The organism is Dankookia sp. GCM10030260 (assembly GCF_042666655.1).
GTDB lineage: Bacteria > Pseudomonadota > Alphaproteobacteria > Acetobacterales > Acetobacteraceae > Paracraurococcus.
On the sequence record NZ_JBHTDE010000002.1, the window covers coordinates 824,347 to 878,907 of the forward strand.

A 54,561-nucleotide genomic window follows, 5' to 3' on the forward strand; every position below is an offset into this window, starting at 1 on the left:
CGGCTAGGCATACGCCATGCAGACCGCGCCCCCAGCCGCCGAGATCGCCGCGCAGTTCGACGACCTGCGCCGCTTCATCGATCGCCGCATCGCCGAGCTGAGCGCCGAGGTGCATGCCACGGTCCAGCTCGTCGACTATTCCGAGGCCAACCTCTCCGGCCAGCTTGGCCGCATCCATGAACAGATCGCCGGCTTGGTCGCGATCCCCGCCGCCAGCACCCGCAACAGCGGGGTCGAGCTGGAAGCGGTGGTCCAGGCGACCGAGGCCGCGGCCAACACCATCATGGAGGCGGCGGAGGCGATCCAGGACTGGATCGAGGGCGGGGCGCAGGACAAGATGGCGCTGCAGGCGCTCTCGGCCCGGGTCAATTCGATCTTCGAGGCCTGCAGCTTCCAGGACGTCACCGGCCAGCGCATCCGCCGTGCCATCCAGCACCTGCAGCAGGTCGAGTCGATGCTGCAGGGCATGATGCCGACGGGGAACGTGGCCGCGCTGGCGGAGCCGGTCCGGGTGCAGGCCCTGCCCAGTACCGTGGCCCAGCCGGCCCAGGCCGGTCCCGACCTGGCCCAGGCGGAGATCGACCGGCTGTTGAACGGGTAGCGCCGGCGTTCAGGCCGCGGCTTCGGTCGGCCGGACGTCCCGCAGCAGCGCCCGCACCCGGCCTGCCGCCGCGCTGCCTTTCAAGGCGTCGCGCCAGGCGGCTTCGGCCACCCGCTGGTGCAGGCCCACCGCCTCATCCGCCGCGGTGATCATGGCGACGCCCGTCCCGACCGCCGGGCCGCTATCCGGCGGGAAGGGGCTGGCCACCACATGCGCCCGCTCGCGGCCGCGCAGCACGATGAAGCCACCGGTCGGCTCGGGCCCTTCCTTCAGGCCGATCTGCAGCCCGATCGGCACCGCTTCCATCAGGCTGGCCAGGTTCTCGAGCTCGGCTGCGGCCGCGGCCCGGCCGCGCGCCCGGCTGCGCTCGGTGCCGGCGAGGCCATGGGCCACGCCGTCCTCCAGCAGCCGGCGCAACGAGGCCTCGGACAGGATGGCGATGATGCTGGGGCGGCGCTGCTGATAGAGCCGGCGCCGCATCGCCAGGATCGATAGCGCCTGCTCCGCCTGGCCGCGGCCCTGCAGGGGGTCGGCGCCGCCCTCGGCGGCCTCGGCCCAGGCTTCGTTCACCGCCGCCTCGTAGCTGTCGGAGGCGACCTGGAAGCAGACGGCGCCGCCGAACAGCAGGATCTGGTCGGCCTCCTCCTCGATCTGGCGGAGCCGTTCCTGGAAGGCGAGGGGCCGCGAGAAGTAGTCGATGCCGATGCCGAGCAGCGAGAGCGGCGAGATCTTCAGCAACTCGGCCAGCCGCCGGATCGTGTCCAGCTTGATGACCTCGCCCTTCTCGTAGCGATAGAGCGCGGCGCGCGAGACGCCGAGCCGGGCGGCGATCTCCTCGGCCCGCAATCCGGATTCGAGCCGGTAGGCACGCAATTGCTGCCCGATATCCGCGAAACGCATTCCGATCTCCGGCTCGCCTTTTGAAGACCGGCGCGCAGCGTATTCCTGGAAAACCTCACGCCGCCGGCACTGGTCCAAAAAACTGCGCGCTTTTCGCGTCAAAGGCAAGCATGGCGACAGGGTCGCACGGTCGGCGGCGCCGCAGGCACCGCCGCTCGCGCGATGCGTCAGCCCTTCGCGTCGGGCGCAACCGGGTGTGCCGCCATGGTTTCCAGCGCCTTAACCAGGCCCGAATGGTCGAGCCCGCCATTCCCGGCGGCGATCGAGGCGGAAAACAGCTGCTGGGTGGACGCCGTGTTGGGCAGCGCGACTCCGAGCTCCTTGGCCGATTGCAGCGCCAGGTTCAGGTCCTTCTGGTGCAGCACGATGCGGAAACCGGGGTTGAAGGTCCGCTTGATCATCCGCTCCCCGTGCAATTCCAGGATGCGGGAGGTGGCGAGGCCGCCCATCAGCGCCTGCCGCACCTTGGCCGGATCGGCCCCGGCCTTGCTGGCGAAGACCAGCGCTTCGCCCACGGCCTCGATGGTCAGGGCGACGACGATCTGGTTGGCGACCTTGGTGGTCTGCCCGGCGCCGTTCGGCCCGACCAGGGTGATGTTCTTGCCCATCGCCTCGAACAGCGGCCGGGCGCGCTCGAAGGCGGCCTCCTCGGCGCCGACCATGATGGTCAGGCTGGCGGCCTTGGCGCCGACCTCGCCGCCCGAGACCGGCGCATCGATATAGTCGCACCCCAGCGCATTCACGCGGGCGGCGAAGTCCTTGGTCGCGGTCGGGCTGATCGAGGACATGTCGATCACCAGCTTGCCCTTCGACAGGCCGGCGGCGACGCCCCCCGGCCCGAACAGCGCGGCCTCCACGTCGGGGGTGTCGGGGACCATCAGGATGATCACCTCGGCCGCCGCGGCGACCGCGGCGGCATCGGCCACGACGGTGAAGGCGGCGCGCGCCTCGGCGTCGAGGCTGCGGCGCTCGGGGACCACGACGTCGTGGCCCGCTGCCTTGAGATGGCCGGCCATGGGCTTGCCCATGATGCCGAGGCCGATGAAGCCGATCTTCATGCCTGGATTCCTTGGATGTGGTCGTTGAGGGGAAGGGCCGGCCGATGGGCGCGGCGCCGCCTGGCGCGGAGCCCCGAATCGGCCGGCTGCGCCGCCCTGCGCGTCACTTGTACGGCGCGAACCAGCCGAGTCCGGCCTCGGTCCCGGCCGCCGGCCGGTATTCGCAGCCGATCCAGCCGCGGAAGCCGAGCGCGTCGATCTGCTGGAAGACGAAGGGCCAGTTCACCTCGCCGGTGCCCGGCTCGTTGCGGCCCGGCGTGTCCGCGACCTGCATATGGGCGATGATGGGCAGGTGCTTCTCCACCCGCTTGACGATGTCGCCCTCGGTGATCTGGCAGTGATACAGATCGAATTGCAGGCCGATCCGCTCCGGCCCGATCGCCTCGATGACCGCAGCGCCCTCGGCCATGGTGTTGAGGAAGAAGCCGGGGATGTCGCGGTGGTTGATCGGCTCGATCACCGGCTTGACCCCCGCCTTGCCGCATTCCTCGGCGGCCCAGGCCAGGTTGGCGGCATAGGTCGCCAGCAGCGTGTCGCGTGGCACCCCGGCCGGGGTCAGCCCGGCCATCAGGTGCAGCCGCGGGCAGGACAGCGCCGCGGCGTATTCCAGCGCCTGCTTCACCCCCTCGCGGAACTCGGCGCTGCGGCCGGGCAGGGCGGCCTGGCCGCGCTCCCCCTTCGCCCAGTCGCCGGGCGGGGCGTTGAACAGCACCTGCTGCAGTCCGTTGTCCCGCAGCCGGGCCGCGATCTCGGCCGCGGGGAATTCGTACGGGAACAGGAACTCCACCGCCTGGAAGCCGGCCGCCCGGGCGCGGGCGAAGCGGTCCAGGAAGGGGTGCTCATTGAACATCATGGACAGGTTGGCGGCGAAGCGCGGCATGGCGCGGGAACTCCCCCCGGTTGGGCCGCGGAGGCTAACGGCGCGGTGCCAGGCTGGCTACTGCCGCGGATGCGCCGCCCGCCGGCGGATGGTACAGCGTGGCAACCGATTCGGAGTGGCGTGATGCAGCCTGACAGTGGCAACCCGGTCCGGCTGCTCGGCCTCTTGGCGGCGCTGGCCCTGGGCTTCGGCTGCCTGCTGGTGCTGCGGCCCTTCCTCTCGGCGCTGCTCTGGGCGGCCATCCTGGTCTATTCGACCTGGCCCGCCTTCCGCATGCTGCGGGAGCGCCTGCGGCTGTCGCCCGGCTTCGCCGCGCTGCTGATGGTGCTGGCGGAATTCCTGCTGATCGGCGTGCCGCTGGCCTTCGCCACCCCGACCAAGCGGGAGGAGATCGACGGGCTGCGGGCCTCGGTCGAGACCTTCCTGACCCAGGGCATGCCCGGCCTCGGCGACTGGCTGGGCCGGCTGCCGTTGATCGGGCCGACGCTGCAATACCACCTGGTGGGGGTTGATTTCGGCTTCTCCGGCCTGGCCGACCTGATCAGCCCCTATGCCGCGACGCTGGCGCAGGGCGCGCTCGGCGTGCTGCTGGCGGTGCTCTCGGGGCTGGCGGAGGTGCTCATTGCCATCCTGCTGGCCTTCTTCCTCTACCGCGACGGCCCGGCGATCGCCCAGCGGGCCGAGGCCGCCCTGGCCCGGCTGGCCGGCGACCGGACCCGCCACATCGTCGAGCTCATCGGCGGGGTCACCCGCGGCGTGGTCTACGGGCTGCTCGGCACCGCGGTGGTGCAGGGGCTGATGACCTGGTTCGGGCTGTGGATTTCCGGCGTGCCGCGGTCGGCGCTGCTGGCGGTGATCGCCGGCTGCATCTCGATCATGCCGGTGGGGGCGCCGCTGGTCTGGATCCCGGCCACGCTCTGGCTGTTCGGCCAGGGACAGACCGGCTGGGCGATCTTCCTCGGCCTCTATGGCGCCTTCGGCATCAGCAGCGCGGACAACGTGATCCGCCCCTGGCTGATCGCCCGCGGCGCCGACCTGCCGCTGCTGCTGACCCTGCTGGGCGCGCTGGGCGGGGTCTTCGCCTTCGGCTTCCTCGGGCTGTTCCTGGGCCCGGTGCTGCTCGCGGTGGGCTTCACATTGCTTAAGGATTGGGCGGATGAGGAGGTCTCCCCGGCGAAAGGGCCGGGGTGACACCTTTCCGGCGACCGCTGCCGGCGCTTATAGGGCGGGTGCGAGACCCGGGATCACCGGGCCGGGACGGAGGCAGGGCGATGCGGGAACAGGCGAAGGTGGTCCTCCGGACCGCCGCGGCATTGGCATTTCTGGCACTGGCAGGCACGGCGCAGGCGAAGACCGTGCGCTGGGCGGCGAGCGGCGACCCGAACACCATGGACCCGCACAGCCAGAATGTCGGCACCGTGACGATGGTGCTGCAGCAGATCTACGACCCGCTGCTGCAGCGGAAGCCCGACCTTTCGCTCGCCCCCGGCCTGGCCACCGAGTGGCGGCAGGAGGAGCCGACCCGCTGGCGCTTCCTGCTGCGCCAGGGGGTGAGATTCCACGAGGGCGAGACGCTCTCGGCCGAGGATGTGGCCTTCTCGATCGGCCGGGCGCTGCAGCCGACCAGCAATTTCGGCATCTATGTCGATACCGTGGACCGCGCCGTGGCGGTCGACGAGCACACCGTCGACGTCATCCTGAAGCGCCCCGACCCGATCCTGCCGAACAAGCTGGCCAGCGTCTTCATCATGTCGAAGCGCTGGTCGGAAAAGCACAACGCCACCCGGCCGCAGAACACCCGGGCGCGGGAGGAGATGCACACCACCCGCAACACCAACGGCACCGGCGCCTACCGGCTCGCCTCGCGCGAGCCCGACGTGCGCACCGTGCTGGCGCGGAACGAAGCCTGGTGGGGCTGGGGCGTCGGGGGCAATGACGGCAACGTCACCGAGATCGTCTACCGGCCGATCGCCTCGGACGCCACGCGGATCGCGGCGCTGCTGTCGGGCGAGGTCGATTTCGTCATCGACCCGCCCTTGCAGGACCTCGGCCGGCTGCGCGCGGCACCCGGGGTGAAGGTGCTGGAGGGGCCGGAGGTGCGGACCATCTTCCTGGCGATGGACCTGCACCGGGACGAACTGCTGTACGGCGACGTGAAGGGGACGAACCCCTTCAAGGATCTGCGGGTGCGCCAGGCGCTGTACCAGGCGATCGACATCCAGGCGATCCACCGCACCACCATGCGCGGCCAGTCGGTGGTGACCGGCACGCTGTTTCCCGAACAGGTCAACGGCTACGTCAAGGCGGAGGATGTCCGGCTGCCCTTCGATGCCGGCCGCGCCCGCGCGCTGCTGGCCGATGCCGGGTACCCGCAGGGCTTCGGCGTGACGCTCGACTGTCCGAACAACCGCTACATCAACGACGAGCAGATCTGCCAGAACATCGCCGCCATGTGGTCGCGCATCGGCGTGAAGACCGCGGTGAAGTCGCAGCCGCTGGCGCCCTTCTTCGCCCAGATCCAGAAGGACGATACCTCGGTCTACCTGCTGGGCTGGGGCGTGCCGACGCTGGATGCGCTGTATTCCTTCCAGTCGCTGGTGGCGTCGCGCAACGGCGACCAGGGCGACGGCATCTGGAATTACGGCCGCTATTCCAACCCGCGGATGGATGCCCTGGTCCAGCGCATGAAGACCGACACCGGCGAGGCGCGGCAGGCGGCGATCGCCGAGGCGCTGAAGCTGTACCGCGAGGATGTGCCGCATATCCCGCTGCACCACCAGATGATCCCCTGGGCGATGCGGGCCAACATCCAGATTCCGCACATGGCCAACAACCAGCCCTATTTCCGCTGGGCGGTGGTCCAGTGATGAAGGAGCAAGACATGTCCCCGGCACGGTGGGTTGGTGCGGCGGCTGCGTGCCGGGGGCTGAATTAGGTGTTCGCCTTCATCCTGTCCCGCATCCTGCAGGCCATCCCGGTCATGCTGGTGGTGGCGCTGATCAGCTTCGCCATGTTCGCCTATGTCGGCGACCCGGTCTCGATCATGCTCGGCCAGGACTTCACCGAGGCGCAGCGGACCCAGCTGATCCAGGACCTCGGCCTCGACAAGTCCTTCTTCAGCCAGTTCGCCAGCTTCATCGGCAATGCGGTGCAGGGCGAGTTCGGCCTTTCCTACCGGCTGTCGCGCCCCGTCGCGCAATTGATCGGCGAACGCGCGCCGGCGACGCTGGAACTCGCGCTGTGTGCCGCCAGCATCGCGCTGGTCGTCGGCGTGGCGATGGGGGTCTACACCGGTCTGTATCGCAATTCCTGGCTCAGCCGCGCCTTCCTGACCTTCAGCCTGGTCGGCGTCTCGCTGCCGCCCTTCCTGATCGGCATCCTGCTGATCCTCATCTTCTCCGTCTGGCTCGGTTGGCTGCCCAGCTTCGGCCGCGGCGAGGTGGTCCAGCTCGGCTGGTGGAGCACCGGATTCCTGACCTGGTCGGGGATCAAGGCGCTGATCCTGCCCTCCATCACCCTCGGCCTCTTTCAGCTCACGCTCATCATGCGGCTGGTGCGGTCGGAGATGCTGGAGGTGCTGCGGACCGACTACATCAAGTTCGCCCGCGCCCGGGGCCTCGGCAACCGTGCCATCAATTTCGGCCATGCGCTGAAGAACACGCTGGTGCCGGTCATCACCATCGCCGGCCTGCAGCTTGGCGGCATCATCGCCTTCGCCATCGTGACCGAGACGGTGTTCCAGTGGCCGGGCATGGGGCTGCTGTTCATCCAGTCGGTGGGCGCGGCCGACATTCCCGTCATGGCGGCCTACCTGATGCTGATCGCGCTGGTCTTCGTCGGCATCAACCTGGTGGTCGATCTGCTGTATTTCCTGGTGGACCCGCGGCTGCGGGTCGACCGCGGCGCGGCGGGGGGGCACTGAGATGGCCTCGGCCCTCGCCCGCGCCTTCGACAGCGACCTCTGGTGGTCCTTCAAGCGCTCGCCGGTCACGGTGGCCTCGGCCGTCGTGGCGCTGGTCTGCATCCTCGGCGCGGTGCTGGCGCCGTGGATCGCGCCGCACAACCCCTTCGACTTGGCCACGCTCAACCTCGGCGACGCCTTCAAGCCGCCGGCCTGGGCGGGGGACGGCGATCCGGCCTTCGCGCTCGGCACCGACGACCAGGGGCGCGACGTGCTCTCGGCCATCATGTACGGCGCGCGGATCTCGCTGCTGGTCGGCGTCTGCGCCGTGGTCTTCTCCACCCTGGTCGGTGTCGCGGTCGGGCTGCTGGCCGGCTATCTCGGCGGCACGGTGGACAGCCTGCTGATGCGCATCGCCGATATCCAGCTGACCTTCCCCTCCATCCTCATCGCCCTGCTGGTGGATGGCGTGGTGCGTGCCGCGGTGCCGCGGGAGGTGCACGACCAGATCGCGCTGTTCGTCGTCATCTTCGCCATCGGCATCAGCGCCTGGCCGCAATTCGCCCGCACCGTGCGCGGCTCGACCCTGGTCGAGCGCAACAAGGAATATGTCCTGGCGGCGCGGATCATCGGCATCTCCCAGCTGCGGATCATGCTGACCCATGTGCTGCCGAACGTGATCGGCCCGGTGCTGGTGATCGCCACGCTCAACCTCGGCTTCGCCATCCTGGCGGAGGCGACGCTGTCCTTCCTGGGCGTCGGCGTGCCGCCGACCCAGCCGTCGCTCGGCACGCTCATCCGGATCGGCAACGACTTCCTGTTCAGCGGCGAATGGTGGATCACCATCTTCCCCGGCGTCGCGCTGATCTGCATGGTGCTGTCGGTGAACCTGCTGGGCGACTGGCTGCGCGACGCGCTGAACCCGAGGCTCCGCTGATGACGCAGGTTCAGGAACAGCCGCGCGAGCGCGGCCTTGGTGCAATCCTCGAAGTCCGCGACCTGCGCGTCGAATTCCCGACCCGCCGCGGCACGCTGACCGCGCTCGACGGCGTCTCCTTCGACATCGCCCCGGGCGAGGTGCTGGGCGTGGTCGGCGAATCCGGCGCCGGCAAGTCGATGACGGGGGCCGCCATCATCGGCCTGCTGGAGCCGCCCGGCCGCATCGCCGGCGGGCAGATCCTGCTGAACGGCAAGCGCATCGACAACCTGCCCTACGAGCAGATGCGCCGCATCCGCGGCCGGGAGATCGGCGCGATCTTCCAGGACCCGCTGACGACGCTGAACCCGCTCTATACCGTCGGCCGCCAGCTGGTCGAGACGATGCAGACCCACCTGCCGCTCTCCGACCGGGAGGCCCGGCAGCGCGCCATCGGCTGGCTGGAGATGGTCGGCATCCCGGCCGCGGCGCAGCGCGTCGACAGCTACCCGCATGAATTCTCGGGCGGCATGCGGCAGCGCGTGGTCATCTCGCTCGCGCTCTGCGCCGAGCCCAAGCTGATCGTCGCCGACGAGCCCACCACCGCGCTCGACGTCTCGATCCAGGCGCAGATCATCGCCCTGCTGAAGAATCTGGCGCGGGAGAAGGGGACCGCGATGATGCTGGTCACCCACGACATGGGCGTCATCGCCGAGACCGCCGACCGCGTCGCCGTCATGTATGCCGGCCGCATCGCCGAGATCGGCCCGGTGCGCACCGTGGTGAAGACGCCGAAGCACCCCTATTCCGCCGGCCTCATGGCCTCGATCCCGCCGCTCGACCGCAAGGTGGCGCATCTGGCCGGGATCGAGGGCTCCATGCCGCGGCTTTCCGCCATCCCGCAGGGCTGCGCCTTCAACCCGCGCTGCCCGCATGTCTTCGCCCGCTGCCGGATCGAGCGGCCCGAATTGCTGGAGACCGGCAGCACCAGGGCGGCCTGCTGGCTCTACGACCCCGCCTCCGAGAAGCAGGCGCCGGAGGTGATGCATCATGTCTGAGACGCCCGTGCTGGTCGCTGAGGATTTGGCCCGCTACTTCGACGTCTCCCGCCCGCTGCTGCAAAGGCTGCTGTCGGGGGAGGGGCGGCGGACGTTGAAGGCGGTGGACGGCGTCTCCTTCGACATCCCGAAGGGCACCACCCTGTCGCTGGTCGGCGAGAGCGGCTGCGGCAAGTCCACCGTTGCCCGCCTGGTCGTCGGGCTCTACCGCCCGAGCCGCGGCCAGGTGCGGTTCGAGGGGATCGAGCTGGAGAAGGCCCGCGCCGATGCCGAGACCCGGCGGCGCATGCAGATGATCTTCCAGGACCCCTATGCCTCGCTCAACCCGCGCTGGCGGGTGCAGGACATCGTGGCCGAGCCGATCCGCGCCTTCGGCCTGGCGCAGGGTGCCGCGGCGCTGCGCGAGCGGGTCGGGGAGCTGCTGACCCAGGTCGGCCTCTCGCCGCTGGACGGCGAGAAATTCCCGCACGAGTTCAGCGGCGGCCAGCGCCAGCGCATCTCGATCGCCCGGGCGCTGTCCTCGAACCCCGACTTCCTGGTCTGCGACGAGCCGACGAGTGCGCTCGACGTCTCGGTCCAGGCGCAGATCCTCAACCTGATGAAGGACCTGCAGCAGCGGCTCGGCCTGACCTACCTGTTCATCAGCCACAACCTGGCCGTGGTGCGGCAGGTCAGCGACCGCATCGGCGTGATGTATCTCGGCCGGCTGGTCGAGCTCGCCCCGGCCGAGACGCTGTTCACCGCGCCGCGCCACCCCTACACGCGGGCGCTGATGGAGGCGATCCCGGACCTCGAGATGACCGGGCGCCAGCGCATCCCGGTCGGCGGCGAGGTGCCGAGCCCGATCGACCCGCCGACCGGCTGCCCCTTCCATCCGCGCTGCCCGCTGGCCGACGATCGCTGCAAGGCGGAAAACCCGACCCTTCGGCCCCCGCCGGACCAGCCGCCGACCAGGGTCGCCTGCCACGCGGTGGAGGAAGGCCGCGACCCGCCGCCGGCGCCGGCCGGCGCCGATCAGCGCATCGGCACGACCGCCATCGCGTTGTAGGGCGAGCCGTCCACCAGCTTGGTGGACCAGGCCATGTAGACGAGGACGTTGCGTTCCTCGTCGAGGAAGCGGTGCACCCGCGTCTCCTTGAAGAACAGGCTGGTGGCGCTTTCGTAGACCCGCTCGCCCCGCGCGCTGCGGCGGGCGGCATCGCTGACCTTCACCGGGCCGGTCGGCGTGCAGGACAGCGCGAAGCGCGCCGGGTCCTCGGCCAGCCCGACCATGCCGCTGACGCCGCCGGTGCGGGCCTGGGCGATGTAGCAGGACACGCCCTCGACCTTCGGGTCGTCGAACCGCTCGATGACGATCTGGTGGCTGCGGGTCAGGCCAAGATTGGTCAGCGCGGTGTTCACATGGCCGATCTCCTTGGTCTCCTGCGCCAGGGCGGCGCAGGGAAAGGCCAGGGCGGCGGCGAGGATGGCGAGGCGGGTCATGCGGGACTCCTGGCGGTGAGGCTGAGAGGCTTCAACATCGGCCGCGCCGGATGGCGACCGCAAAATCATCCCCAAGCGCGGAAGTGACCTATTCGCCGAGCGCGACCCCGTCGCGCCGCGGGTCGGCGCCGCCCAGCAGCCGGACCCCGTCCGCGCCGCGCAGCACCCGGATGGCGTGCAGCCCGCTGGTCATGGTGCGCAGCGCCACCGGGAAGCCGCGCGCCTCCAGGGCCGGGGCCAGGGCGGCGGCGGCGGTGCCGGCCTCCAGTTCGATCCGTTCGTTCGCCGCGCCGAGCCGCGGCAGGGCGACCGCGGCCTGCGGGTCCATCCCCCAGTCCAGCATCGCCACCAGGGTCTGGGCCACATGGCCGATGATGCGGACCCCGCCGGCCGACCCCAGCACCGCGGCCGGCAGCCCGTCCGCGCCGAAGACGATGGTCGGCGACATCGAGGAGCGCGGCCGCTTGCCCGGAGCCACGCGGTTCGCCACCGGCCGGCCGTCGATCTCCGGCAGGAAGGAGAAGTCGGTCAGCTCGTTGTTCAGCAGCATGCCGCGCACCATCATCCGGGCGCCGAAGACATCCTCGATCGTGCTGGTCATCGCCAAAACATTGCCGGCGGTGTCGATAATCGAGAGGTGGCTGGTGCCGTTCTCAGGTTGCGGCGGCTGGGAAGCCAGCGCCGCGCCGCCCGACCAGGGCGGGTTGCCGGCGCGCGGCGCGGCAAGTGCCCTGTCGCGGTCGATCAGCTGCGCCCGCACGGTCAGATAGGCCGGGTCGAGCAAGCCGCGCAGCGGCACCGCCACCTGGTCGGCATCGGCCAGGTACCGGTTGCGGTCGGCGAAGGCGATCCGCCCGGCCTCGCCCAGCAGATGCGCCGCATCCAGCACCCGCGTCTCGGAGGGCGTGCCGCGCGGGTCGAGCACCGCCATGTCCTGGTGGCCGAGCAGCGCCATGATCTGCAGCACCGCGACGCCACCCGAGCTCGGCGGCGGGAAGCCGCAGAGCGTCCAGACCCGGTAAGGCGCGCAGACCGCCTCCCGCCGGCGGGGTTCGTAGCCGGCCAGGTCGTCGGTGGTCATGAAGCCGGCATTGGCATGCGCCCGCACCGCGGTGGCGATGTCGGCCGCGATCGGGCCGCGATGCATCGCGTCCGCCCCCTGCTCGGCGAGCGCGCGCAGCGTCGCGGCCAGTGCCGGGTTGCGCAGCGGCGCCGCCTCGGCCAGCGGCCTGCCGCCGGGCAGCAGCAGGGCGCGTGCCTGCGGGTCGCGCCCCAGCCGTTCCGCATCGGCGGCGATCTGCGCGGCGAGGCGCGCCGAGACCGGGAAGCCGGCCTCCGCCACCGCGATGGCGGGGGCGAGGAGCTGCGCCCAGGGCAGCTTTCCCTGCTCCCGGTGCGCGGCTTCCAGCATGCGCATGACGCCGGGCACGCCGACCGCGCGGCCGCCGACAGCAGCCTCGAGGAAGGGCATCGGCTGGCCGTCGCGCAGGAACAGCGTGGACGAGGCCGCGGCCGGCGCCGCCTCCCGCCCGTCCCAGGCGGCCAGGTGCCGCGCCGCGGCATCCCAGTGCAGCAGCAGCGCACCGCCGGCGAGACCCGAGGCCTGCGGCTCGACCACCGCCAGCATGGCCTGGGTGGCGATGGCCGCATCCAGCGCGGTGCCGCCGGCGCGCAGCATGGCCATGCCGGCCTCGGCGGCCAGCGGATGCGCGGCGACCACCATCTGGCGCTGCGCCCGCGCGGGCACGGCGAGGATCAGGAGCAGCAGGACCAGGCGGATCATCGCGCTCCCCTCGGACGGCCCGCCCTTGTAGCGGCGGGCCGAGGCGCGCGGCTAGAGCGTGATCGTCCGAGGTGGACTCACCGAAAGACGTGAATCACACGACAAGACTCTAGGCCGCCTGGACGCGGGCCCCGCCGCGGTGCCGGAAGGCCAGCGCCTCCGCCACATGCACGCGCTGCACTGGCGCGCTGCCGGCGAGGTCGGCGATGGTGCGGGCGACGCGGAGCGTGCGGGTGTAGCCGCGTGCGGACAGCCCCAGCCGGTCGGCCGCCTGCTCGGCCAGCTGGCGGGCCGGGGCATCGGCCTGCAGCAGGCGTTCCAGCGCCTGGCCCTCGGCGACGGCGTTGCAGCGCGGGCCGTCCACGCCATAGCGGACGCGCTGGCGGTCCCGCGCGGCGCGGATGCGGGCGGCGACCACTGCCGTCGTCTCGCCGGTCGGCGCGCGGGCCAGCTCCGCCGGCGGCACCGGCATGACCTCTATCGCCAGGTCCATGCGGTCGAGCAGAGGGCCGGAGAGCCGCATCTGGTAGTCCTCGCCGCAACGCGGCGCCCGGCCGCATTCGCGCGGCGCGTCGCCGAGATAGCCGCAGCGGCAGGGGTTCATCGCCGCGATGCATTGGAAGCGCGCGGGGTAGGTGACGTGGTGGTTGGCGCGGCTGATGCTGGCGCGGCCGGTCTCCATCGGCTGACGCAGCGCCTCGAGCGCCGGGCGGGGGAATTCCGGCCATTCGTCGAGGAAGAGCACGCCGTTATGCGCCAGGCTGATCTCGCCCGGCCTGGCGCGGTTGCCGCCGCCAATCAATGCCGCCTGGCTGGCGGAGTGGTGCGGCTCGCGGAAGGGCGGCCGGGTGACCAGGCGGCCGCCGCGCAGCAGCCCGGCGATGGAATGGACCAGGCTGACCTCCAGCGCCTCCTGCGGCGTCAGGTCCGGCAGCAGGCCGGGCAGGCGGGCGGCGAGCATGGATTTCCCGGCCCCGGGCGGGCCGATCATCAGCAGGTTGTGGCCGCCGGCCGCCGCCACTTCCAGCGCCCGCTTGGCGCTTTCCTGCCCCTTCACCTCCGACAGGCAGGGGCCCTGCCAGGGCGTGGTGTCCGGCGTCGGCGGCTCGGGCGGGGTCAGCACCTGGGTGCCGCGGAAATGGTTCATCAGGGCGAGCAGGTCGGGCGCCGCCAGCACCTCGATCCGCCCGGCCCAGGCGGCTTCGCTGCCCTGCGCCGCCGGGCATATGAGCCCGAGGTCCCGGCCGGAGGCGCCGAGCGCGGCCGGCAGCACGCCGGCCACCGGGTTGATCCCGCCGTCCAGGGCCAACTCGCCAAGCGCGGCATAGCCGGCCAGCTCCTCGCGCGGCAGCACGTCCATCGCCGCCAGCACCGCGAGCGCGATGGGCAGGTCGAAATGGCTGCCTTCCTTGGTGATGTCGGCCGGCGCCAGGTTGACCAGGACACGTTTGGGCGGCAGCGACAGGCCAAGGCCCGCGAGCGCCGCGCGCACCCTTTCGCGGCTTTCGCCCACCGCCTTGTCGGGCAGGCCGACGACCAGGAAGGCCGGCAGCCCCGCGGCGATCTGCACCTGCACCTCGACCGGCTGGGCGTCGATGCCGGCGAAGGCGAAGCTGGCGACTCGGGCGATCGTCATGGGTTGGGACCATGCCGAGCCCGCGTTCCGTCCGCAACAAGACAATGCTATCGCAAAACGAACTGTCGGGCGCTACCCAGCGGCGGCTTCCGCCTGGCGCAGCAGCCGGATGAAGTTGCCCGACCAGAGCATCCCAAGTTCCCGCGCGCCATAGCCGCGCCGCAGCAGCGCCGTGGTCAGCCCGGCCGTCTCGGCCGCATTCTGCCAGCCTTCAACCGCCCCGCCGCCGTCGAAGTCGGAGGAGACGCCGACATGCTCGACCCCGATCCGGGCGACGGCGTGGTCGACATGGTCGGCCATGTCCTCGACGCTGGCCGGGTTGCGCTGGCCGTCGGGCACCTTGCGAAGGAAGGAGGGCATCGCGGTGATCTGCGCCAGGCCGCCGACCGCGCGCAGCGCGTCCAGCTGCTCGTCGTCGATGCCGCGCGGATGGTCGCAGAGCGCGCGGCAGGCGGTATGCGTCGCGACGATCGGCGTGCGCGACACCTCGGCCGCCTGCAGCATGCCGTTCTTCGAGACATGGCTGACATCGACCAGCATGCCCGCCCGGTTCAGCGCGCCGATCGCGGCCCGGCCGAGCGGGGAGAGCCCGCCATGTTCCTCCGGCCCGTCGCCCAGCTGCGGGCGCGGGCGGGCGCTGTCGGACAGGTCGTTGTGGCCGTCATGCGTCAGCGTCAGGTAGCAGGCGCCGAGCGCCTTCCAGCGGGCCGGCGCCGTCAGGTCATGGCCCATCGCGTAGCCATTCTCGACCGCCGACATCACCGCCAGCGCGCCGGCGGCGAAGCAGGCCTCCAGCGCGTCGGCCGTGGCGCAGAAGCGGCGCGCCTCGCCATCGGCCCGCGCGCGGATGTGGCGCAGCATGGCCTCGGTGCGGGCAGCGGCGGCCTCATGCCCGGCGGCGTCGCGCTTGCCCTGGCCGACATAGGCGATGAAGATCGCGGCATTCAGCCCGCCGCGCGCCATCTTCGGGAAGTCGACCCGCATGGTGGATTCGGCCAGCGGGTCCGGCGGATCCGGCCAGCGGATGTCGATATGCGAATCGAGGCAAAGCGTCGCCGCGTGGATGTCGTTCATGCCTCGCTCCAGCCGGTGAGGAACCGCTGCAGCAGGCTGCCGAGCAGGTCGATGTTGTAGCCGCCTTCCTGGATGAGCGCGCTCGGCAGGCCGAGGCCGGCGATCAGCGCGCCGGCCCGGGCGAAGCCGTCCGCGGTGACGTTCAGCGCGTTCAGCGGCTCGTGCTCCGAGGCATCGAAGCCGAGCGAGACGACCAGCGCCTCGGCGCCGAATTCGCGCGCTGCCTGGACGCCGCGCGTCACGGCCTCGAGCCACACCGCATCGCCGCTGCCGATCGCCAGCGGCATGTTGACGTTGCGGCCCTCGCCGGGCCCGGCGCCGCGTTCCGCCGCATGGCCGACATACCAGGGGTAGTAGCGGGTCGGGTCGCCATGGACCGAGACGGTCAGCACGTCGTCCCGCTCCCAGAAGATGCCCTGGGTGCCGTTGCCGTGGTGGCTGTCGATGTCGAGCGTGGCGACGCGCTTCGCCCCGGCCGACCGCAGCGCCTCCACCGCCAGCGCGGCGTTGTTGATGTAGCAATGGCCGCCGGCGCGGGCGGCATAGGCGTGGTGGCCGGGCGGGCGGCAGAGCGCATAGGCGCTGCGGCCGGCGGCGGCCTCGGCCGCCGCGGCCAGCGCGACGCCGGCGGCGGCAAGGCTCGCCTCCCAGGTGCCGGGGCCGATCGGGCAGGCGGCATCGGCGGTGTACCAGCCGGCCCGTCCGATGACGTGGTCGCCGGCGCGGGCGCCATGGGCGAGCATCTCGGGCGCCGGATGGATATTCGCCACCACTTCCGGCCCGCCATTCGGCAGCGCCGCCCAGGCCGCAGCGGCGGTGGCGAGGAACTCGACATAATCGGGCGCATGGATGCGGCCCAGCGCGGCACGGTCGGCGGGGGCGGCGATCTCCGGCAGGATGCGCAGCGCGTCCAGCCCGGCCAGCAGCGAGGCGGCACGTTCCGGCACCTCGAAATTCGGGCGGACCTCGCCGCGGGTCAGGAAGAAGCGCGGCGTGTGCCGGGCTTGGTCGGGGTGATGGAAGGCGCGCATGACGGCGAGGCTAGCAGCGGCGTGGGGCTTGTCCATGCGCCGGATGGCTGGACAGGCCGCGGCCGCTGGGCTGCACTGCCGCGCCGCAACATGGAGCCCGCATGACCCAAAGCCTCGATCCCGGCGCCCGCCGCGCCATCCTCGACGCGGTCGATGCGCTGCGGGACTGGTCGGTGACGACCTTGGAAGGGCTGGTGCGCTGTCCCTCGGTGCTGGGCCAGGAGCAATCGGCGCTGGAGGAGATGGCGCGGCTGTATGCGGGGCTGGGGCTGGAACCGCGCCGGGTGCCGACGGTGCCGGAACAGCTGGCCGGGCATCCCGGCTTCTCCCCGCCGCTGATCGGCTATGCCGGCCGCGACAACGTCGTCGCGCTGCACCGGCCGAAGGCGCGCGCCGGCCGCAGCCTGGTGCTGCAGGGCCATGTCGACGTGGTGCCGGAAGGAGCGGCCGACATGTGGGAGACGCCGCCCTACGAGCCCGCCATCCGCGACGGCCGCATGTATGGCCGCGGCGCCGGCGACATGAAGGCCGGGATCGTCAGCTACCTGGCGGCCTTCAAGGCGATGCAGCTGGCCGGGCTGCAGCCGGCGGCCGAGGTGCAGATGCAGTCGGTGATCGAGGAGGAATGCAGCGGCAACGGCGCGCTGGCCTGCATGCTGGCGATGCCGAAGGCCGATGCGGTGATCATCCCGGAACCCGGGCCGGGGCTGGATGCGCTCTATACCGCCGAGGTCGGCGTGGTCTGGGCCTGGGTGACGGTCAGCGGAAGGCCGGCGCATGTGCGCGACATGCAGGCCGGGCTGAATGCGATCGAGGCGGCGCAGATCATCGGCGCCGCCTTCAAGGACTACGAGCGCGAGATGAACGACGGCTCGCGCATCCACCCGGCCTTCCGCGGGGTGAACCACCCGGTCAACGTCAACCTCGGCACCATCGAGGGCGGCGAGTGGAATTCCTCGGTCGCCACCCGCTGCCGCATCGGCCTGCGGATCGGCGTGATGATGGGCTATACTGCGGCGCAGACGAAGGCGGATGTCGAACGCATCGTCGAGCAGGCGAAGCGGCATGAACGCCTGCGCGGCGCGCAGGTGAAGCTGGAATTCAAGGGCTTCATGGCCGATCCCTGCGTCTTCGACACCGGGGCCGGGATCGTGCAGCTCGCCCGCCGCAGCTACACCGAGGCCACCGGCGGGAGCCTGCGCGACTACCCGGCGACCGGCCTGACCGATGGCCGGTTCTTCGCGCTCTACCAGGACACGCCGGTCGCCTGCTTCGGGCCCGACGCGGTCGATATCCACGGCATCGACGAGAATGTCGGCCTGGACAGCATGCATGGCATCACCCGCACCATCGCGCTCACCATGGCCGAATGGTGCGGGGTGGAGAGGGTCTGAGGCGAGATGAGCGCGAACAACCTGCCGCTGTCCGGCACGAGGCTGTGGGACAGCCTGATGGAGATGGCGAGGATCGGCGGCACGCCGAAGGGCGGCAGCAACCGCCAGACCCTGACCGACGTGGATGCCGAGGGCCGTGCCCTGTTCCAGCGCTGGGGCGAGGCCTGCGGCCTGACGCTCAGCGTCGACCGGCTCGGCAACATGGTGTTCCGGCGGGAGGGGAGGGACCCCACCCGCGCCCCGGTCGCCTTCGGCAGCCACCTGGATACCCAGCCCACCGGGGGCAAGTTCGACGGCGTGCTCGGCGTGCTTGCGGGGCTCGAGGTGATGCGGGCGCTGCACGAGGCCGGCGCCGAGACCGAGGCGCCGCTGCTGCTGATCAACTGGACGAACGAGGAAGGCGCCCGCTTCTCCCCGCCGATGATGGGCAGCGGCGCCGCCATGGGGCTCTTCACCGAGGCCGAGATCCTGGCCAAGCGCGACCAGGCCGGCGCGGTCTTCGGCGAGGAGCTGCAGCGCATCGGCTGGCAGGGCGAGGCCGACCCGGCCGAGCTGCAGCGCTGCGCCGCCTACCTGGAACTGCACATCGAACAGGGCAAGCTGCTGGAGGATGCCGGGCTCGATGTCGGCATCGTCACCCATGCCCTGGCGCAGCACTGGTTCGAGGTGGTGGTGGAGGGCGAGGACGCGCATGGCGGCTCGCCAATGGCCGGCCGGCGCGACGCGATGATGGCGGCGGCGCCGCTGATCGCCGCCGTCGAGGCGATCGCGCTGACGACGCTGGCACCGTCCGGCGAGCCGGGCCGCGGCACGGTCGGCGTGGTCGAGGTCTATCCGTCCAGCCGCAACGTCGCCCCCAGCCGGGTCTTCTTCAGCGTCGACTTCCGCCACAGCGACCCGGATGCCCTGGCCCGCATGGGCGCGGCGCTGACCGCGCGGGCGGCCGAGATTTCCGCGGCGCGGAAGGTCACGGCCACCGTCACGCCCTTCTGGTATTCGCCGCACACGCCCTTCGACGCGGCGCTGGTCGAACGGGCGCGCGATTCCGCCAGGGCGCGCGGGCTGACATGGCGGGACATGCCGACGGCGATCGGCCATGACGCGGTCTACATGGCGCGCAAGGTGCCCTCGGTGATGATCTTCACCCCCTGCCATGGCGGGCTGAGCCACAACGAGGCCGAGAGCATCACGCCCGAATGGGCCACCGCCGGCCTGCAGGTGCTGGCCGATGCGGTGATCGCCACTGCAAACGCAAAGGCCTGAGCCCATGCGCATCGCCATCGGCGGCTTTCAGCACGAGAGCCATTCCTTCGCCCCGCTGCAGACCGGCTGGCGCGAATTCCTCCACCCCGGCGGCTTCCCCGGGCTGCAGCGCCCGGCGACCATGGTCGAGACGATGCGCCCGACCTCGGTCCCCTGCGCCGGCGCGATTGAGGTGCTGGAGGCGGCGGGCGCCACCATCGTCCCGCTGACCTGGTGCTTTGCCAATCCGGCGGGACCCGTCACGGCCGAGGCCTTCGAGCGCATCGCCGCGTTGCTGGTCGGCGCGCTGTCGGATGCGCTGGAGGAAGGCCCGCTCGACGGCATCTTCCTCGAGCTGCATGGCGCCATGGTCGCGGTCGGCTTCGACGATGCCGAGGGCGAGCTGCTGCGCCGGGTCCGCGCCGTGGTCGGGCCGGACCTGCCGCTGACCGTCAGCCTCGACCCGCATGCCAACAAGACGCGGCAGATGGTGGCGCTGGCGGATGCGCTGGTGCCCTACCGGACCTACCCCCACGTGGACATGAAGCCGGCCGGCGCGCAGGCGACGCGGCTGCTGCTGGAACGCATCCGGCGCGGCCGCCCCTGGGCACGCGCCTTCGCCGAGATCGACTTCCTGATCCCGCTGACCATGCAATGCACCATGGTGCCGCCGATGTCGCTGGCGCTGGAGGAACGTGCCCGGCTGGAGGCCGCGCACGGCTGCGCCGAGCTCGCCTTCTGCTTCGGCTTCCCCTATGCCGACTTCCCCGGCTGCGGCGTCGCCGTCGCCGGCTATGCCGAGACGCAAGAAGCGGCCGATGCCGCCGTCGCCGGGCTGAAGGCCTACATGGACGCGCACGAGCCCGACTTCGCCGGCGGCGTCGCCCCGGCGGCCGAGGGCGTGGCGCAGGCGATCGCCCTCGCGCGGGGCGCGGCGAAGCCAGTGGTCATGGCCGATACGCAGGACAATCCCGGCGGCGGCGGGCATGGCGACACCACCGGCCTGCTGGCCGAGCTGATCCGCCAGGATGCGCAGGGCGCCGTGCTCGGCCTGATCAACGATGCCGAGAATGCCGCCGCCTGCCATGCGGCGGGACTCGGCGCGACCCTGCAGCTGTCGCTCGGCGGCAAGAGCGACGGCGCGCCGCTCGCCGTCACCGCCGTGGTGGAGGCGCTGACCGATGGCCGCTTCACCGGCACCGGGCCGATGTCGAAGGGCAACCCGGTCGATCTCGGCCCCACCGCGCTGGTCCGCGTCGCGCCGCAAGGCGCGCCGGACGCAAGCGCCTCCGGCGTCCGCGTCATCGTGGTGACGCGGAAGATGCAGGCGCTGGACCAGGCGCTGTTCACCCATATCGGCGTCGAGCCCGCCGCGCAGAAGATCCTCGCGTTGAAGTCGAGCGTGCATTTCCGCGCGCATTTCCAGCCGATCGCCGAAACGGTGATCGTGGTGGCCGCACCCGGCCCGGTGGTGGCGGACCCGGCCGTGCTGCCCTTCACCAAGCTGCGGCCGGGGCTGCGGCTGCGGCCGGGGGCCAACCGCTAAAGCGCGATGGCTTGAGGCGGCATCGCCGAAAAGCCTGAATCGCGCGACCCGGCAGACGCCAGAGCGTGATGCGTGAGCGAAGCCGAACGCATCGCGCCCTAGCGCAGGCTGGCCTGCGCCGCCTCCGCCCGCTGCACCAGGGCGGTGCCTTCGGCGCTGTTCAGCATGCCGTCCATCTGCTGCACCGCCGGACGCCTTTCCATGCACCAGCCGGCGCGGTCGTGGACGCGCTGCGCCGGGTCCAGCTGCGGTGGCGCCATGTCGTGCAGCAGGGCGTCCCGCGCCTGAGTGCCGCCACGATGCCGCTGCACCTCCAGCGCCGCTTCCTCGATCCGCGCCGCCCGTTCCTGCGCCGGCTGCGACAGCGCCAGGCCGCAAAGCTGCGCCGCCCGCACCAAGCCGCCGATCTCGGGTGCCTTGGTGGTCAATTCGTCAAGGTCGTAGGCCGGCGCCACCGACGGTGGGTCCGCGGTGCAGGCGAGCAGCAGGAGCAGCAGCAGCAGGGAGCCGTGGCGCATCCCGCATCGATACCGCCGGAAGGCCGGCGGAGTAAACGTGCCGCCTACCGCGCCGAGGCCTGCAGCAGGGCCCGCACCGCGTCCGGCCGCGGCAGCGGCGCCACCGCGCCATAACCGGTGGTCGACAGCGCGGCACATGCATTCGCATAGGTCGCGGCGGTGATCGGATCGTCGCCCGCCAGCAGGCGGGCCAGCAGCGCGCCGGCGAAGGCGTCACCCGCCCCGGTCGCATCCACCGCCTCGACCCGGCAGGGCGGGATCAGCGTCCGGCCGCCCTCGGTGGTGGCCACCAGCACGCCGTCCTTGCCCTGCTTCAGCAGCACGATCGGGCAGCCGAGGCGGAGGTAGAACTCGGCGATCGCCTCCGGCGCCTCCAGCCCGGTCAGCACCCGGGCATCGTCCAGCGAGGGCAGGGCGATGTCGGCCGCGGCGATCGCCGCATGAATCACCGCCGCCGCCCGCGCCGGCGGCCAGAGCGCGAGGCGCAGGTTGGTGTCGTAGGAGACCTTCACCCCGGCCGCCTTGGCCACCGCGATGGCGTGGAAGACCGCGTCGCAGGCGCTGGTCGAGATCGCCTGGCTGATCCCCGAGACATGCAGGACGCGGGCGGCGCGGATCGCGTCCTCAGGCACGTCGCGCGGGGCGTAGCGGCTGGCGGCGCTGTTGCTGCGGTAGAAGGTGAAGGCATGGCCGCCCGCATCATGCGTGACGACATAGAGCGCGGTCGGCGCCTCCGGGTCGCGGATGACGGTGGACGTATCCACGCCCTCCGTTGCCCAGAGCCCCATGAAGCTGTCGCCCGGCCGGTCCTGGCCGATGGCCGTGACGTAACCCACGGCCGCCCCCTGCCGTGCGGCGCAAATGGCGGCATTGCTGGTGTCGCCGCCATGGCCTTCCAGGTACAGCGCGCGCCCGTCCGGGCCGGGCGCCTGGCGGTTGAGTTCCAGCATGGGCTCACCCATGCAGAGCAATTCCGGCATCGGCGTCAGGCCTGCATCAGGCCGAGCGCGTCGCGCGCCGCGCGCTGGATCGCCGCCTTGTCGCCGGCGGCGATCCGCGCCTCGTCGACCAGCTTGCCGCCGATGCCGACGAAGGCAGCGCCGGCCGCCAGGTAGGCCGGGGCATTGGCCGCATCGACGCCGCCGGTCGGGCAGAAGACCGCATCCGGAAACACCGCGCGGATCGCCTTGACATGCGCCGGGCCGCCGGCCGAGCTGGCCGGGAAGATCTTCACCACGTCGGCGCCGGCGGCCAGCGCGGCGCGGATCTCCGTCGGTGTCATGGCGCCCGGCATGGCGCAGGCCCCGGCCTCCCGCGCCACCCGGATCACCGCCGGATCGGTCCAGGGCGTCACCAGGAATTTCGCGCCGGCATCCAGGCAGGCCTCCGCCATCCGTGCATCCGGCACCGTGCCGGCGCCGATCAACAGGCCCGGCTCGGCCGCAAGCTCGCGGATCAGCGGCAGCGCGTCGGGGATGGTCAGGGTGATCTCGAGGATACTCATCCCCGCCTCCCGCAACCAGGCGCAGGCGGTGCCGGCAAGCGCCGCGGTGGAGGTGCGGACCACCGGCACCACGCGGGCCCGGCGCAGTTCGGGAATCAGCGGATGGGTCATGGCGTGCCTCCCTCGGGGCCCGCATCCTGCGGCGAAGGGCGGCGCGGGGCCAGGGCCCCGGCCGATCAGACCCGCGTGGCGGAGAGCCAGTCCTCGGCGGTGCGCTCCAGCAGCCGCGCTTCCGCCCCGGCCTGGCGGGCCGCGGTCGCGGTGGTGTCCAGCTCCGCCCGATAGGTCGTGAAGGACGAGTCGAGCGCCTGCATGCTGCCCGCCAGGCCGGCCAGTTCGCCGCGCAGGGCGGCGACGGCCTCGCCCTGCGCCTCCAGCGCGGTGACCAGGCCACGCAAAGCGAGGCGCAGGCGGTCGTCCTCGCGGGCGGGGAAGGCGAAGAGGCTGGCGGCGTTCTCTGTCATGCTGCGGCGTCCAGGAATGTCTAATTTTTTGTAAACGTCCCATGATAATGGACCAATGCACATGCCCGTCAATCACGCAGGCGGGGCCGCGGCGCCGACCAGCAGGCTGAGCGCGGCGCCGAGGCTCAGGATCCAGCGCAGCCGGAGATAGGCCGGCGGCACCAGCCCGCGCCGCGCGGCCCAGCTCTCCACCAGCGCGGTGCCGAGGATGCCCGTCGCCAGCAGCGTCAGCCCCGGCAGCGGCGGCAACAGCAGCGCCACCCAGGCGACCAGGGACGGCAGTACCCCGAGCCCCAGCCGCGGCGCCGTGGCGCCGTGGCGCCGGCCTCCGCCGGGGGGGCGCGCAGCGCCAGGCCCCAATGCACCGCGCCGAGGAAGCTGAGGATCACCGCGCCATAGGCGGCCAGCGCATGCAAGGCGACGCCGCGCCAGTCGGGCGGCGCGGTCCAGGCCAGCAGGGCGGTGCCGAGGAAGGGCAGCAGCCCGGCCAGGCCGAGCCAGAGGGTGGGGCGGGGGAGCGGTTGGTCCATCGCCGATGAGATCGTCGGAACGTGCCGGGGCGCAACCCCGCCGCCGCTACCGTCCGGCCCCGCGCGGGCGTAGAACCCGCGCTGGAACGGGGATGCGCATGGGAATCTGGCTCGAGATCGGGGTGCTCCTGGTGCTGGTGCTGCTCAACGGCGTCTTCGCCATGAGCGAACTGGCCATCGTCTCGGCCCGGCGCGGCCGGCTGATGGCGATGGAACGCCGCGGCAGCCTCGGCGCCGCCGCCGCCCTCTCCCTGGCCGAGGACCCGCAGCGCTTCCTGCCGACGGTTCAGGTCGGCATCAGCCTGGTCGGCATCCTGGCCGGCGTCTTCGGCGGTGCCCAGCTCGCCGGGCCGCTGGGGGAGGCGCTGGCGCGGATCCCTGGGGTCGCGCCCTTCGCCAGCGAGGCCGGCTTCGTCCTGGTGGTGGTCGCCATCGCCTATGCCAACCTGATCCTCGGCGAGCTGGTGCCCAAGCAGCTCGCGCTGCGCGACCCGGAACGCTTCGCCGTGGCGGTGGCGCGGCCGATGGCCTGGCTGGCCCGCTACACGGCGCCGGTGGTCTGGGTGCTGTCGCGGTCCTCCTCGCTCGTGCTGCGGCTGTTCGGGGCCCACATGCCGCAGGACCAGTCGGTGACCGAGGAGGAAGTCAAGGCGGTGGTCGCCGAGGGCGCCCAGGCCGGCGCGCTGGAACACGAGGAGCGCTACATGATCGAGCGCGTGCTGCGGCTGGCCGACAAGCCGGTGCGCGCGCTGATGACGCCGCGCAACGACGTGGCCTGGATCGACCGCAGCGCGACGCCGGAGGAGGTGGTGGCGACGCTGAAGGCGCATACCGTCACCCGCTTCGTGGTCGCCGACCGGCGGATCGACAACGTGGTGGGCGTGGTGGCGACCAAGGACCTGCTGGACCAGGTGCTGGGCGGCGCGCCGCTGTCGGTCGCCGCGGTGCAGCGCCAGCCGCTGGTGCTGCCGGACAGCCTGCCGGCGATCGACGCGCTGGAGCGCATGCGGCACGATCCGGTCGGCATCGCCGTGGTGCTCGACGAGTACGGCAGCTTCGAGGGGGTGGTGACGACCTCCGACCTGCTGGAGGCGATCATCGGCGAGCTCGGCCCGCCGGATGAGCCTGAGAAGCCGGGCGAGGCGGTCACGCGCGCCGATGGCAGCCTGCTGCTGGATGGCAGCATGCCGAGCGACGAGTTGCGGGCGCAGCTCGACCTGCCGATGCTGCCCTACCAGGGCACCTACCACACGGTGGCGGGGCTGATGCTGGCGCTGCTGCGGCGGGTGCCGAAGGAGGGCGACCGGATCGTCTGGGCCGGCTGGCGCTTCGAGATCGTCGACATGGACGGCAGGCGGGTCGACAAGGTGCTGGCGATCCGGGAGGAGACGGTGGTCGCGGGCGCCGGCTAGCGCCGGCCCCGGCTATTTCGCCGCCGTGCTGCGGGCGATCGGCGCGATGAACTGCGCCTCGGTGTCCCAGGGGAACAGGATCCAGGTGTCCTGGCTGACTTCCGTGATGAAGGTGTCGACCAGCGGCCGGCCCTTCGGCTTGGCATAGACCGTGGCGAAATGCGCCTTCGGCAGCAGGGCGCGGACCACCCTGGCGGTCGTTCCGGTATCCACCAGGTCGTCGACCAGCAGCCAGCCCTCGCCGTCGCCTGCCGCGGTCGGCGGCTTGATGACCTGCGGCATGCCGCGCGCCTCGTCCTGGTAGGTGACGACGGAGACGGTGTCGATCAGCCGGGCTTCCAGCTCCCGCGCCACGATCGCGGCCGGGATGAGCCCGCCGCGGGTGATGGCGACGATGCCCCGCCAGGGGCCGCGGTCGTTCAGCCGCCAGGCCAGCGCCTTGCTGTCGCGGTGCAGCTGGTCCCAGCTGACGGTGTAGTAGCGGGGGGTCTGGGTCAGAACAGCTTTCCTCCGTCCGGCACCTTCAGGTCGGGCTTGACCAGCACCACCGCGCCGTTCTCGTCCGGCACGCCCAGCACCAGCACCTCGCTGGTGAAAGGGCCGATCTGCCGTGGCGGGAAGTTCACCACCGCCATCACCTGCCGGCCGATCAGCCGGTCGCAGGGGTAGTGCACGGTGATCTGCGCCGAGGACTGCTTCACCCCGAGCGGCGCGCCGAAATCGACCCAGAGCCTTATCGCCGGCTTGCGCGCCTCCGGGAAGGGTTGGGCATCGATGATGGTGCCGACCCGGATGTCGACCTTGTCGAAGTCGCCGAAGCTGATCGTGTCCGCCATGCCGCTGGCATAGACCTTCGGGGGGGCGCCAGGGAAGGGGTGGGTTGCTGCCGGCCGGGGACCATGCGACAGGCAGGCATCCCCGGGAGGCCGCCGGCGTCTCCCGATACCAAGACAAGAAGAACGGACGACACGATGAAGCGCGACTTCCACGCCCCCGGCCGCAGCGCCGTCTACGGCACCGCCGGCATGGCCGCCACCTCGATGCCGATCGCCACCTTCACCGCGCTGGAAGTCCTGCGGCAGGGCGGCAACGCGCTGGACGCCGCCATCGCCGCCGCCGCCGTGCTGGCGGTGGTCGAGCCGCAGAGCACCGGGATCGGCGGCGACTGCTTCTGCCTCTTTGCCCCGGCCGGCACCGGCCGCGTCGTTGCGATCAACGGCAGCGGCCGGGCCCCTGCGGCCTCGACGCCCGAGGCCCTGCGCTCCCGCCAGGTCAGCAAGCTGGTCAACACCGACCCGCATGTGGTCACCATCCCCGGCGCCATCTCGGCCTGGGAACTGCTGAACAGCACCCATGGCCGCAAGCCGCTGGGTGAGCTGCTGGCCCCGGCCATCCGCTGCGCCGAGGAAGGCTGGCCGGTGCATGCCCGGGTCGCACTCGACTGGCAGGACGCCGCCGACAAGCTGCGCGGCAACGAGGCCGCCTCGCGCCGCTTCCTGGTCGATGGCATGGCGCCCGGCATCGGCCACCGCTTCGTCCAGCCGGAGCTGGGCAGGACGCTGCGCGCCATCGCCGCGCGCGGCGCCCGGGCCTTCTACGAGGGCGAGATCGCCGCCGACATGGTGGCGACCTTGCGCGCCCTCGGCGGCCTGCACACCGAGGAAGACTTCGCCAACGCCCTGCGGATGGCCGAATTCGTCGAGCCGATCAAGGCCTCCTGGCGCGGCATGGAGGTCTACCAGTGCCCGCCGAACGGCAGCGGCCTGCATGTGCTGCAGCTGCTCGGCATCCTGGGCGGCTTCGAGACGCCGGAGCAGGGCCCGGTCAGCGCCGAGCGCTACCACCGTCATATCGAAGCCGCGCGGCTGGTCTACCGCGACCGCGACGCCTTCCTCGCCGACCCCTCCCAGGTGGACGTGCCGGTGGAGAAGCTGACCGATCCCGCCTACCTGGCGGCGCTGCGCGGCCTGATCCGCGACGACCGGGTGATGGCGCAGATGCCCCCCGCCGGCGAGAGCGACCTCGCGCGCCACAAGGACACCGTCTACCTCTGCGTGGTGGATGCCGACGGCAATGCCTGTTCCTTCATCAACAGCCTGTTCCAGTCCTTCGGCTCGGGCATCCTGGCCGAGAAGTCGGGCGTCATGCTGCACAACCGCGGCTTCGGCTTCCGGCTGCAGGAAGGCCATGTGAACTGCATCGCCCCGAACAAGCGCCCGCTGCACACCATCATCCCCGGCATGGTGATGAAGGACGGGGAAGCCATCATGCCCTACGGCGTGATGGGCGGGCATTTCCAGCCGATGGGGCAGACCCTGTTCCTGTCCAACCACTTCGAATTCGGCCTCGACGTGCAGGAGGCGATCGACTGCCCGCGGCTCTTCCCCGGGCCGGGCGGCGGGCCGGTGGAGCTCGAGCACGGCATCCCCGGCCCGGTGATCGACCGGCTGTCCCGCCTCGGCCACGAGGTGAAGCTGGTGGACAAGCCGCATGGCGGCGGCCAGGCCATCCTGATCGACCGCAAGGCCGGCAACCTGGTCGGCGGCAGCGACCCGCGCAAGGACGGCCTCGCGCTCGGCTTCTGAGCCGCGACGCCGGTCGCCGCCCTCGCGCGGCGACCGGCGTCGCGGATGGCCCGGCCGATATCGGCTTCGCATCGCGGATGCGCGCGCCCTACCAGCAAGGAATCCCTCCCGTGACCGAGCCCTGCGACCTCACTGCGCTGGAGGCGCGCCGGCTGATCGGCCGCAAGGCGCTCTCGCCCGTCGAGCTGCTGGACAGCTGCCTCGGCCGCATCGCCGCGGTGAACCCGGCGGTCAATGCCATGGTGGCGACGGACGACGCCGCGGCCCGTGCCGCGGCCAGGGCGGCCGAGGCCGCGGTGATGCGCGGCGAGACCCTGCCGCCGCTGCACGGCCTGCCGGTCGGCATCAAGGACCTGGAGGAGACCGCCGGCCTCCGCACCACCTATGGCAGCCCGATCTTCCGCGACCAGGTGCCGGAGCGCGACTGCGGCATGGTGGCGAGCATCCGTGCCGCCGGCGGCATCGTCCTCGGCAAGACCAACACGCCGGAATTCGGCGCCGGCGCCAATACCCGCAACGCGGTCTATGGCGCGACCGGCAACCCCTTCGACCCGACGCTCTCGGCCGCCGGCTCCTCCGGCGGCTCGGCGGTGGCGCTGGCGACCGGCATGGCGCCGCTCTGCTCCGGCTCCGACATGGGCGGCAGCTTGCGCAACCCGGCGGCCTTCTGCGGCATCGTCGGCTTCCGCCCCAGCGCCGGGCTGGTGCCGTCCGAGAAGCGGGCGCATGGCTGGTCGAACCTCGGCGTGCTCGGGCCGATGGGGCGCACCGTGGCGGATACCGCGCTGCTGCTCTCGGCCATGGCGTCCGACGATGCGCGCGACCCGCTGGCCTATTCGCTGCACGCCCGCCCGGTGCGCGGCGAGGCGGCGCTGTTCCATCCCGTCCGGCGGCTCGACCTCGCCTCCCTCCGGCTGGCGGTCTCCGAGGATTTCGGCCAGGCGCCGGTCGAGCGCGTGGTGCGCGACGCCTTCCGCAAGGTCGCCACGGCCGCCGCGCCGCTCTTCGCCGCCGCCGGCGAGGCGCATCCCGACTGCACCGGCGCCGACGACGCCTTCCAGGTGCTGCGCGCCGCCACCTTCCTCGGCGCGCATCTGGAGAAGGTCCGCACCCGGCCGCAGGATGTCGGCCCGAACGTCCGGGGCAACGTCGAGGAAGGGCTGCGCTACAGCCTGGAGGACTATGCCCGCGCCGCGACGGCGCAGACCCGGCTCTATCGCGGCTTCCAGGATTTCTTCGCGGCTCACGACGTGCTGATAACGCCGGCCATCACCGTCAGCCCGCGCGGCTGGCGCGAGCTCTATCCCAGCCAGATCGACGGCCAGCCGACCAACAGCTACGTCCATTGGCTGGCCCTGGCCTATTACGTGACGCTCGCCGGTCATCCGGCGGTCTGCCTGCCGGTCGGGCGGGATTCGAAGGGGATGCCCTTCGGCCTGCAGATCGTCGGGCCGCGCGGCGGCGATGCCTTCGTCCTGGCCGTGGCCGCGGCGCTGGAGGAAGCCTTTGCCGGCGACGCCGCGCTGGCACGGCCGGTCCCCGATATCGCGGCGCTCCGGGCGGCGCCGCCGATCAGCGGGATGGCGGGGTTCCTCGGCTTCGACTGACGCCTACCAGCCGCGGGGATACCCGCGGCCGTAGCCCCCGCCGGCATAGCCGGGATGATAGCCTCCGCCGTAGCCGCGTTGGTAGGCGCCCCGGCCGCCGCCATAGCCGCCGGCGTAGCGGTGCGAGCCATGGTTGTCCGACGCCGCGCCGGCGATGAGGGCTGCCGCGGTGCCGATGCCGGCGCCAAGCAGCAGCGTGCTGCCCCAGTCGGTCGAGCCGTTCGGGTTCTGGCAGCCGCCCAGCAACAGGGCAGCAGACAGGCCGGCGGCGGTGAGCAGGCGGGAACGCATGGTCTGGGACCTCCAATGTCCCGGACCATGGCAGGCTGCCGAGGCACGGCTTTGGCGCCTTCGCGGCCTCGGTGCGGCGCCCGTGGCGAAACGGAGGCGCGGGCTAGGCCCCGGCGCCGGAGAAGGCGTTGAAGGTCTGGATCGTGTAGGTGTCCTTCACCCCGGGCACCGTCTGCAGCGTCTCCACCACGAACAGGCCGATATCCTGGTCTGGCTCCAGGTAGAATTTCCCCATCAGATCGTACTGGCCCGAGGTGGAGTGCATCTCCGACAACGCGTCGATTCCATCCGCCATCTCGCGTGCCACGCGATAGGCCTGGCCCATCTCGCATTTGATCATGACGAAAATCGCCCGCATCGCCGCCCCCTGTCCTGTCTGGCCGGAAGATGGCGCGCGGGCGGGCGGCGGGGAAGGGGCGCTGCCCAGGAAGCGGGCATGCCGCCGTGACGAAGCCCTGCGACTCCCGCAGGCGGATGGCATGCGCCTTGCTGACCTGCGTCGCATGAGCACTGCCCCAAGCACCCACGCGGATCGCGGCGGCCCGGCCCAGCCCCTGCTGCTTGTCCAGGACCTGAAGAAGCATTTCCCCATCAAGGGAGGAATCTTCGGCGCCACCGTCGCCACCGTCCGCGCGGTGGACGGCGTCTCCTTCGCGGTCCGCAAGGGCGAGACCTTGGGGATCGTCGGCGAGAGCGGCTGCGGCAAGTCCACCACCGCCCGGCTGCTGATGCAGCTGATGCCACCCGATGCCGGCAGCCTGGTCTTCGACGGCGAAGGCGTCGGCGAGCATGCCCAGACCGGCGGGATGTCGCTGAAGGACTACCGCCGCCAGGTGCAGATGGTCTTCCAGGACAGCTACGCCTCGCTGAACCCGCGGCTGCCGATCGAGGACAGCATCGCCTTCGCCCCCAAGGTGCATGGCGTCTCCGACGGGGAGGCCCGCGCCCGGGCGCGCGACATGCTGGCGGCCGTCGGCCTGGCGCCTGCCAGCTTCGCCCGGCGCTACCCGCACGAGCTCTCGGGCGGTCAGCGGCAGCGGGTGAACATCGCCCGCGCCCTTGCCCTGCAGCCGCGCCTGGTGCTGCTGGACGAGCCGGTCTCCGCCCTCGACAAGTCGGTCGAGGCGCAGGTGCTGAACCTGCTGGTCGACCTGAAGGAGAAGTTCGGCCTCACCTACCTGTTCATCAGCCACGACCTGAACGTGGTGCAGTACATCTCCGACCGCGTGCTGGTGATGTACCTGGGCGAGATCGCCGAGATGGGGCCGGTGGACGCCATCTACGACCGCCCGGCGCATCCCTACACGCAGGCCCTGCTGGCCAGCCGGCCGGCGATGGACCCGGGCAAGCGGCGGATGGAACCACCCTTGACCGGCGACCCGCCGAACCCGATCAACCCGCCCTCCGGCTGCCGCTTCCGCACGCGATGCCCGCATGCCGAGGCGGTCTGCGCCGACCGCAAGCCGATCGCCGCCGACCTGGGCGAGGGGCATCTCGCCGCCTGCCACATGGCGGCGCCCGGCAGCGGGCACAGCAAGGCGGGGAGGCTGGCGGCATGAGCGACGTGTTGGAACGTCAGGTGACTGCCGCCGCCGCCGCCGTGCCCCTCGTGAAGATGCGCGACGTCGGCGTCCGCTTCGTCACCCGCGACCGCACCGTCAATGCGGTCAACGGCGTCGACATCGACCTTGCCGCCGGCGAGGTGCTCTGCATCCTCGGTGAGTCCGGCTCCGGCAAGTCCGTCACCATGCGCGCGCTGATGCGGCTGCTGCCGAGATTCGCCCAGGTCACCGGCAGCATCGAGGTCGGCGGCCGAGACGTGCTGGCGATGAACGAGGGCCAGCTGCAGGATTTCCGCGGCGGCGACGTCGCCATGATCTTCCAGGAGCCGATGACCGCGCTCGACCCGGTCTTCACCGTCGGCCGGCAGATCGCCGAGACGGTGCAGCGGCACGAGGGCCTCTCCCGCTCCGCCGCCGATGCCCGCGCGCTGGAACTGCTGGAGCTGGTGCAGATCCCCTCGGCCAAGCGGCGGCTGGCGGCCTACCCGCACGAGCTGTCGGGCGGCCTCCGCCAGCGCGCCATGATCGCCGTGGCGCTGGCCTGCAAGCCGAAGCTGCTGCTGGCCGACGAGCCGACCACGGCGCTCGACGCCACCGTGCAGATCCAGGTCCTGCTGCTGCTGCGCCGGCTGCAGGAGCAGATGGGCATGGGGGTGATCTTCGTCACCCACGACCTCGGCGTCGCCGGCGAGATCGCCGATCGCGTCGCCGTCATGTATGCCGGCAAGGTGGTCGAGGAAGGCCCGGTGGATGCGCTGATGCGCGGCCCGCTGCATCCCTATCCGCGCGGCCTGCTGGGTGCGACCGTGCATCCCGGCATGCGCGGCAAGCGGCTGACCACCATCCCCGGCGCGCCGCCGAGCCTGGACGTCGCCCCCACCACCTGCCCCTTCCAGCCCCGCTGCGCCGAGGCCGAGCCGGCCTGCGCGGTCGAGGTCGGCCCGGCGCCGCGCCGCCCGGTCCCCGGCCGGATGGCCCGCTGCGTGAAGGTGCCCGCGGCGGGGTGATGTGCGGCGCGCCTCCCGCCGGATAGGATGCCGGAAATCGGGGAGGCAGCCATGACGGAGATCGGCGCGCGGGCACGGCGCAACACCATCGGCGACGCGGTCCGCCGGGCCGGCGCCCGGTTCCGCGACCGCCCGGCGCTGCGCTTCGGCGACCGGGCCTGGTCCTTCGCCGGGCTCGACCTGGCCGCCGACCGGGTCGCCCGCATGCTGCTGGACAGCGGGCTTGCGCAGGGCGACCGGGTGGTCGCCTTCGGCAAGAACTCCGACGGCTTCCTGCTGCTCTGGCTCGGCTGCGCCCGGGCCGGGCTGGTGCATGTGCCGGCCAATTTCGCCCTGACCTCGCCGGAGCTCGACTACATCCTGCGGCAATGCGGCGCCGCGGCGGTCTTCGCCCAACCCGCCCTGCGGCCGGTGGCGGATGCGGCCGGCGGCGAGCTGCTGCGCGGCACGCTCGACGCCGGGGACGGGCGGCACGACATCCTCGCCGCCGCCATGGACCCGCGCTGGGGCCAGCCGGGCGACCCGGAGGTGGGGGAGGGCGCCGCGGAGACCGACCTCGCCCAGCTGCAATACACCTCCGGCACCACCGGCCAGCCGAAGGGCGCGATGATGACGCACCGCGCCATCCTGGCGGAATATGCCAGCGTGACGGTCGAGCTGGAGATGCGCCGCGACGACCGCGCGCTCGCCGCCCTGCCGCTCTACCACACCGCGCAGATGCACTGCTTCACCATGCCGCAGCTGCTGAACGGCGCCTTCTCCATCCTGCTGGAGGCACCCAACCCGGCCCTGGTGCTGGAGCTGATCGAGGCCGAGCGGATCACCAGCTTCTTCGCCCCGCCCACCCTCTGGATCACCCTGCTGCAGCACCCGGACTTCGGCCGGCGCGACCTGTCGAGCCTGCGCAACATCTACTACGGCGCCTCGATCATGCCGGTGCCGGTGCTGCAGGAATTGCGCGCCCGGCTGCCCGGGGCGCGGCCCTTCAACTGCTACGGCCAGAGCGAGATCGCCCCGCTGGCGACCGTGCTGCGGCCGGAGGAGCACGAGGCGCGACCGGGGTCGGTCGGCCGCGCCGTGCTGAACGTGGAGACCCGCGTGGTCGATGCCGAGATGCGCGACGTCGCACCCGGCGAGCGCGGCGAGGTGGTGCACCGCTCCCCGCAACTTCTCCTCGGCTACTGGGACATGCCGGAGGAGACGGCGCGCGCCTTCGAGGGCGGCTGGTTCCACAGCGGCGACGTGGCGACCATCGACGCGGAAGGGTATCTCGCCATCGTCGACCGCACCAAGGACCTGATCAACACCGGCGGCGTGCTGGTCGCCAGCCGCGAGGTGGAGGAGGCGCTGTTCACCCACCCCGCCGTCGCCGAGGTCGCGGTCATCGCGGTGCCCGACCCCAAATGGATCGAGGCGGTGGCCGCCGTTGTCGTCCTGCGCGGCGACCCGCCGGCCGGGATCGAGGCCCTGCTGCTGGCGCATGCACGCGAGCACCTGGCCGCCTACAAGGTGCCGAAGCGCATCATCCTGGCCGACAGCCTGCCGAAGAACACCGCCGGCAAGCTGCTCAAGCGCGAGCTCCGGCAGATCCATGCCGGGACCGATAGCGGCGCGCTCGGCGCGGGGTGACGGCCCGGCGGGCCGCTTGTATGGTCCGCCGCGAAACGCAGCGACAGCACGGGGAAGACACGCATGACGCAGGCAGCGGGGCGCGAGGCGCGGCTCGGGGGGCATATCCTGGCCGATGCGCTGGTGGCGCAGGGCGTGACCCACGCCTTCTGCGTGCCGGGCGAGAGCTATCTCGACCTGCTCGACGGCCTCTATGCCCAGCGCAACCGGATCGAGCTCATTACCTGCCGCTTCGAGGCCGGCGCGGTCCACATGGCCGAGGCCTATGGCAAGCTGACCGGCAAGCCCGGCGTCGCCATCGTCACCCGCGGCCCGGGCGCCTGCCATGCCGCGATCGGCGTACATGTCGCCTTCCAGGACAGCACGCCGCTGGTGCTGCTGGTCGGCCAGATCCCCTTCGAGGAGACCGACCGCGAATCCTTCCAGGAGGTCGACTACCGCAAGATGTTCGCCCCGCTGGCCAAGTGGGTGACGCAGATCGACGACGCCGCGCGCATCCCCGAATTGATGGCGCATGCCTTCGACGTGGCGACCAGCGGCCGGCCCGGCCCGGTGGTGGTGGCGATCTCCGAGGAGATGCAGAAGGTGATGGCCGCGGTGCCGGACCTGCCGCCGGCGCAGGTGCTGCCGGCCCATCCGGCCCCCGAGGCGCTGCCGCGCATGATGGCGATGCTGGCCAAGGCGGAGCGGCCGCTGGTGGTGCTCGGCAGCGGCGCTGGATGGACCGCGCAGGGCCGCGCCGACATCAAGGAATTCCTGGTCGCCAACGACCTGCCCGTGGCGGTGTCCTTCCGCCGCATGGGGCTGTTCGACGGCACCCACCCGAACTATGTCGGCGATCTCGGCGTCGGCGCCGATGCGGCGCTGGCCAAGGCGGCGAAGGACAGCGATCTGTTCATCGCCATCGGCAGCCGGATCGGCGAGACGGTCAGCCAGGGCTACACCCTGTTCGACATGGCGGGCGCCAAGCCGATCATCCATGTCTATCCGGACCAGGCGGAGATCGGCCGGGTCTACCGCCCGGCGCTCGGCATCACCGCCGACCTGAACGGCTTCGCCGCCGCGGCCAAGGCGACGACGCCGATCGCCAAGCCGGGCTGGTCCGGCTGGCGGGCGCAGCTGCGGGCGGCGCGGGAAGCCCAGGCGCAGCCGCCGGCCTATGACGGGCCGCTGAACTTGGCCGTCGCGCTGCAGGAGCTGGAGAAGATCCTGCCGCCCGACACCATCTTCACCACCGATGCCGGCAATTTCGCCACCTGGCCGCAGCGCTTCATGCATGTCTCGGAAGGCCAGGACTTCCTCGGCCCGACCAACGGCGCCATGGGCTATTCGGTGCCGGCGGCGATCGGCGCCAAGATCACCTTCCCGAACCGCACCGTGGTCGGCTTCGTCGGCGACGGCGGCTTCCTGATGACGGGCCAGGAGATCGCCACCGCCTTCCACCACAAGGTCAACCCGATCATCCTGGTCTTCAACAACGGCATGTACGGCACCATCCGCATGCACCAGGAACGCCACTACCCGGCCCGCGTCTCGGGCACCGAGATCACCAACCCCGACTTCGCCAGGTTCATCGAAAGCTTCGGCGGCCATGGCGAGACGGTGGAGGCGACGGACCAGCTGGTGCCGGCCTTCAAGCGCGCCCTGGCCAGCGGCAGGCCGGCGGTGATCGAGGTGCGGACCAATCCGGAGCAGGTGACCAACCGCAGCACCATCGCCCAGCTCCGGGCGCAGGCGGCGAAGGGGTAGCCGACGCCGGGTCGGCGCCGCGGCGGCATACCGGCCGGGCTGCGGGTTTCGGACGGACCGCCGGGCCTCGCCACCCGATCGCGGTTTCCGGACAAAGCCCGCGGTGACGCCCGGCCTCTGCGAACTGCGGGCGGATTGCCGGGCATCGCCACCCGATTGCGGTTTTCGGACAAATCCCGCGAGGTCGCCCGACATCTGCGGGTTTCGGGCAAATGGTCCGGCCACGCCGTCCGGTGGCGGCTTTCGGACCAAGCCACCGGTGACGCCCGACCCTGGCAGGTTTCGGACGAATGGCCGGGCCGCGCCGTCCGAACGCGGCTTTCGGGCAGATCTCCCAGTCCCGGCCGGCGCCTGCGGCTTTCGGACAAAGGTCGGGTCGGGGAAGTGGCCTGCGGGTTGCGGACGAACCAGGCAGCCTCGCTGCAACCCGCTCACGGGGCGGGGCCGGTGGGGTGATGGCGGCGGCATCGGGCATGGCGCCTCGCTCTCCTCATCCAGCCAGTGAGCCTATCCGGACCCGGATCGAAATACAAGAAATTAATCCTAATGCCGTGGCCTTGCCCTTGCCCGCTCGGCCGCGGCCCCGCTAGCCTTCCCCGAACATGGGGAAACGCCGGATGCTCACCGACCGCTACGGCCTCGCCCTCGATACCGGCTCCGCCGCCGCGCGGGACGCCTACCTCGCCGGCTGCGAACGGCTGCTCAGCATGTATCCCGGCGCCGAGGCGCTGTTCGATTCGGCCATCGCCGAGGATCCCGGCTTCGGCCTGGCCCGCATCGCCCGCGCCCGGGCCTTCCAGATGGCCGAGGATGCCGCCGCCACCCGCGCCGCGCTCGACGCCGCCGGCACCACCCTGTCGCCGCGTGCCGCCTCCCAGGCCCGGGTCTTCCGGCTGATGCTGGACGGCGCGCCGCAGGCCGCGCTCGCCGCGGTGCGGGCGCATCTGGCGGAATGGCCCTGCGACGCGCTGGTGCTCAGCACCACCGCCAACCAGACCGGGCTGATCGGCCTTTCCGGCCTGCCGGGGCGGGAGCAGGACCTGGCCGACCTGCTCGACGGCCTGGCGCCGCATTACGGCGAGGACTGGTGGTTCGCCGCGCATCACGGCATGGCGCTGTCCGAGGTGGGGGAGGTCGCGCGCGCCCGGCCGATCCTGGAAGCCTCCTACGCTGCCCATCCGCGCAACGGCTACATCGCCCACAGCATCGGCCACCTGCACTACGAGACCGGCGACCATGAAGGCGCCATCGCCTTCCTGCGCGGCTGGCTGCCGGGCTATCCGCGGGCCGGCCGGCTGCATGGCCACCTGCACTGGCACCTGGCGCTGAGCGAATTGCAGGCCGGCAACGCCGCCGAGGGCTTCCGCCTCTACGCGGAGGCCTTCGCGGCGGAGGAGTACCACGCCCCCGCCCGGCTCAAGCTGACCGATGGCGCCGCCTTCCTCTGGCGCGCCGAACTCGCCGGCCATCCGCGCGACCCGGACCGCTGGCGGGCGCTGCACGCCTTCGCCCAGGCCGTCGCGCCGCGGCCAGGGATGCCGCTGGCCGACTGGCACGTGGTGCTGACCCAGGCGGTGCTCGGCGATGGCGAAGGCCTGGCGGCCCGGGCCGAGGCCATGGCGGCGATGACCGCGGCCGGGCGCTACCCCGCCGGCCCGGCGATCACCGCGCTCGGCCGGGCCTTCGCCGCCATGGAGCGGCAGGAATTCGACGTCGCAATCGAGGCCATCGCGCCGATCATGGCCGAGCGCGCGCGGATCGGCGGCAGCCGGGCGCAGGTGGACCTGGTGGAGGCGACGCTGCTGAAGGCCTATCTCGGCGCCGGGCGGCTGGCGGAGATGCGGGCGCTGCTGGCGGCGCGGCGCCCGGCGGCGGCGGCGTTGCCCGTTTGAAGAAGGGGGTCTGGGGGAGAAGGTATTCTCCCCCAGACCCCCTCATCTATTTCTGTGGGTTGGCATCTGCCGCGCGGCGAATGTCAGGCCCATGAAAAGGAAGGGTGAGGTTTGGTGAGGAAATACTTTTTCCTCCCCGACCTTCACCTGCCGACCGCGTACCCCTGCATGCCGCGCGGATTGGCGCCGGCGAAGATCTGCCCGTCGGCCTCAAGCCGCGCCCCGGTCAGCCGGCCCTCCGACCACTCGCCGCCCATCTCGGCGGCATGGCCGCGGGCGGTGAGGTCGGCCAGCACCTCCGGCGCGAAGCGGCCCTCGATCACCACCTTCCCGGGCCGCGCGCCGCGCGGCCAGAAGCTGCTGATCCAGTGCTCGGAATGGAAGCTCGGCAGGTCGATCGCCTGCTGGATGTTGAAGCGGTGGTCCACCATGCGCATCAGCATGATCGGCTGCCATTGGTCCTGCTGCTCGCCGCCCGGGGTGCCGAAGCTCATCCAGGGCTTGCCGTCGCGCAGCACCATGCTGGGCGAGAGCGTGGTGCGCGGCCGCTTGCCGGGCTGCAGGCCGTTCGGCAGCGTCTCGTCCAGCCAGAACATCTGGCAGCGCGACCCGAGGCAGAAGCCCAGGCCCGGGATCGCCGGGGAGGATTGCAGCCACCCCGCCGAGGGCGTCGCGCTGACGAAATTGCCCCAACGGTCGATGACGTCGATATGGCAGGTATCGCCGCCCGCGGCGCCGAGGCGGGAGACGGTCGGCTCCCCGGTCCCGGCCGCCGCCGCCATGTCGCGGGCGCGCCGGAGCGCGGCGTCGTAATCCGTGCGCGGCGTCCGGCCTTCGGGCGAGCCCGGGCGCCAGCCGTTGTTCGCCACCGTGCCGATCAGCTTGCGGCGCTCAGCGGTATACTCGGCCGAGAGCAGGGCGGCCATCGGCACGTCGGTGAAGTCGGGGTCGCCGTAATAGGCCTCGCGGTCGGCGTAGGCGAGCTTCATCGCCTCGACCACGGTGTGGACGAACTCGGCGCCGACGGCATCCATCCCGCCGATGTCGAAGCCTTCCAGCAGCGCCAGGGTCTGCAGCATGGCCGGCCCCTGGCTCCAGGGGCCGCATTTCAGCACGGTGTGGCCGCGGTAGTCGTGCGCGAGCGGCGTCTCCACCCCGGCCCGCCAGCCGGCCATGTCGTCCGCCGTCAGCAGCGCGGTGTGGCGGCGGCCGGAGGTGTCGAGGGCCTCGAAGCTGCGGCCGAAGCGGTCGATCGCCTCGGCGACGAAGCCGCCGTACCAGATGGTGCGGGCCGCCTCGATCTGGCCCTCGCGGTCGTCGCTGGCGGCCTCGGCCTCCCGCACCACGCGGCTGTAGGTCTCGGCCAGCTCCGGGTTGGTATAGAGCTGCCCCGGCTTCGGCCCGCCGTCGCGCAGCCAGAGCGCGGCGCTGCTCGGCCAGGCGGTCTCGAAGAGCGGCCGCACCGTCTCCAGCGTCGCCGACACCCGCGGCACCACATGCGCGCCGCGCGCGGCATAGCCGATGGCGTAGTCCAGCACGTCGCGCAGCCGCCAGGTGCCGTGGTCGCGCAGCATCAGCGCCCAGGCATCGAAGGCGCCGGGGATGGGGGCGCAGAGGAAGCCGGTGCCGGGGACGATGTCGAGCCCGAGCGAGCGCATCTTCCCGACCGTCATCGCCTTCGGCGCAGGCCCCTGGCCGCAGATGACCTGCTGGGCGCCGAGCGCCGCGCTATGCAGGATGATCGGGCAGTCGCCGCCCGGGCCGTTCAAATGCGGCTCGACGATCTGCAGGGTGAAGCCGGCCGCCGCCGCCGCGTCGAAGGCGTTGCCGCCGCGCTCCAGCACCGCCATGCCGACCTGCGAGGCGATCCAATGGGTGGTGGCGACGGCGCCGAAGGTGCCGGCGATCTCGGGGCGGGTGGTGAACATCGGCGTGGGCTCCGCGGGACGCTTCCTTGCCCGGATTGGCGCAGCCCAGGCGCCGCCGGTCAACCGCCCAGCGGCAGGCGCTCGGCGATCAGGAAGGGCGCGCCGGCGGCGGCCTGGGTGAACAGGCTGATCGCCGTGACCCGGCGCGGCCGGGCCGGGGCCGCGCCGAGGAAGTCGGTGACCGCGGGCAGCACCACGGCCTTCTCCGCCGCCGTCAGCCGCCGGGTCAGGGTGACGTGGAAGCGCCATTCCTCGAAGACGTAGGGATAGCCCCAGCGTTGCAGCAGCGCGTCCTGCCGCGGGGTCAGCCCGGACCGGCGCCGCCGCGCCAGCTCGGCCTCCGAGGCCGCGGCGCGGCAGGGCTCCATCGCCTCGACGCAGGCATCCGCCAGCGCCTGCAGGCCGGGGCAGGGCGCGGTTTCGCGCAACGCCAGGAAGCCCTGCAGGTCCTGCACCGCCAGCGGCGGCAAGTCGAAGGGCGCGATCCGCGCCGCCAGCGCTTCCGCTGCCGCAACCGCCTCCGCCCAGGACAGGCCGAGGCGGAAGGGCGGCTTGAGCGTCGCGTGCAGCCCATAGCCGCGCGGATCGGCGGTCAACTCGGCGATGTCGAGCCCGGGCAACTCCGGCTGCGGCCGCGGCGCGCCGGTCTCCGCATCCCGGCCCAGCCAGGCGGAGCCGAGGGCATGCAGCGGGTCGTCCAGTTCCGGCGCCCAGTACAGCGCGAGCCGCGCCTCCGGCCGGGGCGCACCGATCAAGCGACTCGCTCCCCGGCCCGCCAGACCTGGCGGACGAAGGGCAACTCGCCGATGGCGGCGACCCGGGCCAGGTCGGCGCGCAGCCCGGCCTCCAGCCGGCCACGATCGGCCAGCCGCACCATCCGGGCCGGCGCGTCGGTCAACATGGCGACGGCGGCCGGCAGGCCGATGCCGGTCTCGGCCACCGACCGCCAGGCGGCCTCGACCAGCGCGGCCGGGACATAGTCGCTGGCCAGGGCATCGACCGCGCCGGCGCGGATCATGTCGGCCGCCGCGACGTTGCCGGAATGGCTGCCGCCGCGGACGATGTTCGGCGCGCCGGCGATGACCGCGACGCCGATCCGCTTCGCCTCGAGCGCGGCGTCCATCACCACGGGGAATTCGCTGATGCGGATACCGTCCTCGGCGTTCTGCGCGACCTCCGCGGCGCTGTCGTCGTCATGCGAGGCCAGCGGCAGGTCGCGATGCGCCAGCCGCCGCAGCAGCCAGCGGCGCTGCGGCTCGCGCAGCCTGGCGCGTTGCGCCAGCAGTTCCTCGATCCGCTTGATGACCTCGGATTCGGAGATCTGCATCTGGCGCTGCCGCATGGCGCGGTAGCGGCCGATGTCGCGGTACTGGCCGACACCAGGGGAGTGGTCCATCAGGCTGGCCATCAGCACCCGCGGATGGTCGGCCACCGGGTCGAGCGCGGCCGGCATGTCCCGCGCCGGCAACTCGCAGCGGAGATGCAGGAAATGCTCCGCCTTCAGCAGGCCGGTATCGCCCAGCGCATCCAGGTCGCGCACGCCGTCGAGGAAGGTCTGGCCGCGTCCGGCATCGAAGCCGAGATCGCCGAGGCAGAGCGCATCCAGCACCGTGGTCACCCCGGCGGCAGCGCATTGCGCGTCATGCGCCAGCATGGCGGACCGGCTGGGCCAGCGGGCATTGGCGCGCGGCAGAACCTGGCGTTCCAGGTTGTCGGTGTGCACGTCCACCACGCCGGGGATCAGGTGGTCGCCGTCGAGGTCCTCGGCGGCGCTGAGATGGCTGCGGCCGGGCTGCACCTCGGCGATCTGGTGGCCGCGGATGACGATCGTGCCCTGCACCACCTCGGCCGGCAGGACCAGCCTGGCGTTGGTGAGGATGGTTTCCTTCATGCCGCGGCCTGCATGGGGGTGACCTCGAAGAGCCGGTCGGCGACCTGGTCGCGGACCTCGGTGTCGTGGAAGATGCCGATGATGGCGGCGCCGGCGCGCTTGGCCTCCTCGATCAACCCGATGACCACGGCGCGGTTGCCGGCGTCAAGGCTGGCGGTCGGCTCGTCCAGCAGCAGGACCGGATAATGCGGCGCGAAGCCGCGCGCCAGGTTCACCCGCTGCTGCTCGCCGCCCGAGAAGGTGGCCGGCGGCAGGCCATGCAGCCGGGCCGGCAGGTTCAGCCGGGCCAGCAGCGCGGCGGCACGGGCGCGCGCCTCGTCCCGCGGCAGGCCGCGCGCGGCCAGGGGTTCGGCCACGATGTCGAGGGTCGCAACGCGCGGGATCACGCGGAGGAACTGGGAGACGTAACCGAGCGTGTCACGCCGGATCTCCCGCACCAGACGCGGATCGGCGGCGACGAGGTCGAGCGCCTCGCCGCGGTGGCGCAGCAGGATGCGGCCCTCGCCGGCGCCGTAATTGCCATAGAGACAGCGCATCAGGGTGGATTTCCCCGCGCCCGAGGCCCCGGCCAGGGCGACGCATTCGCCCGGGCGGACCTCCAGCTCGACCCCCTGCAGTACCGGGATCCGCGTGCCGCCCTGCAGGTGCAGGGTGAATGCCTTGCCGAGGCCCTCGGTGCGCAGCGCCCAGCTCATGCCGCCAGCACCGAGGCGACGAGGAGCTGGGTGTATGCGTGCTGCGGGTCGTCCAGCACCCGGTCGGTCAGCCCCTGTTCCACCACGCGGCCCTGGCGCATCACCAGCATGCGGTGCGCCAGCAGCCGGGCGGCGGCGATGTCGTGCGTCACCAGCAGCACCGCGAGGCCGAGATCGGCGACCAGCGCGCGGATCAGGTCGAGCAGCCGGGCCTGCACCGAGACGTCGAGCCCGCCGGTCGGCTCGTCCATGAAGACCAGGCGCGGATGGGTGACGAGCGTGCGGGCGATCTGCAGCCGCTGCTGCATGCCGCCCGAGAAGGTGCGCGGCAGCCCGTCGATGCGGGCCGGGTCGATCTCGACCCGCCTGAGCCATTCGGTCGCCTCGGCGCGGATCGACCCGTAGTGCCGCGCCCCGGTCGCCATCAGCCGCTCGCCGATATTGCCGCCGGCGGAGACGCCGAGGCGCAGCCCGTCGCGCGGATTCTGGTGGACGAAGCCCCAGTCGGTGCGGTGCAGCCGGCGCATCGCGGCTTCCGGCATGGCCTGGATGGCATGGGTCGCGCCGGCGGGATCGCGGTAGAGCACCTCCCCCGCATCCGGCCGCAGCAGGCCGGACAGCACGCGCAGCAGCGTCGTCTTGCCCGAGCCCGATTCACCGACGATGGCGACGACCTCGCCCGGCCAGATCGAGAGGCCGACGTCGTCGAGCGCCGGCACAGCGCCGTAGCGCAGCGAAAGGCCCGTGGCCTGCAGCAGCGGCGCGGTCATTCCGCGGCTTCCCGCGCGGCTTGCCGGGTGTTGCAGTAGTCGGTGTCGGAGCAGACGAACATCCGGCCCCCGGCATCGTCGGTCACCACCTCGTCGAGATAGCTGGCGCGGCTGCCGCAGAGCGCGCAGGCGGCGTCGGCGCGGATGGGCACGAAGGGGTGGTCCTCGAAGTCGAGGCTGCGCACCTCGGTATAGGGCGGCACGGCGTAGATCCGCTTCTCCCGCCCGGCGCCGAACAGCTGCAAGGCCGGCATGCGGTGCATCTTGGGATTGTCGAAGGCGGGGATGGGGGAGGGCGACATCAGGTAACGCCCGCCGACCATGACCGGGTAGTTGTACGACGTGGCGATATGGCCGTGCCGGGCGATGTCCTCGTAGAGCTTCACATGCATCAGGCTGTAGTCGGCCAGCGCGTGCATGCGCTTCGTCTCCGCCACGCGGGGTTCCAGGCGGAACAGCGGCTCCGGCATCGGCACCTGGTAGACCAGCACCTGGCCCTCCCGCAGCGGGGTCTCGGGGATGCGGTGGCGGGTCTGGATGATGCTCGCGGCCTCGGTCCGCTCGGTCGTCGCCACCCCGGCCACGCGCGCGAAGAAGCGGCGGATGGAGACGGCATTGGTGGTGTCGTCGGCGCCCTGGTCGATCACCTTCAGCGTGTCGGCCGGGCCGATGACGGCGGCGGTCACCTGGATGCCGCCGGTGCCCCAGCCATAAGGCAGCGGCATCTCGCGGCTGCCGAAGGGCACCTGGTGGCCGGGGATCGCCACCGCCTTCAGCAGGGCGCGGCGGATCATCCGCTTCGTGTTCTCATCCAGGTAGCCGAAATTATAGCCGGCAGCCTGGCCGGCCGATGCACGGCCCCGGTGCTCGCCGCCCGCTGCCGATCCGACGGGCGCGGTCATTCCGCCGCCTCCCGCAGGGCGGTCGCGCGCAGCTGGCGGATCTTCTCCAGCTCCGACTGGAAATCGACGTAGTGCGGCAGCTTCAGGTGCTCGACGAAGCCGGTCGCCTCCACGTTGTCGCAGTGGTACAGCACGAATTCCTGGCTCTGCGCCGGGGCATCCGCATCCTCGCCCAGCTCGGCGCCGCGCAGCGCCCGGTCGACCAGCGCCATGGCCATCGCCTTGCGCTCGGCATGGCCGAAGACCAGCCCATAGCCGCGGGTGAACTGCGGCGGCGCGGTCTTCGATCCGGCGAACTGGTTGACCATCTGGCATTCCGTCAGGGTGAGGTCGCCGATCTCGATGGCGAAGCCGAGCTCGGGCGGGACGATCTCGACCGCCACCTCGCCCATGCGGATCTCGCCGACGAAGGGGTGGGCGTTGCCGTAGCCGCGCTGGGTGGAATAGCCGAGCGCCAGCAGGAATCCCTCGTCGCCGCGGGCCAGCGCCTGCAGCCGCAGCGGGCGGTCGGCGGGGAAGGCCAGCGGCTCGCGCGTCAGGTCGGACGGCACCGCGTCCGACGGCGCCTCCGCCTGCATCAGGCCTTCCTGCGCCAGGATGCCGGTGACCCGCGGCATGGTCGCCGTCTCGGCCGGGGCCTGGGGGCTGGGCAGCGGCGGCTCGCCGGCCGCGGCCAGGGCGAAGTCCAGCAGCCGGTGGGTATAGTCGAAGGTCGGCCCCAGCACCTGCCCGCCCGGCAGGTCCTTGTAGGTGGCGCTGATGCGGCGGCGGATGCGCATGGCGCCGGTATCCAGCGGCGCGCTGGCGGCGAAGCGCGGCAGGGTGGTGCGGTAGGCGCGCAGCAGGAAGGCGGCCTCGATCAGGTCGCCGCGCGCCTGCTTGATGGCGAGCGCCGCGAGGCCGCGGTCGTGGCAGGCGCCCTCCGCCATCACCCGGTCCACCGCCAAGCCGAGCTGCTGGCCGATCTGCTCGACCGTCAGCTCCGGCAGCGCGGGATCGCCGCGGCGCTCCTCGGCCAGCCAGGCATGGGCGGCGTCGATCGCCGCCTCGCCGCCCTTGACGGCGACATAGGCCATCAGCCGATCTCCAAGCTGGTGGTGCGGGGCAGGGCGGCCAGCCGGTCGCCGGCGCAGAGGACGAGGTCGACGCCGCGGGGGAAGAGCGCGCGGTTGGCCTGCCAGTCGGCGGCGAATTCGGCGGGCAGTCCCGCCACGCGCAGCCGGTGGGCCTGTTCGATTCCCGGTCCGGTCAGCCGCCAGCCGGCGCCTTCCTCCAGCGCGTCGACCTGCAGGATCAGCGTGGCGGAGCGGTGCGGTTCCTCCTCGGTGCCCTGGGCCAGGTCGCGCAGCGCCGGCGGCGCGCCGCAGGCGAGCAGGAAGGCGGCCTCCGCCGGGGCGGCAACGACCGGGGCGCCGGCATGGAAGCGCAGCCAGGCCTCGGCCGCGGCGCCCGCGTCCAGCCAGACCGGCGTATCGGCATCCGCCAGGGTCAGCAGCACCGCCGCCGCCGCGGCGCCCAGCGGCGCCGGCGGCTCGGGCAGGCCGGGCAGGCGCTGGACCCGGCCGGGCCTGGCCATGGCTTCCAGCACCGCGCGGAAGCAGCGCTGCGAGTCGAGTACCGGCTCGGCGAAGCCGGGGGTCAAAGCGGGGCTCATCGCATGGTCGCCATGGTGAAGAACTGCACCCGGGTCGCCGCCGCCTTGGCCGCAGCCTCGGCGGCACGGGCGGACTGGGCCGCGGCCAGCGGCTCGATCACCGCGGCAAGCAGCCCGGCCCGGCGTCCGGGATCCTGCAAGGCGGCGTCGAGCAGCGCGGCAAGCTCGGCCTGCCCGGCATCGCGTCCGGCGGCATAGGCATGGCCGACCGTGCCGTCCTCGAGCCGCACGCTGCAGCGGGTGACGGTCATCTCGCCGAGATTGAAGGGCGCGCCGTCGCCGCCCTGGCGGCCACGCACCATCACCAGCCCGGTTTCCGGCCCGCGCAGCCGGCGGTGCGGCGGCAAGGGCGGGGCGGCGTCCAGCAGCGCGGCGATCTCGGCCCGCGTGGCGCGCGCCAGGACGCCCATCCAGCGGCGCCGCGCGGCGTGGGCCGGGGCTTCGGTCTTCAGCGCTTCTGCGGTCACGCTCATCGGTCCCCTATAAAGGTCTAGACAAGCGGATGTCCAGCCCGATATCCAGGAGCCATGTGCCATGGCAGGCTGCGCGCATGTTTGAAACTTCGATGACAGGTGCGGATACCCTTGGCGGCGCCGTGCCGCTCGCGCGCGGCCAGGGCGTGGCGCTCTGGCGGCAGATCGTCGGCGCGCTGGAGACGCAGATCGGCGCCGGCAGCCTGCCGCCCGGGGCGCGGCTGCCGACCGAGGCCGAGCTCACCGCCCGCTTCGCCGTCAACCGCCACACCGTCCGCCGGGCGATGGAGGAATTGCAGTCGCGCGGCCTGGTGCGGATCGAGCAGGGCCGCGGCAGCTTCGTCGCCGAAGATGTGCTGGACTACCCGCTCGGCCCGCGCACCCGCTTCTCCGAGACCATCCGCCGGCAGAACCGCGAGCCGCAGGGGCGCATCCTGCGGCTGGAGGAGATCGATGCCGACGGTCCGGTGGCGGAGGCCCTGAAGCTGCGCCGCAACCGGCCGGTGGTGGTGGCGGAACGGCTCGGCCTGGTCGATGGCCGGCCGGTGGTGCTCGGCGCGCACTATTTCTCCGTCGCGCGATTCCCCGGCATCGCCCGGCTGCTGGCCGAGGATTCCTCCATCACCCATGCTCTGGCCGTGCTGGGCGTCGCCGACTACCGGCGGCTGTCGACGCGGATCACCGCGCGGATGCCGACCGCGGAGGAAGCAACGCTGCTGGAACAGGCGCGGACCCGGCCGGTGTTGGTGACCGAGGCGATCAACGTGGACAATGCCGGCGAGCCGATCGAGTTGAGCATCGCCTGCTATGCCGCGGGCCGCATGCAGATCCTGGTGGAAAGCTGAGCATGGGAAGACAGGCCTGGCGGATCGCCGGCGGCACGGCATTGCTGGAGGGTACGCTGCGCCCGGCCGATGTGGCGCTGGCGGCGGGCTGCGTCGCCGAGGCCGCGCCCGATGCGCGTGGATTCGATGCGCGCGGCCTGCTGGTGCTGCCGGGCCTGGTCGACATCCATGGCGATGCGCATGAGCGCAGCCTGCAACCCCGCCCGGGGGTCGGCTTTCCGGTAGGCCTTGCGGTGCGCGACACCGCGACGCAGCTGCTCGGCTGCGGCATCACCACCGCCTATCTGGGGGTGACCTTGTCCTGGGAGCCGGGGCTGCGCTCGCTGGAGACCTGGCGGCTGCTGATGGCGGCGCTGGATGCGGCCCGGCCGGGCCTGGCGCTCGACCTGCGGGTGCATCTGCGCTTCGAGGCGGACAACCTGGATGCGCTGGACGATGCACTCGCCGATATCGCCGTGGGGCGGGTGCATCTGCTCGGCTTCAACGACCACACGCCGTCGATCCTGAGGAAGCTCGGCAACGAGAAGGAGGTGGCGAAATACGCCGGCCGCGCCGGCATGGCGCCGGCCGAGTTCCGCACGCTGGTCGAACGCGTCGCGTCGCGGCGCGGCGAGGTGCCGGCGGCGCGCGCGCGGCTGGCGGCGGCGGCGGGCGCGGCCGGGCTGCCGATGCTCAGCCATGACGATGCGACGCCGGAAGACCGCGCGCATTACCGCGGCCATGGCGCGCGGATCTGCGAATTCCCGATGGCCGAGGCGGTGGCCGCCGACGCCCGCGCGCATGGCGAGCCGGTGGTGATGGGTGCGCCCAACGTGGTGCGCGGCGGCAGCCATCTCGGCTGGGCCGGCGCCGCGCCGCTGGCGGAGCGCGGCCTGGTGACGGTGCTAGCCAGCGACTACCACTGGCCGGCGCTGCTGGAGGCGCCCTTCGCCATGGCGCGGCGGGGCCGGATGGACCTGGCGCAGGCCTGGGCGCTGGTCTCGGCCAATCCGGCCGCGGCGGCGGGACTGGCGGATCGCGGGACGCTGGCGCCGGGGCTGCGCGGTGACGTGGTGGTGGTCGACCCGCAAGGTCCTGCAGTGGTGGCGGTGTTCAGCGCCGGGCGCCTGGCGCACCTGACCGCGGCGGGCGCGGCGCGGCTGGGATGAAGCAAGGCCAGGGAGGAGGTATCCTCCCTGGAGCCTCCTCTATTTCTGTGGGTTCGCACCTGCCGCGCGGCGGGTGCCAAGCCCACAAAAAGGAAAAGTGGGGTTTGGGGAGGGAATACGTTCCCCTCCCCAACCTTGCCTACTCCGCCGCCAGGCCTTCCACCACCGCCGCCGCCGGCCGCACCCAGACCGCGGTGTCGTGGAACACCGCGCCGCCCTTGGGCGGGCCGGGGTCGTCGCTGACCAGCAGGTTGATGCCCATGCCGCCGGCGAAATCGGCATTCGGCCAGACGCTCTCGACGATGACGACGCCTTCCTGCTGGCCCGCGGCCAGCTTCGCCGTCACCACGACCTCGCCGCGCGCATTGCCGAGGCGCACCCGTCCGCCATCCACGACGCCGAGCCGCGCGGCATCGCGCGGATGCAGCAGCGCCGTGGGCCGGACTTCGCGCTTCCGCGACCCGGGCGTCTCGGTGAAGGTGGTGTTGAGGAACTGCCGTGCCGGCGCGGTCACCATGCGGAAGGGATGGCCGTCGTCCGCGGCGTCGATCGTCGCCATGTGGTCGGGCAGGGCCGGCATCACCGCATGGTCGGGGCCGATCGCCGCCCAATTGGGGGCGAAGTGGAATTTCCCGTCCTTGTGGCCGAAGCCGGTCTCGAAATGCGACTCCGCGAAGCCCGGCTGCACGTCCAGCCAGCGGCCGGCGGCGATCTCGTCCCAGCCCGGCCAGCCGGAGGCCTGCAGCGTCCAATCGGCGATCTCGCGCGCCGTCATCTCGAAGCCGCGGTGCCGGGCGCCAAGCCGCCGCGCCAGCCCCTGCAGCACCTCGTGGTTCGAACGGCATTCGCCCGGCGGCTCGACCAGCTTGGGGCCCAGCTGGATATGGCTGTGGCCGCCGGCCTGATACAGGTCGTCGTGCTCGACGAACATCGTCGCCGGCAGCACCACGTCGGCATATTTCGCGGTGTCGGTCATGAACTGCTCATGCACGCAGGTGAACAGGTCGTCGCGCTGGAAGCCCTGGCGCACCTTGCCGCTGGCCGGCGCCACCACCACGGGGTTGGTGTTCTGGATCAGCAGGGCGGTCACCGGCGGGCCGTCGCCGAGGTCGCGCCGGTCGCCGGTCAGCACAGCGCCGATGCGGCTCTGGTCGAGGATGCGGATACCGGGATCGCGGGCGTCGTGGCCCTCGATCAGCGACTTGTCCCAGTGGTAGATCGCCCGGTTGCTCCAGAAGGCGCCGCCGCCCGGATGGCGCCACTTGCCGGTCACCGTCGGCAGGCAGGTCACGGCATGGAGCGAGGCCGCGCCGTTGCGGCTGCGGGAGAAGCCGTAGCCGCAGCGGATATAGGCGCGCTCGGTGCGGCAGTAGAGCGCGGCGAAGGCCTCGATCTCGGCGACCGTCAGGCCGGTGATGGCGCTGGCCCAGTCCGGGCCGCGCGCCGCCAGGTGCGCTTCCAGCCCGGCCGGCGCGTCGGACAGGCGCGCCATGTAGTCGCGGTCGGCATGGCCGTCGCGGAAGGCGATATGCATCACCGCGCAGGCCAGCGCGCCATCGGTGCCTGGCCGCACCGCCAGGTGCATGTCGGCCGCGGCGGCGGTGCCGGTGCGGTAGGGGTCGACGACGACGAATTTGGCGCCGCGCGCCTTCCGGGCGCGGGTGACATGGGTCATCACGTTGACCTGCGTCGCCACCGGGTTGCCGCCCCACATGACGATCAGGTCGGCCTCCGCCATCTCGCGCGGGTCCGGGCCGCCGTACTTCCCGACGCCGGCGATCCAGCCGGCCTCGCAGAGCGCGGTGCAGATCGTGTTGAGCTGGCCGGAATAGCCCATGGCGTGGCGCAGCCGGTGGATGCCGTCGCGCTGCACCAGCCCCATGGTGCCGGCATAGTAGTAGGGCCAGACGGTCTCCGACCCGTGGCGTGCGGTGCGTTCGGCGAAGGCCGCGGCGACGCGGTCCAGCGCCTCCTCGAAGCCGATCTCCTTGAACTGGCCGGAACCCTTGGGGCCGGTCCGCAGCAAGGGGCGTAGCAGGCGGTCCGGATGGTGCACACGTTCGGCGTAGCGGGCGACCTTGGCGCAGATCACCCCGGCGGTGTAGCTGTTGGCCGCGGCGCCGCGGACGGTGCCGATCCCCCGCCCGAGGCCGGCATCGTCGCGCAGCACCTCGACCTCCAGCGCACAGGTCGAGGGGCAGTCATGCGGGCAGACGCTGTCCTGGTAGTCGCCGACCTTGGTGCTCACCGTCATGCCTGCCGTCCCGCCCTGCCCGAAGCCCGGCAGCATAGGGCACCGCCACGGTGGGCGGCTACCGCTCCTCCGGCCCGCTCCAGGCCATGGTCCGCAGGTCGAGGCCGCAGAGGCCGGCGACCCCCCAGGCCCGGGCATAGGCCTCGACCGCGTCGCGGTAGCCGGGGTCGGTGGGGATGCCCTCGGGCCAATGCGGCGGGTTGAAGGTGGAGATGCCGTTCACCGTGGGCAGGTGCCGGACGGCGGCAACGATCATCGCCTCGGTATTGTGGTTGTAGGGGTCGGCCACCGCTTCGCCGAACCGGCTTTCGGCGCGGGCGGCGGAGACATAGAAGGCGCGGCAGCCGGCGGGCGGCGGCGGCACCGCGGCCAGCCGGCCGGCCTCCAGCGGCCGGTCGAGGAAGCGCGGCGAATAGCCGTTCAGCTGTTCCAGCAGCAGCACGGCCGCGACCACCGCCACCGGCAGCCGGCCCCATCGGCGCGACGCCAGGAAGGCCAGCGCCAGCAGGATGACCGTCGGCGTCAGGAAGAGCTGGTAGCGCGCCACCACCCGCGGCGCTTTTGCCCCCGGCACGTATTGGTAGACCAGCGACCAGGCGGTGACCCCGCCGACCTGGATGGTCAGCAGCCAGGTCACCAGGCTGGCCAGGCCCAGCGCCCGCAGCAGCGCCAGCCGCGCCGGGGGCAGGACGGGGCCGCGCGCCAGCCAGGCCAGCGCGGCCGCGTAGCAGGCCAGCAGCAGCGGCGGCAGGCCGGTCATCCGCTCGCTCCAGGCCGGGAAGCCGGGGCGGAAGATGTCGTTCAGCCCGCGGACCAGCCAGCCCCACAGGAGGTTGTCCGGACCCACGTTGAGGATGTCGAGCGGCTCCGGCGCGTTGCGGACCACGTCGGCCCAGGGGTGCATGCCGGTCTCGGCCGCCTTGGGCAGGTACAGCGCCAGGAAGGGCAGGTTCACCGCCACGGCGAAGGCGGCCAGCCCGGCCAGCAGCCAGGCCTGCGCCCGCAGCGCGCCGCGCAGGTGCCGCCGCGCCGCGCCGCCGGCCACCGCCAGCCAGGCGAGCAGCAGCGCCCCGCCGAGGAACGCGCTGTACCAGGCCATGTAGAAGCCGGTCATCAGGCAGGCGGCGAACAGGATGCAGAAGCCGGCGCCCCAGCCGAGCAGGGCGCCGCGCCGCCCCTCCCACAGCGCCCGCAGCGCGCCATGCGCCAGCAGGGCGAGGGCGGGGACGAAGGAGACGCTGAACAGCTGCACATGGCTGCCGCGGATGAACAGGTTGTTGCTGATGGTGAACAGCGCCGCCCCGAGCAGCGCCCAGCCGAAGGGCAACCCGAACAGCCGCCGTCCCAGCGCCAGGGCCGCGGCGAAGCCGATCGCCCGCGTGGCGAGATTCACCAGCTCGCCCGAGAGGAAAGGGTCGGCCCCCAGCGCCCGGAACCCGGCATGCAGCAGGCCGAACAGCAGATAGCCGTCGTTGTAGCCGAGCGTCGCCGGAACCGGGAAGAAATAGGCGGTGCGGTCCCAGGCCGCGAGCCCGCGCAGGACATTGTACCAGTGCTCGAGGATCGAAAGCGCGATCACCCCGTCATGCCGGTCGCCCAGCAGCAGGGTGAAGCCGTCGCCGAGCTGGCCGCGGAAGAAGATGCCGAGGCAGAGCGCGCCGCACAGCACCGCGGCCAGGCCGCGCCCCATCATCCCGTCGCTGCGACTCATGCCGATCCCCCGCTGCACGCAGCCAGAGGGAAGCGCTGCAAAGCAGCGCCGTCACGGCGAAAAAGGGAAGGAAAGATGGCTCCGGCGGTTGGATTCGAACCAACGACCAACGGATTAACAGTCCGCTGCGCTACCGCTGCGCCACACCGGATCAGCCATGGGAGCGGGCGTATAGCAGGCACGCCGCGCTTTGTAAGCCCCCGAAAAGCGATTCCCTCTTCTGGAGGTCCGGGGCGGAATTGAACCGCCGTAGCAGGTTTTGCAGACCTGTGCCTGACCACTCGGCCACCGGACCGCCTGAGAGGGGATCGACCCCCGGGCGCCGGGCCTCTTTGGCGCCACACCCGGCACAGGTCAAGCGTGCGCCGCAACACGCCGGCTTGGCGAGGCGGCGCGACCCACCCTATAAACCCGCGGCCCCGAGAAGGTACCGGCTACATGGACTATGCGGATGCGCGGAAGCGCATGGTGGATGGGCAGCTCCGCCCCAACCGGGTGACCGACCCGCGCGTGCTCGACGCGATGCGCGACCTGCCGCGGGAGGATTTCCTCCCCGCCGCCGTCCAGGCGCGCGCCTATGCGGACGAGGACGTGCCGCTGCCGGGTGGCCGGACCATGGTCGCGCCGATGGCGATCGCACGGCTGGCACAATTCGCCGCGGTGCGGCCGGGCGACCGGGCGCTGGTGGTCTGCGCCGGCACCGGCTATGGCGCCGCCGTGCTCGGCCGCTGCGGCGCCCGGGTGACGGCGATCGAGCCGAACGCCGGGCTCGTCGCCATCGCCGGGCGCGCCCTGGCGGCCAACCTGCCGGCCGGCGCGGTGCGGATCGAGCCGGGGCGGCCGACCGAAGGCTTCGCCGGCGGTGCGCCCTATGATGTCATCCTGATCGAAGGCGAGATCCCCGAAATTCCCGCCGCCATCGCCGAGCAGCTCGCCGAAGGCGGGCGTCTGGTGACGGTGTTGGGCGATGGCCGGCATTGTGGCGTGGCGGTGCTGGCACGGCGGATCGGCGGTGCGGTCAGCGTGGCGCCGGCCTTCGACTGCGCCACGGCCGCCCTGCCGGAATTCCAGCCGGCGCCGGGCTTCGTCTTCTGAAGTATTGCCCGGCGGCGCAGGCAGGCCCGGGTCATGAAAGATTCACCCAATTCCCGGCTTGCTCGCCCTGAAATCCCGGGTCGGGCGAACGGGATGGCATGACGGGCATGTTGCATACGGTTTCGCCGATCCGGATCACCCTTGTTCCGCGCGGGCATTCCGGTAAGGCAAATGCGGTTGGCGCGTCTGGTTTGGCGTATGACTGGCGGCACCGCCGCGACGGAAGGACATGGCTACGATGACACCGAATCGCCCCGCTTTGGCGCTGGCCACTGCGCTCCTGGCGCCGGCAGTCCTGTTCCTTGGCCCGTCGCGGGCGGCGGCCCAGACCCTGTCAGATGCCATGGCCCAGGCCTATGCCAGCAACCCTTCGCTGCTGGCCGCGCGGGCCCAGCTGCGCTCGGTCGATGAGAACGTGCCGCAGGCGCTCTCCGGCTGGCGGCCGAGCGTGAGCGTCGCCGTCTCCGGCGGCCCGGTCGACTCGCGGACACGGTCGCTGCAGGCGTTTTCCGATCCCGATGTGCCCTTCGGCAGGATCACGCGCGGTGTCACCAACCACACCGAGCGGCAACTCTTCACCAGCCAGGTGACCGTCACCCAGCCGATCTTCCGTGGCGGCCGCACCGTCGCCACCACCCGGCGGGCCGAGAACCAGGTCCTCGGCCAGCGCGCCCGCCTGCTCGCGCAGGAGCAGCAGGTGATGGCGGATACGGTCAACGCCTTCGTCAACGTCATCCTCTACCAGGAAATCGTTCGGCTGCGGGTGAACAACGAGCAGGTGCTGACCGAGCAGCTGCGCGCCACCAACGAGCGCTTCCGGGTCGGCGAGATCACCCGCACCGACGTGGCCCAGGCCGAGAGCCGCCTGGCCAATGCGCGCTCGCTCCGGTCGCAGGCCGAGGGCCAGCTGCAGATCACCCGGGCCACCTACCTGCGGGTCGTCGGCACCTCGCCCGCGCGGCTGGTGGCGCCGCAGCCGCTGCGGCCGCCGGTGGCCAATGCGCAGGAGGCCGGCCTGGCCGCGGCCACCAACAACCCGACCGTGGTCGCCGCCCTGTTCGACGAGGCCGCGGCGCGCGACGCCATCGACATCCAGGTATCCGACCTGATGCCGCAGGTCTCGGTGCAGGGTCAGGCCTTCCGATCCGACAACCAGGTCGCCCCGCATACCCGCATCACCGGCGCGCAGGTCGTGGCGCAGCTCACCGTGCCGCTCTACCAGGGCGGCGCGGAATATTCCCGGGTCCGCCAGGCACGGCAGTCGGCCCAGCAGGCGCGGCAATCGGTTGACGACCAGCGCCGCACCGCGATCCAGCAGGCGACCCAGGCCTGGGAGCAGCTGCAGGCATCGAAGGCGCAGGTCGATGCCCAGCGATCGGCGATCCGGGCCTCGGAGATCGCGCTCGACGGCGTGCAGCGGGAGGCGATCGTCGGCAGCCGGACCACGCTGGAAGTGCTGAACCAGGAACAGGAGCTGCTGGGCAACCGGACCGACCTGGTGCAGGCGCTGGCGACCGTGGTCTCGCAGTCCTACACCCTGGCCGGGGCGATCGGCCGGCTGACGGCGCAGGATCTCGGTCTCGACGTCGATCCCTACGACATGCGGGCCTATTACAATGCGGTGCGCAACCGCTGGTTTGGGCTTGGCGACTATTCGAACGTCGCGGAGCGGCGCTGATGGCGGAGGAGACTCCTGGCGCGCCGCCGGCCCCGGGCGCTGCGGCCGACCCGAGCATGGAGGACATCCTGGCCTCCATCCGCCGCATCCTGAGCGAGGATGAGGCGGGTGGGGTGCCGCCGCCGGCGGTCACCCCGGCCACCGCCGCCGCCCAGTCGCCACCCGCGGCCGAGGAGGAGCCGCTCGACCTGACCGAGGAGATGCTGGTCGCGACCCCGGCCGCGCCGCCGGCCGAGGCCGCCCCGCCGCCGGTGGTCGCACGCCC

General features: G+C 72.1%; 52 protein-coding genes and 2 tRNA genes (1 of these 54 only partly in view). 23 read left to right on the forward strand and 31 right to left on the reverse strand.

Annotation, left to right across the window (positions count from 1 at the left end; genetic code table 11):
- Positions 1-16 precede the first annotated feature (16 nt).
- A complete protein-coding gene (locus tag ACFQS7_RS10355; RefSeq protein ID WP_380066967.1) occupies positions 17-601 on the forward strand; it encodes a hypothetical protein in 585 nt (194 codons plus the stop codon).
- A 9-nt stretch (positions 602-610) separates the two neighbouring features.
- Here ACFQS7_RS10355 and ACFQS7_RS10360 read toward each other — a convergent pair whose 3' ends face one another.
- The 3 genes from ACFQS7_RS10360 to otnI all read right to left on the reverse strand — a co-directional run bounded on the left by ACFQS7_RS10360 (position 611) and on the right by otnI (position 3,439).
- Positions 611-1,501 carry a helix-turn-helix domain-containing protein gene (locus ACFQS7_RS10360; RefSeq protein ID WP_380066968.1) on the reverse strand — a complete coding sequence of 297 codons (891 nt, stop codon included), beginning with the start codon at positions 1,499-1,501 and terminating at the stop codon, positions 611-613.
- Between the two features lie 167 nt (positions 1,502-1,668).
- Positions 1,669-2,559, reverse strand: coding sequence for a 2-hydroxy-3-oxopropionate reductase (locus tag ACFQS7_RS10365; protein ID WP_380066969.1), 891 nt, complete (start codon positions 2,557-2,559; stop codon positions 1,669-1,671).
- Between the two features lie 103 nt (positions 2,560-2,662).
- Positions 2,663-3,439 carry a 2-oxo-tetronate isomerase gene (otnI, locus tag ACFQS7_RS10370; protein WP_380066970.1) on the reverse strand — a complete coding sequence of 259 codons (777 nt, stop codon included), beginning with the start codon at positions 3,437-3,439 and terminating at the stop codon, positions 2,663-2,665.
- A gap of 123 nt (positions 3,440-3,562) precedes the next feature.
- Here otnI and ACFQS7_RS10375 point away from each other — a divergent pair, with 123 nt between their 5' ends.
- The 6 genes from ACFQS7_RS10375 to ACFQS7_RS10400 all read left to right on the forward strand — a co-directional run bounded on the left by ACFQS7_RS10375 (position 3,563) and on the right by ACFQS7_RS10400 (position 10,362).
- Positions 3,563-4,630: an AI-2E family transporter gene (locus tag ACFQS7_RS10375; protein WP_380066971.1), complete on the forward strand. Its 1,068-nt coding sequence runs from the start codon at positions 3,563-3,565 to the stop codon at positions 4,628-4,630.
- An 80-nt stretch (positions 4,631-4,710) separates the two neighbouring features.
- Positions 4,711-6,306: an ABC transporter substrate-binding protein gene (locus ACFQS7_RS10380; protein ID WP_380066972.1), complete on the forward strand. Its 1,596-nt coding sequence runs from the start codon at positions 4,711-4,713 to the stop codon at positions 6,304-6,306.
- A 68-nt stretch (positions 6,307-6,374) separates the two neighbouring features.
- Positions 6,375-7,361, forward strand: coding sequence for an ABC transporter permease (locus ACFQS7_RS10385; RefSeq protein WP_380066973.1), 987 nt, complete (start codon positions 6,375-6,377; stop codon positions 7,359-7,361).
- 1 nt (position 7,362) lies between these two features.
- Positions 7,363-8,277 (forward strand): ABC transporter permease, encoded by a 915-nt coding sequence (locus ACFQS7_RS10390; RefSeq protein ID WP_380066974.1) that lies wholly within the window; start codon positions 7,363-7,365, stop codon positions 8,275-8,277.
- Positions 8,277-9,314 (forward strand): ABC transporter ATP-binding protein, encoded by a 1,038-nt coding sequence (locus ACFQS7_RS10395; protein ID WP_380066975.1) that lies wholly within the window; start codon positions 8,277-8,279, stop codon positions 9,312-9,314. Before ACFQS7_RS10390 ends, ACFQS7_RS10395 begins: the two co-directional genes overlap by 1 nt.
- Positions 9,307-10,362 carry an ABC transporter ATP-binding protein gene (locus ACFQS7_RS10400; RefSeq protein ID WP_380066976.1) on the forward strand — a complete coding sequence of 352 codons (1,056 nt, stop codon included), beginning with the start codon at positions 9,307-9,309 and terminating at the stop codon, positions 10,360-10,362. Before ACFQS7_RS10395 ends, ACFQS7_RS10400 begins: the two co-directional genes overlap by 8 nt.
- Here ACFQS7_RS10400 and ACFQS7_RS10405 read toward each other — a convergent pair.
- From ACFQS7_RS10405 to ACFQS7_RS10425, 5 genes are all read right to left on the reverse strand, one after another.
- On the reverse strand, positions 10,329-10,796 hold the full coding sequence (locus ACFQS7_RS10405) for a CreA family protein (protein ID WP_380066977.1): 468 nt from the start codon (positions 10,794-10,796) through the stop codon (positions 10,329-10,331). The two genes, ACFQS7_RS10400 and ACFQS7_RS10405, sit on opposite strands and share 34 nt — an antisense overlap.
- 88 nt (positions 10,797-10,884) lie before the next feature.
- Positions 10,885-12,579, reverse strand: a complete 1,695-nt coding sequence (ggt, locus tag ACFQS7_RS10410) for a gamma-glutamyltransferase (protein WP_380066978.1) — start codon at positions 12,577-12,579, stop codon at positions 10,885-10,887.
- Positions 12,580-12,688: 109 nt separating this feature from the next.
- The gene (locus ACFQS7_RS10415) at positions 12,689-14,215 is read right to left on the reverse strand and encodes a YifB family Mg chelatase-like AAA ATPase (protein ID WP_380066979.1); all 1,527 of its coding nucleotides are present in this window, start codon (positions 14,213-14,215) and stop codon (positions 12,689-12,691) included.
- 72 nt (positions 14,216-14,287) lie between these two features.
- Entirely contained in the window at positions 14,288-15,289 is a 1,002-nt protein-coding gene (locus ACFQS7_RS10420; protein ID WP_380066980.1) for a dipeptidase, read from the reverse strand.
- On the reverse strand, positions 15,286-16,356 hold the full coding sequence (locus ACFQS7_RS10425) for a histone deacetylase family protein (RefSeq protein ID WP_380066981.1): 1,071 nt from the start codon (positions 16,354-16,356) through the stop codon (positions 15,286-15,288). Before ACFQS7_RS10425 ends, ACFQS7_RS10420 begins: the two co-directional genes overlap by 4 nt.
- A gap of 65 nt (positions 16,357-16,421) precedes the next feature.
- Here ACFQS7_RS10425 and ACFQS7_RS10430 point away from each other — a divergent pair, with 65 nt between their 5' ends.
- From ACFQS7_RS10430 to ACFQS7_RS10440, 3 genes are read left to right on the forward strand one after another with little or no spacing between them, the layout of a single operon-like run.
- Positions 16,422-17,714 (forward strand): ArgE/DapE family deacylase, encoded by a 1,293-nt coding sequence (locus ACFQS7_RS10430; RefSeq protein ID WP_380066982.1) that lies wholly within the window; start codon positions 16,422-16,424, stop codon positions 17,712-17,714.
- A 6-nt stretch (positions 17,715-17,720) separates the two neighbouring features.
- Entirely contained in the window at positions 17,721-18,977 is a 1,257-nt protein-coding gene (locus tag ACFQS7_RS10435; protein WP_380066983.1) for a Zn-dependent hydrolase, read from the forward strand.
- Positions 18,978-18,981: 4 nt separating this feature from the next.
- Positions 18,982-20,502 carry a M81 family metallopeptidase gene (locus tag ACFQS7_RS10440; protein ID WP_380066984.1) on the forward strand — a complete coding sequence of 507 codons (1,521 nt, stop codon included), beginning with the start codon at positions 18,982-18,984 and terminating at the stop codon, positions 20,500-20,502.
- Between the two features lie 98 nt (positions 20,503-20,600).
- Here ACFQS7_RS10440 and ACFQS7_RS10445 read toward each other — a convergent pair whose 3' ends face one another.
- From ACFQS7_RS10445 to ACFQS7_RS10470, 6 genes are all read right to left on the reverse strand, one after another.
- Entirely contained in the window at positions 20,601-21,020 is a 420-nt protein-coding gene (locus ACFQS7_RS10445; RefSeq protein ID WP_380066985.1) for a hypothetical protein, read from the reverse strand.
- A gap of 44 nt (positions 21,021-21,064) precedes the next feature.
- Positions 21,065-21,982 carry a sugar kinase gene (locus tag ACFQS7_RS10450; protein ID WP_380066986.1) on the reverse strand — a complete coding sequence of 306 codons (918 nt, stop codon included), beginning with the start codon at positions 21,980-21,982 and terminating at the stop codon, positions 21,065-21,067.
- A gap of 23 nt (positions 21,983-22,005) precedes the next feature.
- Entirely contained in the window at positions 22,006-22,635 is a 630-nt protein-coding gene (locus tag ACFQS7_RS10455) for a bifunctional 4-hydroxy-2-oxoglutarate aldolase/2-dehydro-3-deoxy-phosphogluconate aldolase (RefSeq protein ID WP_380066987.1), read from the reverse strand.
- 65 nt (positions 22,636-22,700) lie between these two features.
- Positions 22,701-22,988, reverse strand: coding sequence for a hypothetical protein (locus ACFQS7_RS10460; RefSeq protein WP_380066988.1), 288 nt, complete (start codon positions 22,986-22,988; stop codon positions 22,701-22,703).
- 72 nt (positions 22,989-23,060) lie between these two features.
- Entirely contained in the window at positions 23,061-23,237 is a 177-nt protein-coding gene (locus ACFQS7_RS10465) for a hypothetical protein (RefSeq protein WP_380066989.1), read from the reverse strand.
- Positions 23,216-23,518, reverse strand: a complete 303-nt coding sequence (locus ACFQS7_RS10470) for a DUF3429 domain-containing protein (RefSeq protein WP_380066990.1) — start codon at positions 23,516-23,518, stop codon at positions 23,216-23,218. The genes ACFQS7_RS10465 and ACFQS7_RS10470 overlap by 22 nt, the downstream gene beginning before the upstream one ends.
- 98 nt (positions 23,519-23,616) lie before the next feature.
- On the opposite strand from ACFQS7_RS10470, the gene ACFQS7_RS10475 reads away from it, so the two are divergent.
- Positions 23,617-24,930, forward strand: coding sequence for a hemolysin family protein (locus ACFQS7_RS10475; RefSeq protein WP_380066991.1), 1,314 nt, complete (start codon positions 23,617-23,619; stop codon positions 24,928-24,930).
- A gap of 12 nt (positions 24,931-24,942) precedes the next feature.
- Here ACFQS7_RS10475 and gpt read toward each other — a convergent pair whose 3' ends face one another.
- A complete protein-coding gene (gene gpt / locus ACFQS7_RS10480; RefSeq protein ID WP_380067242.1) occupies positions 24,943-25,428 on the reverse strand; it encodes a xanthine phosphoribosyltransferase in 486 nt (161 codons plus the stop codon).
- A complete protein-coding gene (locus ACFQS7_RS10485; protein WP_380066992.1) occupies positions 25,425-25,766 on the reverse strand; it encodes a tRNA-binding protein in 342 nt (113 codons plus the stop codon). The genes gpt and ACFQS7_RS10485 overlap by 4 nt, the downstream gene beginning before the upstream one ends.
- Positions 25,767-25,901: 135 nt before the next feature.
- On the opposite strand from ACFQS7_RS10485, the gene ggt (ACFQS7_RS10490) reads away from it, so the two are divergent.
- A complete protein-coding gene (gene ggt / locus ACFQS7_RS10490; RefSeq protein ID WP_380066993.1) occupies positions 25,902-27,515 on the forward strand; it encodes a gamma-glutamyltransferase in 1,614 nt (537 codons plus the stop codon).
- A 110-nt stretch (positions 27,516-27,625) separates the two neighbouring features.
- Entirely contained in the window at positions 27,626-29,122 is a 1,497-nt protein-coding gene (locus ACFQS7_RS10495; RefSeq protein ID WP_380066994.1) for an amidase, read from the forward strand.
- Positions 29,123-29,125: 3 nt separating this feature from the next.
- Here ACFQS7_RS10495 and ACFQS7_RS10500 read toward each other — a convergent pair whose 3' ends face one another.
- Both ACFQS7_RS10500 and ACFQS7_RS10505 read right to left on the reverse strand, forming a co-directional pair.
- Positions 29,126-29,413, reverse strand: coding sequence for a hypothetical protein (locus ACFQS7_RS10500; protein ID WP_380066995.1), 288 nt, complete (start codon positions 29,411-29,413; stop codon positions 29,126-29,128).
- 103 nt (positions 29,414-29,516) lie between these two features.
- Positions 29,517-29,771 carry an Lrp/AsnC ligand binding domain-containing protein gene (locus ACFQS7_RS10505; protein ID WP_380066996.1) on the reverse strand — a complete coding sequence of 85 codons (255 nt, stop codon included), beginning with the start codon at positions 29,769-29,771 and terminating at the stop codon, positions 29,517-29,519.
- Positions 29,772-29,916: 145 nt separating this feature from the next.
- Between ACFQS7_RS10505 and ACFQS7_RS10510 the strand changes: the two genes are divergently transcribed.
- From ACFQS7_RS10510 to ACFQS7_RS10530, 5 genes are all read left to right on the forward strand, one after another.
- Complete coding sequence (locus tag ACFQS7_RS10510; RefSeq protein WP_380066997.1) at positions 29,917-30,972, forward strand: ABC transporter ATP-binding protein; 1,056 nt, start codon at positions 29,917-29,919, stop codon at positions 30,970-30,972.
- Positions 30,969-31,982, forward strand: a complete 1,014-nt coding sequence (locus ACFQS7_RS10515) for an ABC transporter ATP-binding protein (RefSeq protein ID WP_380066998.1) — start codon at positions 30,969-30,971, stop codon at positions 31,980-31,982. The genes ACFQS7_RS10510 and ACFQS7_RS10515 overlap by 4 nt, the downstream gene beginning before the upstream one ends.
- Before the next feature lie 51 nt (positions 31,983-32,033).
- A complete protein-coding gene (locus ACFQS7_RS10520) occupies positions 32,034-33,611 on the forward strand; it encodes a fatty acyl-CoA synthetase (protein ID WP_380066999.1) in 1,578 nt (525 codons plus the stop codon).
- Positions 33,612-33,674: 63 nt separating this feature from the next.
- The gene (locus ACFQS7_RS10525; RefSeq protein ID WP_380067000.1) at positions 33,675-35,360 is read left to right on the forward strand and encodes a thiamine pyrophosphate-dependent enzyme; all 1,686 of its coding nucleotides are present in this window, start codon (positions 33,675-33,677) and stop codon (positions 35,358-35,360) included.
- Between the two features lie 617 nt (positions 35,361-35,977).
- A complete protein-coding gene (locus tag ACFQS7_RS10530; RefSeq protein ID WP_380067001.1) occupies positions 35,978-37,252 on the forward strand; it encodes a hypothetical protein in 1,275 nt (424 codons plus the stop codon).
- Between the two features lie 143 nt (positions 37,253-37,395).
- On the opposite strand, the gene ACFQS7_RS10535 is transcribed toward ACFQS7_RS10530, so the two are convergent.
- From ACFQS7_RS10535 to phnG, 9 genes are all read right to left on the reverse strand, one after another.
- Entirely contained in the window at positions 37,396-39,180 is a 1,785-nt protein-coding gene (locus ACFQS7_RS10535; protein WP_380067002.1) for a gamma-glutamyltransferase family protein, read from the reverse strand.
- Positions 39,181-39,239: 59 nt separating this feature from the next.
- A complete protein-coding gene (locus ACFQS7_RS10540) occupies positions 39,240-39,935 on the reverse strand; it encodes a DUF1045 domain-containing protein (RefSeq protein ID WP_380067003.1) in 696 nt (231 codons plus the stop codon).
- Positions 39,932-41,071, reverse strand: a complete 1,140-nt coding sequence (locus ACFQS7_RS10545) for an alpha-D-ribose 1-methylphosphonate 5-triphosphate diphosphatase (RefSeq protein WP_380067004.1) — start codon at positions 41,069-41,071, stop codon at positions 39,932-39,934. Before ACFQS7_RS10545 ends, ACFQS7_RS10540 begins: the two co-directional genes overlap by 4 nt.
- Positions 41,068-41,766 (reverse strand): phosphonate C-P lyase system protein PhnL, encoded by a 699-nt coding sequence (gene phnL / locus ACFQS7_RS10550; RefSeq protein ID WP_380067005.1) that lies wholly within the window; start codon positions 41,764-41,766, stop codon positions 41,068-41,070. The genes ACFQS7_RS10545 and phnL overlap by 4 nt, the downstream gene beginning before the upstream one ends.
- Positions 41,763-42,536 carry a phosphonate C-P lyase system protein PhnK gene (gene phnK / locus ACFQS7_RS10555; RefSeq protein ID WP_380067006.1) on the reverse strand — a complete coding sequence of 258 codons (774 nt, stop codon included), beginning with the start codon at positions 42,534-42,536 and terminating at the stop codon, positions 41,763-41,765. The genes phnL and phnK overlap by 4 nt, the downstream gene beginning before the upstream one ends.
- Positions 42,533-43,330: an alpha-D-ribose 1-methylphosphonate 5-phosphate C-P-lyase PhnJ gene (locus ACFQS7_RS10560; RefSeq protein ID WP_380067243.1), complete on the reverse strand. Its 798-nt coding sequence runs from the start codon at positions 43,328-43,330 to the stop codon at positions 42,533-42,535. Before ACFQS7_RS10560 ends, phnK begins: the two co-directional genes overlap by 4 nt.
- Positions 43,331-43,434: 104 nt before the next feature.
- Positions 43,435-44,514, reverse strand: a complete 1,080-nt coding sequence (locus tag ACFQS7_RS10565; protein ID WP_380067007.1) for a carbon-phosphorus lyase complex subunit PhnI — start codon at positions 44,512-44,514, stop codon at positions 43,435-43,437.
- On the reverse strand, positions 44,514-45,092 hold the full coding sequence (phnH, locus tag ACFQS7_RS10570) for a phosphonate C-P lyase system protein PhnH (protein ID WP_380067008.1): 579 nt from the start codon (positions 45,090-45,092) through the stop codon (positions 44,514-44,516). The genes ACFQS7_RS10565 and phnH overlap by 1 nt, the downstream gene beginning before the upstream one ends.
- Positions 45,089-45,565 carry a phosphonate C-P lyase system protein PhnG gene (phnG, locus tag ACFQS7_RS10575; RefSeq protein WP_380067009.1) on the reverse strand — a complete coding sequence of 159 codons (477 nt, stop codon included), beginning with the start codon at positions 45,563-45,565 and terminating at the stop codon, positions 45,089-45,091. Before phnG ends, phnH begins: the two co-directional genes overlap by 4 nt.
- Before the next feature lie 92 nt (positions 45,566-45,657).
- On the opposite strand from phnG, the gene phnF reads away from it, so the two are divergent.
- Both phnF and ACFQS7_RS10585 read left to right on the forward strand, forming a co-directional pair.
- On the forward strand, positions 45,658-46,410 hold the full coding sequence (gene phnF, locus ACFQS7_RS10580) for a phosphonate metabolism transcriptional regulator PhnF (RefSeq protein ID WP_380067010.1): 753 nt from the start codon (positions 45,658-45,660) through the stop codon (positions 46,408-46,410).
- A gap of 2 nt (positions 46,411-46,412) precedes the next feature.
- Positions 46,413-47,558, forward strand: coding sequence for an alpha-D-ribose 1-methylphosphonate 5-triphosphate diphosphatase (locus ACFQS7_RS10585; RefSeq protein ID WP_380067011.1), 1,146 nt, complete (start codon positions 46,413-46,415; stop codon positions 47,556-47,558).
- Positions 47,559-47,697: 139 nt separating this feature from the next.
- On the opposite strand, the gene ACFQS7_RS10590 is transcribed toward ACFQS7_RS10585, so the two are convergent.
- From ACFQS7_RS10590 to ACFQS7_RS10605, 4 genes are all read right to left on the reverse strand, one after another.
- Entirely contained in the window at positions 47,698-49,812 is a 2,115-nt protein-coding gene (locus tag ACFQS7_RS10590; RefSeq protein WP_380067012.1) for a molybdopterin-dependent oxidoreductase, read from the reverse strand.
- A 58-nt stretch (positions 49,813-49,870) separates the two neighbouring features.
- A complete protein-coding gene (locus ACFQS7_RS10595) occupies positions 49,871-51,523 on the reverse strand; it encodes a hypothetical protein (protein ID WP_380067013.1) in 1,653 nt (550 codons plus the stop codon).
- A 76-nt stretch (positions 51,524-51,599) separates the two neighbouring features.
- Positions 51,600-51,674: transfer RNA gene (locus tag ACFQS7_RS10600), tRNA-Asn, on the reverse strand.
- A 70-nt stretch (positions 51,675-51,744) separates the two neighbouring features.
- Positions 51,745-51,818, reverse strand: a tRNA-Cys gene (locus ACFQS7_RS10605).
- Positions 51,819-51,961: 143 nt separating this feature from the next.
- Between ACFQS7_RS10605 and ACFQS7_RS10610 the strand changes: the two genes are divergently transcribed.
- The 3 genes from ACFQS7_RS10610 to ACFQS7_RS10620 form a co-directional block, all read left to right on the forward strand.
- Positions 51,962-52,618: a protein-L-isoaspartate O-methyltransferase gene (locus ACFQS7_RS10610; protein WP_380067014.1), complete on the forward strand. Its 657-nt coding sequence runs from the start codon at positions 51,962-51,964 to the stop codon at positions 52,616-52,618.
- A 238-nt stretch (positions 52,619-52,856) separates the two neighbouring features.
- Positions 52,857-54,296 carry a TolC family outer membrane protein gene (locus tag ACFQS7_RS10615; protein ID WP_380067015.1) on the forward strand — a complete coding sequence of 480 codons (1,440 nt, stop codon included), beginning with the start codon at positions 52,857-52,859 and terminating at the stop codon, positions 54,294-54,296.
- Positions 54,296-54,561: the beginning of a DUF2497 domain-containing protein gene (locus tag ACFQS7_RS10620; RefSeq protein WP_380067016.1), read on the forward strand. Its footprint extends 286 nt past the window's final position; only the first 266 of its 552 coding nucleotides appear in the window; the start codon lies at positions 54,296-54,298; the stop codon falls past the right edge of the window. Before ACFQS7_RS10615 ends, ACFQS7_RS10620 begins: the two co-directional genes overlap by 1 nt.

What these genes read in the sequence shown, in the direction of transcription:
- ACFQS7_RS10355 (WP_380066967.1), top strand. Translation starts at nt 17, where the DNA reads ATGCAGACCGCGCCCCCAGCCGCCGAGATCGCCGCGCAGTTCGACGAC.
- ACFQS7_RS10360 (WP_380066968.1), bottom strand. Translation starts at nt 1,501, where the DNA reads ATGCGTTTCGCGGATATCGGGCAGCAATTGCGTGCCTACCGGCTCGAA.
- ACFQS7_RS10365 (WP_380066969.1), bottom strand. Translation starts at nt 2,559, where the DNA reads ATGAAGATCGGCTTCATCGGCCTCGGCATCATGGGCAAGCCCATGGCC.
- otnI (WP_380066970.1), bottom strand. Translation starts at nt 3,439, where the DNA reads ATGCCGCGCTTCGCCGCCAACCTGTCCATGATGTTCAATGAGCACCCC.
- ACFQS7_RS10375 (WP_380066971.1), top strand. Translation starts at nt 3,563, where the DNA reads ATGCAGCCTGACAGTGGCAACCCGGTCCGGCTGCTCGGCCTCTTGGCG.
- ACFQS7_RS10380 (WP_380066972.1), top strand. Translation starts at nt 4,711, where the DNA reads ATGCGGGAACAGGCGAAGGTGGTCCTCCGGACCGCCGCGGCATTGGCA.
- ACFQS7_RS10390 (WP_380066974.1), top strand. Translation starts at nt 7,363, where the DNA reads ATGGCCTCGGCCCTCGCCCGCGCCTTCGACAGCGACCTCTGGTGGTCC.
- ACFQS7_RS10395 (WP_380066975.1), top strand. Translation starts at nt 8,277, where the DNA reads ATGACGCAGGTTCAGGAACAGCCGCGCGAGCGCGGCCTTGGTGCAATC.
- ACFQS7_RS10400 (WP_380066976.1), top strand. Translation starts at nt 9,307, where the DNA reads ATGTCTGAGACGCCCGTGCTGGTCGCTGAGGATTTGGCCCGCTACTTC.
- ACFQS7_RS10405 (WP_380066977.1), bottom strand. Translation starts at nt 10,796, where the DNA reads ATGACCCGCCTCGCCATCCTCGCCGCCGCCCTGGCCTTTCCCTGCGCC.
- ggt (WP_380066978.1), bottom strand. Translation starts at nt 12,579, where the DNA reads ATGATCCGCCTGGTCCTGCTGCTCCTGATCCTCGCCGTGCCCGCGCGG.
- ACFQS7_RS10415 (WP_380066979.1), bottom strand. Translation starts at nt 14,215, where the DNA reads ATGACGATCGCCCGAGTCGCCAGCTTCGCCTTCGCCGGCATCGACGCC.
- ACFQS7_RS10420 (WP_380066980.1), bottom strand. Translation starts at nt 15,289, where the DNA reads ATGAACGACATCCACGCGGCGACGCTTTGCCTCGATTCGCATATCGAC.
- ACFQS7_RS10425 (WP_380066981.1), bottom strand. Translation starts at nt 16,356, where the DNA reads ATGGACAAGCCCCACGCCGCTGCTAGCCTCGCCGTCATGCGCGCCTTC.
- ACFQS7_RS10430 (WP_380066982.1), top strand. Translation starts at nt 16,422, where the DNA reads ATGACCCAAAGCCTCGATCCCGGCGCCCGCCGCGCCATCCTCGACGCG.
- ACFQS7_RS10435 (WP_380066983.1), top strand. Translation starts at nt 17,721, where the DNA reads ATGAGCGCGAACAACCTGCCGCTGTCCGGCACGAGGCTGTGGGACAGC.
- ACFQS7_RS10440 (WP_380066984.1), top strand. Translation starts at nt 18,982, where the DNA reads ATGCGCATCGCCATCGGCGGCTTTCAGCACGAGAGCCATTCCTTCGCC.
- ACFQS7_RS10445 (WP_380066985.1), bottom strand. Translation starts at nt 21,020, where the DNA reads ATGCGCCACGGCTCCCTGCTGCTGCTGCTCCTGCTGCTCGCCTGCACC.
- ACFQS7_RS10450 (WP_380066986.1), bottom strand. Translation starts at nt 21,982, where the DNA reads ATGGGTGAGCCCATGCTGGAACTCAACCGCCAGGCGCCCGGCCCGGAC.
- ACFQS7_RS10455 (WP_380066987.1), bottom strand. Translation starts at nt 22,635, where the DNA reads ATGACCCATCCGCTGATTCCCGAACTGCGCCGGGCCCGCGTGGTGCCG.
- ACFQS7_RS10460 (WP_380066988.1), bottom strand. Translation starts at nt 22,988, where the DNA reads ATGACAGAGAACGCCGCCAGCCTCTTCGCCTTCCCCGCCCGCGAGGAC.
- ACFQS7_RS10470 (WP_380066990.1), bottom strand. Translation starts at nt 23,518, where the DNA reads ATGGACCAACCGCTCCCCCGCCCCACCCTCTGGCTCGGCCTGGCCGGG.
- ACFQS7_RS10475 (WP_380066991.1), top strand. Translation starts at nt 23,617, where the DNA reads ATGGGAATCTGGCTCGAGATCGGGGTGCTCCTGGTGCTGGTGCTGCTC.
- ACFQS7_RS10485 (WP_380066992.1), bottom strand. Translation starts at nt 25,766, where the DNA reads ATGGCGGACACGATCAGCTTCGGCGACTTCGACAAGGTCGACATCCGG.
- ggt (WP_380066993.1), top strand. Translation starts at nt 25,902, where the DNA reads ATGAAGCGCGACTTCCACGCCCCCGGCCGCAGCGCCGTCTACGGCACC.
- ACFQS7_RS10500 (WP_380066995.1), bottom strand. Translation starts at nt 29,413, where the DNA reads ATGCGTTCCCGCCTGCTCACCGCCGCCGGCCTGTCTGCTGCCCTGTTG.
- ACFQS7_RS10505 (WP_380066996.1), bottom strand. Translation starts at nt 29,771, where the DNA reads ATGCGGGCGATTTTCGTCATGATCAAATGCGAGATGGGCCAGGCCTAT.
- ACFQS7_RS10510 (WP_380066997.1), top strand. Translation starts at nt 29,917, where the DNA reads ATGAGCACTGCCCCAAGCACCCACGCGGATCGCGGCGGCCCGGCCCAG.
- ACFQS7_RS10515 (WP_380066998.1), top strand. Translation starts at nt 30,969, where the DNA reads ATGAGCGACGTGTTGGAACGTCAGGTGACTGCCGCCGCCGCCGCCGTG.
- ACFQS7_RS10520 (WP_380066999.1), top strand. Translation starts at nt 32,034, where the DNA reads ATGACGGAGATCGGCGCGCGGGCACGGCGCAACACCATCGGCGACGCG.
- ACFQS7_RS10525 (WP_380067000.1), top strand. Translation starts at nt 33,675, where the DNA reads ATGACGCAGGCAGCGGGGCGCGAGGCGCGGCTCGGGGGGCATATCCTG.
- ACFQS7_RS10530 (WP_380067001.1), top strand. Translation starts at nt 35,978, where the DNA reads ATGCTCACCGACCGCTACGGCCTCGCCCTCGATACCGGCTCCGCCGCC.
- ACFQS7_RS10535 (WP_380067002.1), bottom strand. Translation starts at nt 39,180, where the DNA reads ATGTTCACCACCCGCCCCGAGATCGCCGGCACCTTCGGCGCCGTCGCC.
- ACFQS7_RS10545 (WP_380067004.1), bottom strand. Translation starts at nt 41,071, where the DNA reads ATGAAGGAAACCATCCTCACCAACGCCAGGCTGGTCCTGCCGGCCGAG.
- phnL (WP_380067005.1), bottom strand. Translation starts at nt 41,766, where the DNA reads ATGAGCTGGGCGCTGCGCACCGAGGGCCTCGGCAAGGCATTCACCCTG.
- phnK (WP_380067006.1), bottom strand. Translation starts at nt 42,536, where the DNA reads ATGACCGCGCCGCTGCTGCAGGCCACGGGCCTTTCGCTGCGCTACGGC.
- ACFQS7_RS10560 (WP_380067243.1), bottom strand. Translation starts at nt 43,330, where the DNA reads ATGATCCGCCGCGCCCTGCTGAAGGCGGTGGCGATCCCCGGCCACCAG.
- ACFQS7_RS10565 (WP_380067007.1), bottom strand. Translation starts at nt 44,514, where the DNA reads ATGGCCTATGTCGCCGTCAAGGGCGGCGAGGCGGCGATCGACGCCGCC.
- phnH (WP_380067008.1), bottom strand. Translation starts at nt 45,092, where the DNA reads ATGAGCCCCGCTTTGACCCCCGGCTTCGCCGAGCCGGTACTCGACTCG.
- phnG (WP_380067009.1), bottom strand. Translation starts at nt 45,565, where the DNA reads ATGAGCGTGACCGCAGAAGCGCTGAAGACCGAAGCCCCGGCCCACGCC.
- phnF (WP_380067010.1), top strand. Translation starts at nt 45,658, where the DNA reads ATGACAGGTGCGGATACCCTTGGCGGCGCCGTGCCGCTCGCGCGCGGC.
- ACFQS7_RS10585 (WP_380067011.1), top strand. Translation starts at nt 46,413, where the DNA reads ATGGGAAGACAGGCCTGGCGGATCGCCGGCGGCACGGCATTGCTGGAG.
- ACFQS7_RS10590 (WP_380067012.1), bottom strand. Translation starts at nt 49,812, where the DNA reads ATGACGGTGAGCACCAAGGTCGGCGACTACCAGGACAGCGTCTGCCCG.
- ACFQS7_RS10595 (WP_380067013.1), bottom strand. Translation starts at nt 51,523, where the DNA reads ATGAGTCGCAGCGACGGGATGATGGGGCGCGGCCTGGCCGCGGTGCTG.
- ACFQS7_RS10610 (WP_380067014.1), top strand. Translation starts at nt 51,962, where the DNA reads ATGGACTATGCGGATGCGCGGAAGCGCATGGTGGATGGGCAGCTCCGC.
- ACFQS7_RS10615 (WP_380067015.1), top strand. Translation starts at nt 52,857, where the DNA reads ATGACACCGAATCGCCCCGCTTTGGCGCTGGCCACTGCGCTCCTGGCG.